This is a genomic window from Allobosea sp. P2_B12 (genome assembly GCF_056404835.1).
In genome coordinates this window covers 1-55,778 of record NZ_JBFUDG010000006.1, presented here as the reverse complement: position 1 = coordinate 55,778, position 55,778 = coordinate 1, and the positions used below count along the sequence as shown (strand labels likewise).

Annotated in this window: 54 protein-coding genes and 1 tRNA gene (1 of these 55 running past the window's edge); 34 read left to right on the top strand and 21 right to left on the bottom strand. The window is 65.9% G+C overall.

What is annotated here, in order from left to right; all coding sequences use genetic code 11:
* The 3 genes from AC1DYU_RS15740 to AC1DYU_RS15730 form a co-directional block, all read right to left on the bottom strand.
* Positions 1-98 carry the 5' portion of a CreA family protein gene (locus tag AC1DYU_RS15740; RefSeq protein WP_158483709.1) on the bottom strand. It extends 415 nt beyond the left edge of the window, so the window shows 98 of its 513 coding nt (coding positions 1-98); the start codon lies at positions 96-98; the stop codon falls past the left edge of the window.
* An 81-nt stretch (positions 99-179) separates the two neighbouring features.
* Positions 180-713, bottom strand: a complete 534-nt coding sequence (locus tag AC1DYU_RS15735) for a hypothetical protein (RefSeq protein WP_158483649.1) — start codon at positions 711-713, stop codon at positions 180-182.
* A 123-nt stretch (positions 714-836) separates the two neighbouring features.
* Positions 837-1,670, bottom strand: a complete 834-nt coding sequence (locus AC1DYU_RS15730; protein WP_476792453.1) for a fumarylacetoacetate hydrolase family protein — start codon at positions 1,668-1,670, stop codon at positions 837-839.
* A gap of 63 nt (positions 1,671-1,733) precedes the next feature.
* Between AC1DYU_RS15730 and AC1DYU_RS15725 the strand changes: the two genes are divergently transcribed.
* Positions 1,734-2,819, top strand: a complete 1,086-nt coding sequence (locus AC1DYU_RS15725) for a TRAP transporter substrate-binding protein (RefSeq protein WP_158483647.1) — start codon at positions 1,734-1,736, stop codon at positions 2,817-2,819.
* 34 nt (positions 2,820-2,853) lie between these two features.
* A complete protein-coding gene (locus tag AC1DYU_RS15720; RefSeq protein ID WP_158483646.1) occupies positions 2,854-3,348 on the top strand; it encodes a MarR family winged helix-turn-helix transcriptional regulator in 495 nt (164 codons plus the stop codon).
* Between the two features lie 12 nt (positions 3,349-3,360).
* On the opposite strand, the gene AC1DYU_RS15715 is transcribed toward AC1DYU_RS15720, so the two are convergent.
* Positions 3,361-4,311: a phosphoribosylaminoimidazolesuccinocarboxamide synthase gene (locus AC1DYU_RS15715; RefSeq protein WP_476792452.1), complete on the bottom strand. Its 951-nt coding sequence runs from the start codon at positions 4,309-4,311 to the stop codon at positions 3,361-3,363.
* A 328-nt stretch (positions 4,312-4,639) separates the two neighbouring features.
* Here AC1DYU_RS15715 and AC1DYU_RS15710 point away from each other — a divergent pair, with 328 nt between their 5' ends.
* Positions 4,640-5,821 (top strand): DUF2865 domain-containing protein, encoded by a 1,182-nt coding sequence (locus AC1DYU_RS15710; protein WP_476792451.1) that lies wholly within the window; start codon positions 4,640-4,642, stop codon positions 5,819-5,821.
* A 204-nt stretch (positions 5,822-6,025) separates the two neighbouring features.
* Complete coding sequence (locus AC1DYU_RS15705; protein ID WP_476792450.1) at positions 6,026-7,351, top strand: MFS transporter; 1,326 nt, start codon at positions 6,026-6,028, stop codon at positions 7,349-7,351.
* 152 nt (positions 7,352-7,503) lie between these two features.
* Here the strand turns inward: AC1DYU_RS15705 and gltX are convergent, their stop codons facing one another.
* Both gltX and AC1DYU_RS15695 read right to left on the bottom strand, forming a co-directional pair.
* The gene (gene gltX, locus AC1DYU_RS15700) at positions 7,504-8,847 is read right to left on the bottom strand and encodes a glutamate--tRNA ligase (protein WP_476792449.1); all 1,344 of its coding nucleotides are present in this window, start codon (positions 8,845-8,847) and stop codon (positions 7,504-7,506) included.
* 55 nt (positions 8,848-8,902) lie between these two features.
* Positions 8,903-10,636 (bottom strand): NAD+ synthase, encoded by a 1,734-nt coding sequence (locus AC1DYU_RS15695; RefSeq protein WP_476792448.1) that lies wholly within the window; start codon positions 10,634-10,636, stop codon positions 8,903-8,905.
* 160 nt (positions 10,637-10,796) lie between these two features.
* Here AC1DYU_RS15695 and AC1DYU_RS15690 point away from each other — a divergent pair, with 160 nt between their 5' ends.
* Positions 10,797-11,693 (top strand): outer membrane protein, encoded by an 897-nt coding sequence (locus AC1DYU_RS15690; protein ID WP_476792447.1) that lies wholly within the window; start codon positions 10,797-10,799, stop codon positions 11,691-11,693.
* Positions 11,694-11,772: 79 nt separating this feature from the next.
* On the opposite strand, the gene AC1DYU_RS15685 is transcribed toward AC1DYU_RS15690, so the two are convergent.
* The 4 genes from AC1DYU_RS15685 to gor form a co-directional block, all read right to left on the bottom strand.
* Positions 11,773-13,155 carry a class II 3-deoxy-7-phosphoheptulonate synthase gene (locus AC1DYU_RS15685; protein ID WP_476792446.1) on the bottom strand — a complete coding sequence of 461 codons (1,383 nt, stop codon included), beginning with the start codon at positions 13,153-13,155 and terminating at the stop codon, positions 11,773-11,775.
* Between the two features lie 280 nt (positions 13,156-13,435).
* Positions 13,436-13,849 (bottom strand): type II toxin-antitoxin system VapC family toxin, encoded by a 414-nt coding sequence (locus AC1DYU_RS15680; protein WP_476792445.1) that lies wholly within the window; start codon positions 13,847-13,849, stop codon positions 13,436-13,438.
* A complete protein-coding gene (locus tag AC1DYU_RS15675; RefSeq protein WP_158483636.1) occupies positions 13,846-14,094 on the bottom strand; it encodes a type II toxin-antitoxin system VapB family antitoxin in 249 nt (82 codons plus the stop codon). Before AC1DYU_RS15675 ends, AC1DYU_RS15680 begins: the two co-directional genes overlap by 4 nt.
* A gap of 77 nt (positions 14,095-14,171) precedes the next feature.
* Positions 14,172-15,539, bottom strand: coding sequence for a glutathione-disulfide reductase (gene gor, locus AC1DYU_RS15670; protein ID WP_476792444.1), 1,368 nt, complete (start codon positions 15,537-15,539; stop codon positions 14,172-14,174).
* A 237-nt stretch (positions 15,540-15,776) separates the two neighbouring features.
* On the opposite strand from gor, the gene AC1DYU_RS15665 reads away from it, so the two are divergent.
* The 3 genes from AC1DYU_RS15665 (at position 15,777) to AC1DYU_RS15655 (ending at position 18,836) form a co-directional block, all read left to right on the top strand.
* Entirely contained in the window at positions 15,777-16,739 is a 963-nt protein-coding gene (locus tag AC1DYU_RS15665) for a tripartite tricarboxylate transporter substrate binding protein (protein WP_158483634.1), read from the top strand.
* Between the two features lie 105 nt (positions 16,740-16,844).
* Positions 16,845-17,324 carry a tripartite tricarboxylate transporter TctB family protein gene (locus AC1DYU_RS15660; protein ID WP_158483633.1) on the top strand — a complete coding sequence of 160 codons (480 nt, stop codon included), beginning with the start codon at positions 16,845-16,847 and terminating at the stop codon, positions 17,322-17,324.
* A gap of 12 nt (positions 17,325-17,336) precedes the next feature.
* Complete coding sequence (locus AC1DYU_RS15655) at positions 17,337-18,836, top strand: tripartite tricarboxylate transporter permease (protein WP_476792443.1); 1,500 nt, start codon at positions 17,337-17,339, stop codon at positions 18,834-18,836.
* 7 nt (positions 18,837-18,843) lie between these two features.
* Here the strand turns inward: AC1DYU_RS15655 and AC1DYU_RS15650 are convergent, their stop codons facing one another.
* Positions 18,844-19,884: an SDR family oxidoreductase gene (locus AC1DYU_RS15650; protein WP_476792695.1), complete on the bottom strand. Its 1,041-nt coding sequence runs from the start codon at positions 19,882-19,884 to the stop codon at positions 18,844-18,846.
* A gap of 162 nt (positions 19,885-20,046) precedes the next feature.
* On the opposite strand from AC1DYU_RS15650, the gene AC1DYU_RS15645 reads away from it, so the two are divergent.
* A complete protein-coding gene (locus AC1DYU_RS15645; RefSeq protein ID WP_476792442.1) occupies positions 20,047-21,474 on the top strand; it encodes an APC family permease in 1,428 nt (475 codons plus the stop codon).
* A gap of 99 nt (positions 21,475-21,573) precedes the next feature.
* Here AC1DYU_RS15645 and AC1DYU_RS15640 read toward each other — a convergent pair whose 3' ends face one another.
* The 4 genes from AC1DYU_RS15640 to AC1DYU_RS15625 form a co-directional block, all read right to left on the bottom strand.
* Positions 21,574-22,110 carry a DUF2059 domain-containing protein gene (locus AC1DYU_RS15640; protein ID WP_476792441.1) on the bottom strand — a complete coding sequence of 179 codons (537 nt, stop codon included), beginning with the start codon at positions 22,108-22,110 and terminating at the stop codon, positions 21,574-21,576.
* 256 nt (positions 22,111-22,366) lie between these two features.
* Positions 22,367-23,068 carry a ribose-5-phosphate isomerase RpiA gene (gene rpiA / locus AC1DYU_RS15635; protein ID WP_476792440.1) on the bottom strand — a complete coding sequence of 234 codons (702 nt, stop codon included), beginning with the start codon at positions 23,066-23,068 and terminating at the stop codon, positions 22,367-22,369.
* On the bottom strand, positions 23,065-24,516 hold the full coding sequence (locus tag AC1DYU_RS15630) for an NAD-dependent succinate-semialdehyde dehydrogenase (RefSeq protein ID WP_476792439.1): 1,452 nt from the start codon (positions 24,514-24,516) through the stop codon (positions 23,065-23,067). The genes rpiA and AC1DYU_RS15630 overlap by 4 nt, the downstream gene beginning before the upstream one ends.
* Before the next feature lie 141 nt (positions 24,517-24,657).
* Positions 24,658-25,068, bottom strand: a complete 411-nt coding sequence (locus AC1DYU_RS15625) for a hypothetical protein (RefSeq protein WP_476792694.1) — start codon at positions 25,066-25,068, stop codon at positions 24,658-24,660.
* 96 nt (positions 25,069-25,164) lie between these two features.
* Between AC1DYU_RS15625 and gph the strand changes: the two genes are divergently transcribed.
* The 4 genes from gph to AC1DYU_RS15605 all read left to right on the top strand — a co-directional run bounded on the left by gph (position 25,165) and on the right by AC1DYU_RS15605 (position 27,696).
* Complete coding sequence (gene gph / locus AC1DYU_RS15620; RefSeq protein WP_476792438.1) at positions 25,165-25,893, top strand: phosphoglycolate phosphatase; 729 nt, start codon at positions 25,165-25,167, stop codon at positions 25,891-25,893.
* A gap of 37 nt (positions 25,894-25,930) precedes the next feature.
* Positions 25,931-26,005: transfer RNA gene (locus AC1DYU_RS15615), tRNA-Val, on the top strand.
* A gap of 243 nt (positions 26,006-26,248) precedes the next feature.
* A complete protein-coding gene (locus tag AC1DYU_RS15610; RefSeq protein WP_476792437.1) occupies positions 26,249-27,397 on the top strand; it encodes an MlaD family protein in 1,149 nt (382 codons plus the stop codon).
* 77 nt (positions 27,398-27,474) lie between these two features.
* A complete protein-coding gene (locus tag AC1DYU_RS15605; RefSeq protein ID WP_476792436.1) occupies positions 27,475-27,696 on the top strand; it encodes a hypothetical protein in 222 nt (73 codons plus the stop codon).
* A 77-nt stretch (positions 27,697-27,773) separates the two neighbouring features.
* Here the strand turns inward: AC1DYU_RS15605 and AC1DYU_RS15600 are convergent, their stop codons facing one another.
* Positions 27,774-29,030, bottom strand: a complete 1,257-nt coding sequence (locus tag AC1DYU_RS15600) for an MFS transporter (protein WP_476792693.1) — start codon at positions 29,028-29,030, stop codon at positions 27,774-27,776.
* 300 nt (positions 29,031-29,330) lie between these two features.
* On the opposite strand from AC1DYU_RS15600, the gene cyoA reads away from it, so the two are divergent.
* From cyoA to AC1DYU_RS15535, 13 genes are all read left to right on the top strand, one after another.
* Positions 29,331-30,509, top strand: coding sequence for a ubiquinol oxidase subunit II (gene cyoA, locus AC1DYU_RS15595; protein WP_476792435.1), 1,179 nt, complete (start codon positions 29,331-29,333; stop codon positions 30,507-30,509).
* A gap of 39 nt (positions 30,510-30,548) precedes the next feature.
* Complete coding sequence (gene cyoB / locus AC1DYU_RS15590; protein WP_476792692.1) at positions 30,549-32,528, top strand: cytochrome o ubiquinol oxidase subunit I; 1,980 nt, start codon at positions 30,549-30,551, stop codon at positions 32,526-32,528.
* Between the two features lie 5 nt (positions 32,529-32,533).
* Positions 32,534-33,166 (top strand): cytochrome o ubiquinol oxidase subunit III, encoded by a 633-nt coding sequence (gene cyoC / locus AC1DYU_RS15585; RefSeq protein ID WP_476792434.1) that lies wholly within the window; start codon positions 32,534-32,536, stop codon positions 33,164-33,166.
* Positions 33,163-33,549 carry a cytochrome o ubiquinol oxidase subunit IV gene (gene cyoD, locus AC1DYU_RS15580; protein WP_476792433.1) on the top strand — a complete coding sequence of 129 codons (387 nt, stop codon included), beginning with the start codon at positions 33,163-33,165 and terminating at the stop codon, positions 33,547-33,549. Before cyoC ends, cyoD begins: the two co-directional genes overlap by 4 nt.
* The gene (locus AC1DYU_RS15575; protein WP_476792432.1) at positions 33,546-34,304 is read left to right on the top strand and encodes an SURF1 family protein; all 759 of its coding nucleotides are present in this window, start codon (positions 33,546-33,548) and stop codon (positions 34,302-34,304) included. Before cyoD ends, AC1DYU_RS15575 begins: the two co-directional genes overlap by 4 nt.
* 73 nt (positions 34,305-34,377) lie before the next feature.
* Positions 34,378-35,598: an ATP-binding protein gene (locus AC1DYU_RS15570; RefSeq protein WP_476792431.1), complete on the top strand. Its 1,221-nt coding sequence runs from the start codon at positions 34,378-34,380 to the stop codon at positions 35,596-35,598.
* Entirely contained in the window at positions 35,588-36,121 is a 534-nt protein-coding gene (locus tag AC1DYU_RS15565) for a response regulator transcription factor (RefSeq protein ID WP_476792430.1), read from the top strand. Before AC1DYU_RS15570 ends, AC1DYU_RS15565 begins: the two co-directional genes overlap by 11 nt.
* 144 nt (positions 36,122-36,265) lie before the next feature.
* Positions 36,266-36,928: a DUF1684 domain-containing protein gene (locus AC1DYU_RS15560; RefSeq protein ID WP_476792429.1), complete on the top strand. Its 663-nt coding sequence runs from the start codon at positions 36,266-36,268 to the stop codon at positions 36,926-36,928.
* A gap of 130 nt (positions 36,929-37,058) precedes the next feature.
* Positions 37,059-37,943: a glycine betaine ABC transporter substrate-binding protein gene (locus AC1DYU_RS15555; RefSeq protein WP_476792428.1), complete on the top strand. Its 885-nt coding sequence runs from the start codon at positions 37,059-37,061 to the stop codon at positions 37,941-37,943.
* Entirely contained in the window at positions 37,940-39,508 is a 1,569-nt protein-coding gene (locus tag AC1DYU_RS15550; RefSeq protein WP_476792691.1) for an HAL/PAL/TAL family ammonia-lyase, read from the top strand. The genes AC1DYU_RS15555 and AC1DYU_RS15550 overlap by 4 nt, the downstream gene beginning before the upstream one ends.
* Positions 39,505-40,134, top strand: coding sequence for an ABC transporter permease (locus AC1DYU_RS15545; protein ID WP_476792427.1), 630 nt, complete (start codon positions 39,505-39,507; stop codon positions 40,132-40,134). Before AC1DYU_RS15550 ends, AC1DYU_RS15545 begins: the two co-directional genes overlap by 4 nt.
* A complete protein-coding gene (locus tag AC1DYU_RS15540) occupies positions 40,134-40,769 on the top strand; it encodes an ABC transporter permease (RefSeq protein WP_476792426.1) in 636 nt (211 codons plus the stop codon). Before AC1DYU_RS15545 ends, AC1DYU_RS15540 begins: the two co-directional genes overlap by 1 nt.
* Positions 40,766-41,719 (top strand): ABC transporter ATP-binding protein, encoded by a 954-nt coding sequence (locus tag AC1DYU_RS15535; protein WP_476792425.1) that lies wholly within the window; start codon positions 40,766-40,768, stop codon positions 41,717-41,719. The genes AC1DYU_RS15540 and AC1DYU_RS15535 overlap by 4 nt, the downstream gene beginning before the upstream one ends.
* A gap of 3 nt (positions 41,720-41,722) precedes the next feature.
* Here AC1DYU_RS15535 and AC1DYU_RS15530 read toward each other — a convergent pair whose 3' ends face one another.
* A complete protein-coding gene (locus AC1DYU_RS15530) occupies positions 41,723-42,526 on the bottom strand; it encodes a phosphate/phosphite/phosphonate ABC transporter substrate-binding protein (protein ID WP_476792424.1) in 804 nt (267 codons plus the stop codon).
* Positions 42,523-43,533, bottom strand: coding sequence for an ornithine cyclodeaminase family protein (locus tag AC1DYU_RS15525; RefSeq protein WP_476792423.1), 1,011 nt, complete (start codon positions 43,531-43,533; stop codon positions 42,523-42,525). The genes AC1DYU_RS15530 and AC1DYU_RS15525 overlap by 4 nt, the downstream gene beginning before the upstream one ends.
* A 179-nt stretch (positions 43,534-43,712) precedes the next feature.
* On the opposite strand from AC1DYU_RS15525, the gene AC1DYU_RS15520 reads away from it, so the two are divergent.
* The 3 genes from AC1DYU_RS15520 to AC1DYU_RS15510 all read left to right on the top strand — a co-directional run bounded on the left by AC1DYU_RS15520 (position 43,713) and on the right by AC1DYU_RS15510 (position 47,433).
* Complete coding sequence (locus AC1DYU_RS15520; protein ID WP_158483611.1) at positions 43,713-43,964, top strand: hypothetical protein; 252 nt, start codon at positions 43,713-43,715, stop codon at positions 43,962-43,964.
* Between the two features lie 401 nt (positions 43,965-44,365).
* Positions 44,366-46,111: a type I secretion system permease/ATPase gene (locus AC1DYU_RS15515; RefSeq protein ID WP_476792422.1), complete on the top strand. Its 1,746-nt coding sequence runs from the start codon at positions 44,366-44,368 to the stop codon at positions 46,109-46,111.
* Positions 46,108-47,433: an HlyD family type I secretion periplasmic adaptor subunit gene (locus AC1DYU_RS15510; protein WP_476792421.1), complete on the top strand. Its 1,326-nt coding sequence runs from the start codon at positions 46,108-46,110 to the stop codon at positions 47,431-47,433. The genes AC1DYU_RS15515 and AC1DYU_RS15510 overlap by 4 nt, the downstream gene beginning before the upstream one ends.
* A 43-nt stretch (positions 47,434-47,476) precedes the next feature.
* Here AC1DYU_RS15510 and AC1DYU_RS15505 read toward each other — a convergent pair whose 3' ends face one another.
* Positions 47,477-49,756, bottom strand: coding sequence for a M10 family metallopeptidase C-terminal domain-containing protein (locus AC1DYU_RS15505; RefSeq protein WP_476792420.1), 2,280 nt, complete (start codon positions 49,754-49,756; stop codon positions 47,477-47,479).
* Between the two features lie 426 nt (positions 49,757-50,182).
* On the opposite strand from AC1DYU_RS15505, the gene AC1DYU_RS15500 reads away from it, so the two are divergent.
* Both AC1DYU_RS15500 and AC1DYU_RS15495 read left to right on the top strand, forming a co-directional pair.
* The gene (locus tag AC1DYU_RS15500; RefSeq protein ID WP_158483610.1) at positions 50,183-50,761 is read left to right on the top strand and encodes a L,D-transpeptidase; all 579 of its coding nucleotides are present in this window, start codon (positions 50,183-50,185) and stop codon (positions 50,759-50,761) included.
* Positions 50,762-50,853: 92 nt separating this feature from the next.
* The gene (locus AC1DYU_RS15495; protein ID WP_476792419.1) at positions 50,854-51,345 is read left to right on the top strand and encodes a hypothetical protein; all 492 of its coding nucleotides are present in this window, start codon (positions 50,854-50,856) and stop codon (positions 51,343-51,345) included.
* A gap of 10 nt (positions 51,346-51,355) precedes the next feature.
* Here the strand turns inward: AC1DYU_RS15495 and AC1DYU_RS15490 are convergent, their stop codons facing one another.
* Positions 51,356-52,891 (bottom strand): lyase family protein, encoded by a 1,536-nt coding sequence (locus AC1DYU_RS15490; protein WP_476792418.1) that lies wholly within the window; start codon positions 52,889-52,891, stop codon positions 51,356-51,358.
* Positions 52,892-53,081: 190 nt separating this feature from the next.
* Between AC1DYU_RS15490 and AC1DYU_RS15485 the strand changes: the two genes are divergently transcribed.
* Together AC1DYU_RS15485 and hpxZ are read left to right on the top strand one after the other, a co-directional pair.
* Positions 53,082-54,254 carry an amidase gene (locus tag AC1DYU_RS15485; protein WP_476792417.1) on the top strand — a complete coding sequence of 391 codons (1,173 nt, stop codon included), beginning with the start codon at positions 53,082-53,084 and terminating at the stop codon, positions 54,252-54,254.
* A complete protein-coding gene (gene hpxZ, locus AC1DYU_RS15480) occupies positions 54,251-54,655 on the top strand; it encodes an oxalurate catabolism protein HpxZ (RefSeq protein WP_476792416.1) in 405 nt (134 codons plus the stop codon). The genes AC1DYU_RS15485 and hpxZ overlap by 4 nt, the downstream gene beginning before the upstream one ends.
* A gap of 25 nt (positions 54,656-54,680) precedes the next feature.
* On the opposite strand, the gene AC1DYU_RS15475 is transcribed toward hpxZ, so the two are convergent.
* Positions 54,681-55,049, bottom strand: coding sequence for a gamma-butyrobetaine hydroxylase family protein (locus AC1DYU_RS15475; protein WP_476792415.1), 369 nt, complete (start codon positions 55,047-55,049; stop codon positions 54,681-54,683).
* Positions 55,050-55,172: 123 nt separating this feature from the next.
* Here AC1DYU_RS15475 and AC1DYU_RS15470 point away from each other — a divergent pair.
* On the top strand, positions 55,173-55,778 hold a 606-nt coding region (locus AC1DYU_RS15470), incomplete at its 3' end, for a GTP 3',8-cyclase MoaA (RefSeq protein ID WP_476792414.1).

Here is a 55,778-nt window from a genome sequence, read left to right as displayed (position 1 = left end):
GATTTCTTGAAGATCAGGTCTTCCTGCGCAGCGACCGGTGCTGCCCAGGCCGCAAGGCCGAGCGCGCCGGCAATGACGGCGGAAGCGACGACACTCATGCGCATGAACAATCTCCTTGGGCGGCCTAGCGCCACCTGCCCGAATATGGTGGAGGGCTGCGGCACTCGCCAGAGCAGCGCTCAGGCCGCCAGCGGCTTGAAGGCGAGATACGCCGCGGCGATCGCACCGATCGTGCCGACAAGGAACAGCACGAGCTTGAATTGGGTGATCCGGCTGGCGAAGGCGACGTCGCCGGCCTCGACCTTGGGATATTTGTCGAGCAGCCGCGCGACCGCGAGGTTCTCGACGACATCGCAGAGGCCGCCCAGCAGCCAGCCACCGCCACAGAGCGCCGCCACCCACCAGGGCTGGCCGCGCATCGACAGGCCCGCGATCAGGATCGCGCCGACGATGGCATAGGTGAAGGCGCAGGCGACGTCGGCCGGCAGTACGCGGTTGCGATAGCGCGCCCGGTGCGTCTCGCCATACATAGCGAAGAGCTTCTCGACATCGGCCACGTTGAAGCCGTTCCAGTCGTTCTCCAGCATGCGCGGCACGCCCTGCCGGCTCGACCAGAAGCCGACAGCCCAGAACAGCACGACCACCAGAACCGGCCCCCAGACGAAGAAGGCGAGCGGAACGGCGGTGGGGTAGAAGGCGACGGGCTCGATCATGGGGTTTGGCTTTCGCGGCGGGCTTCGGCGATATCGGCGACAGGTTATCTGCCGCTCCGGCAGGCGCCAAGCTCTACGACGACGCGAAAGCCGCCTGCCGGTTCCGTTGTGGATGAAGCTGCTTCAGCCAGCGGGGAGGATCTCCTGCTCGATCGCGCCGAAGATCGAGTGGCTGGCCGCATCCTTCATCTCGATGCGGACCGTGTCGCCGAAGCGCAGCGGCTGGTCCTGCGCAATAGGTACGATCGTGGCCACGATCGTACCGGCGCCGAGCGCATGCCCCCACGCCGCTCTGGCGATCAGGCTCGCGGCATCGCCCGCCCCGCCCGTGTCTCCGCGCTGCGGGGATTGCTGGTTGATCTGCCTGAGCAGCGGCAGCTCAATGTGGCCGTTGCGCCAGGCCACGCCGATCTCGTCTGGCGTCACGACGACAGGCGAGAAGCTGTAGGCCTGCTCCAGCGCGAGATCGGCGACGCGACGGCCATCTCCCGCAGCCAGATTTTGCAGCTTCACACTGCAAGCCAGCATGACGAGGCGGATGTGAGCCGAAGCCTGCGTCTGGCCGACATCGGCGGGGACATCGCCTGTGACAACGGCGAAGCCGGCCTCGACGAGGAGGCCCGCGTTTTCGTCCCTGGCGCGGACCGGCTCGCGCGGACCGAGTGCAGCGTCGGAGCGCGCGGGCTTGGGCGCCTCGTCGGAGCCCGCTGCCACCAGCCGCCGATAAGCACGCGGCAAGGGCGCGGCACAATCATGCTCATGGAAGCGGAAGGACGGCACCGCGCCGTGCTCCAGGCTGACGGCAAGGTCCGCAAGGCGGGGTGCGTGCCGGTCCCAGTCATCGAGCGCCGCCTGCATCGTCGGCACGACCGGAAAGGCATCGGTCGCCCGCGTCAGATCCTGCGAGACCACGACCAGGCGGCCATCCCGGCCATGCATAAGCGAAGCGAGTTTCATGTCTTTTCATTCCTCGCATGACGCGCCAATAAGGGCTTAACAGGCCCAAGGGAGGGACACCTTATGAAACGTCGCGACTTTTTGAAAACAGGTGCGCTCGCAGCCGCCGCCACCCCCGTCGCGATGCCGGCCGTGGCGCAGTCGCAGCCCGAGGTGAAATGGCGGCTGACGTCGAGCTTTCCGAAGTCGCTCGACACGATCTTCGGGACCGCGCAGCAGTTCGCCAAGCTGGTCAGCGACGCCACCGACGGCAAGTTCCAGATCCAGGTGTTTGCGCCCGGCGAGATCGTGCCCGGCCTGCAGGCGCTCGACGCGGTCTCTTCCGGCACGGTCGAATGCGCGCATTCGCCGACCTATTTCTACATCGGCAAGGACCCGACGCTGGGTCTGGGCACCGGCATCCCCTTCGGCCTGAACGCCCGCCAGCAGCATAGCTGGTGGTATTTCGGCGGCGGCGAGCAGATCGTGAACGGCGTGCTCGACCGCTTCGGGGCCTATTCAATCCCCTGCGGCAATTCCGGCTGCCAGATGGGCGGCTTCTTCCGCAATGAGCTCAAGGGCGTCGACGACCTCAAGGGGCTGAAGTTCCGCATCGGCGGCATGGGGGGGGCGGTGCTGGCCAAGCTCGGCGTGGTGCCGACGCAGATCGCGCCCGGCGACGTCTATCCGGCGCTGGAGCGCGGCACGATCGATGCGGCCGAATTCGTCGGCCCCTATGACGACGAGAAGCTCGGCTTCATCCGCGTCGCGAAATACTACTACTATCCCGGCTGGTGGGAGGGCGGCGCCATGCTCCACCTGATCATCGGTAAGGAGGCCTGGGCCAAGCTGCCCAAGCATTACCAGGCCATCGTCCAGAACGCCTGCGAGGCGGCCAACAACTGGATGCTGGGCAAATACGACTTCGTGAATCCAGGCGGCCTGCGACGGCTCGTCGCGCAGGGCGCGCAGCTCAAGGCCTTCCCGCTGCCGGTGATGGAAGCCGCGCTCAAGGCAGCGGAAGAGTACTACGCCGAGACCTCGGCCAGGAGCGCCGACTTCAAGGCGGGGTATGATTCGATGGTCGCCTTCCGCGGCGAGAACCTGCTCTGGTGGCAGGTGGCCGAGCTGTCCTACGACTCGTTCATGAACCGGCTGAAGGCGCGCTGAGCGATCGGCGGCGAAGGAAGGCGGCAACCTGACCATGTCGACGAAACCGCCCTCCTCCCCGCCGGAGACGCCGCTGCGGCTGGAGCAGTACCTGCCCTATCGCCTCAACGTCGTCGCCTTCCATTCGGCGCGGGCCTTGGGGCGGATTTACGACGCCGAGTTCGGCATCGGCATACCCGAATGGCGGGTGGTGGCGCAGCTCGGCGAATTCGGCAAGCTGACCTCGCGCGACATCGGCGAACTCGCCCAGATGCACAAGACCAAGGTCTCGCGCGCCGTCTCCGAACTGGAAAAGCGCGGGCTGATCTCACGCTCGGAGAATCGGCAGGACCGGCGCGAATCCTTCGTCGCCCTGACGAGTGCGGGCGAGCGCATCTATGCGCAGATCGTGCCGCTGGCGCTGGCCTTCCAGGCGCGATGGACGGAAGGGATCGCGGCGGAGGAGCTCAAAGTGTTCGAGCGCGTGCTGTCCACCCTGACCGAGCGCAGCCGCCACCTCGCCGGCAGCTATCGCGACGACGAGGGCTGAGCGGGCGGCCGCTCAGAAGAACCGCGCGAGGTTGCGGCGGATGCGCTCCAGCGGCACCTCGCCGGCCGGGGGCGCGGCAAAAATCTGGCCGGTGATGGTCTCGAAGGCGCGCACATAGACATCCGTCGTCTGCGCGATCAGCTCGGACGGGATCGGCGGCAGCTCCTCCTTGTAAGGGTCGCAGCGAGCCACGACCCAGTTGCGGACGAAGTCCTTGTCGAAGGATTCCGGCTTGTCGCCGGCCTCGAAACGCTGGGGATAGCTGCCGGCCATCCAGTAGCGGCTGGAATCGGGGGTGTGGATCTCGTCGGCGAGCAGGATCGTGCCGTCGGCATCCGTGCCGAATTCGTATTTGGTGTCGGCCAGGATCAGGCCGCGCTCGGCGGCCATGGCCTGCCCGCGTGCGAACAGCGCCAGCGCATAGGCGCTGACCGTGTCCCACTGGGCTTGGGTCAGCAGGCCCTCGGCGACGATATGGGCGGCAGAGAGCGGCTCGTCATGGCCGCCATCGAAGGCCTTGCTGGTCGGGGTGATGATCGCCTCGGGCAGCTTCTCGTTGTCGCGCAGGCCATCGGGCAGGCGTACGCCATACATCTCGCGCAGGCCCTGCTTGTACATGGTCAGGATCGAGGTGCCTGTGGTGCCGGCGAGATAGCCGCGCACCACGATCTCGACGGGAAGGATGTCGAGCAGCCGGCCGATCACGACATTGGGATCGGGGTATTCAAGCACATGGTTGGGGCAGATATCGGCGGTGTGCTCGAACCAGTAGCGCGCCGTCTGCGTCAGCACCTGGCCCTTATAGGGGATCGCGGCAATGGCGCGGTCGAAGGCACTCAGCCGGTCGGTCGAGATCAGAATGCGGCGCCCGTTGGGCAGGTCGTAGTTCTCGCGGACCTTGCCGCGATAATAGCTCGGAAGCTCGGGGATGAAGGCGTCTTCAAGCGCCAGAGGTTCGGTCATGTCGGCATCGCCCGATCACAGCGCCGGCGCGACGTGCGCAAGCGGGGTTGGAGCGTTCTAGACAGTCGGCGCGCCCGCGCCAACCGCTGCGGTTGCATCGCTTTTCAGCAGGGCTGCGCCGATTGCCCGGCCGCGGCGAATATGGCATGCGGATCGCGCGCCGCGCTCGTCATTCCAAGGCTGCGCGGCGTCCTTCCATAGTTCCGTCGCGTTTGGCGGGTGTTGTTGCGCCCAAGGCGATCCGGCCCGGCTCGCACAAGGCCAGCCTTGGGCAAGGATCGTCAGGCTGAATCGAGACCGACAAGCAGGTGACGTGACCCGACCGGCGATGACATCGAGAGCTTTCTGGCTACGGCGCGCGATGCGCCTCGGCGCAGCGTTGCTGGCAGTGGCGACCATGGGCGGCGCGGCGCTGGCGCAGTCGCCGTCCTGCACCGCGTGGCGTTCGGAACTCGCCAGCCTGCAAGGGCAGCGCGGCAGCGGCGATCCGCGCGCGGCGCAGATGGCGCAGCGTGTCGGCGCTCAGCTCGCCCAGGCGACGAGCCAGTATCGCGGCATGGGCTGCGAGCGAGGCGGAATCTCCATCTTCGGCGGCGGACCGCCGCCGGAATGCGGCGGCCTGCGGGCCCAGATCGGCCAGTTGCAGGCGCAGTACGGCAATCTGCAGCAGCAGGCCCAGGGCGGTGCGCTCGAACAGCGCCGGGCGCAGCTCGCCGCCGCCATCAACACCAATTGCCGGGCGCAGCCGCGTGGATTCTTCGAGACGATCTTCGGGCTGGAGCCGCGTCGCGGCGAGATCGATTCGACGCTGCCCGAGCTTGATCCCGAGCAGCCGGTCGAGCCCGAGAAGCCGCGCATGGGCGGGCCACAGACCGTCTGCGTGCGCACCTGCGACGGCTTCTTCTTCCCGCTCGCCAACAATCCCGGCGGGCGCGACAGCTCCGACGAGATGTGCCAGGCCCTCTGCCCCGGCGTCGAGACGCTCGCCTATGGCATGAGCAATGGCGGCGACATCCAGAACTCCGTCGCACGCGCCACCGGCCAGCCCTACTCCTCGCTGCCGAACGCCGGCAAATACCAGCGCAGTTTTGACGCCGCCTGCACCTGCCGGGGCCAGGGCCAGAGCTGGGCGCAGGCGCTGAAGGAAGCCGAATACCTGCTCGACAAGCGCAAGGGCGACGTCATCGTCACCGAGCAGCGGGCCGCCGAACTCTCGCGGCCGAAAGAGGCCAAACCCGATCCGAAGCGGCGCGGCGCGGCGCCGGCCCCGGCGGTCCAGCCGACCGCGATCCCGGAGATTCCCGACGAGAAGCCGATGCCCTCGGAGAACTCGCCGACCGCCGGCACGGAATCGGCCGGCGTTGGCCCGAGCTCGGTGGGCGAGCGCGTTCTCGACAAGGGCGACGGACTGAAGCGCGAGACGCGCAGCGTCACCGGCGAACGGCGCACCGTGCGCATCGTCGCACCGAATCTGGCGCCCAATCTTGGACCAGCGACTGCAAGGCCCTGAACATTCCCGTTTAAGTTCCATGCACGAGCAACATAGCTGCCGCGCGAGACTGACCTGTCTCGCCGCTGGACGCATGGCATTTGCAGCGCAATAGAGGGGTGACCGTCCACCCCGTTCGCCTGGAAAGCCGCCAGACCGGGCCCTGTTCGTACCGCCGCCGCGGGTGCAGACGAGGTTCTGACGACGCCGGGCCCAGAGGCCGCCATGTCAGAGACCACAGCGACAGCCCATCCGCACCCGATCGAAATGGCCGATGCCAAGCGCCGCCTCAAGGCGATTTTCGTCGGCTCGGTTGGCAATCTCGTCGAATGGTATGATTTCTACGCCTACACTGCCTTTGCGCTCTACTTCGCGCCGCATTTCTTCCCGTCGAACGACCCGGTGGTGCAGCAGCTCAATGCGGCGACTTTGTTCGCCGCTGGCTTCATCGTGCGGCCCATCGGCGGCTGGCTCTTCGGCCATCTCGCCGACCGTTACGGCCGACGCCTGTCGTTGACCATCTCGGTGCTGATGATGTGCTTCGGCTCGCTGATCATCGCGCTGACGCCGACCTATGCCACGATCGGCTTCGCGGCCCCTGCCCTGCTGGCGCTAGCGCGCATCATCGAGGGCTTGAGCCTTGGCGGCGAATATGGGGCGAGCGCGACCTATCTCTCCGAGATCGCCGATCCCGAGCATCGCGGCTTCTATTCGAGCTTCCAATACGTGACGCTGATCGGCGGTCAGCTCACTGCGATCCTGGTGCTGCTGCTGCTCCAGAACGTCTTCCTGACGCATGAGCAGCTGGTCGCCTGGGGCTGGCGCATTCCCTTCGTCATCGGCGCGCTGCTGGCGATCACCGCCATGTTCATGCGCCGGCACATGCACGAAACCGAGTCGTTCGAGGCCGCCAAAAAGAGCGGCATCAAGCGCGAAAGCTCGCTGCGTGGCCTCCTGAAATATCCGCGCGAGGTCGCGATCGTGGTCGGCCTGACCGCCGGCGGCACCGCCGCCTTCTACACTTTCACCACCTATATGCAGACCTTCGTGCGTCAGACGGCCGGCTTCTCCGACATCACCACGACCTATGTCATCGCCGGCTCGCTGATCTTCGCGGCGATCCTGCAGCCGATCTATGGCGCGATTTCGGACCGGATCGGCCGCAAGCCGATGCTGATCTTCTTCGGCGTCGCCGGCACGCTTTTGACCGTGCCCCTGCTGACGACGCTCGCCGGCACCAAGTCACCCTGGGTCGCCTTCCTGCTGATCTCCGGCGCCTGGATCTTCGTCGCCGGCTACACCTCGATCAACGCGGTGGTGAAGGCCGAGCTGTTCCCGACATCGATCCGCGCGACAGGCGTCGCGGTGCCCTATGCGCTAACGGTCTCGATCTTCGGCGGCACCGCGCCAGCGATCGCGCTGTTCTTCAAGCAACAGGGCCATGAGCAGTATTTCTACTACTACCTTGCCGGCGTGATTTTCGTCTCGCTGCTGGTCTATTCGACGATGCGCGACACCAAGCATAGTTCGGCGATGCACCGGCACGATTGAGCCGTTGTTTCGCTCAGAAACACCGCGTCATCCCGGACGCAGCGAAGCGGAGCTCCGGGATCCATCGTAGAGCGCCGTCGAGCCCTATGATGGATCCCGGAGCGGCGCGGCTTTGCCGCTTGTCCAGGATGACGGCCCGGATGGAACGGAACTCAGGCGCTCTCGCCCGCCAGCCGCTTCAGCACCTTCTCACGGCCGATCAGCGGCAGAAGCGCCGCCAGTTCCGGGCCGTGGTCTTGCCCGGTCAGGGCCTGTCGGAGCGGCATAAAGAGGGCCTTGCCCTTGGCTCCCGTCGCCGCCGCCACCGCGCCGGTCCAGCTCTTCCATGTCGTCGCGTCGAAAGGCTCGGGCGGCAGCACGGACGCCGCCGTCGCTGCGAAGGCGGGATCGGCGATGACAGGCGAAAGCGGGCCATGCACGACCTCGTCCCAGATGCGGACCTCGTCGAATCTCGCGAGATTGCCGCGGATCGCGAGCCAGAAGGCCTCGCTGCCGTCCACGCCGATAGAAGACAGCCGCTCGGCCACCGGCTCATAGGGCAACTGGTGCAGCGTGCGGGCGCTGAGCGTCTCAAGATCGTGCTCGTCGAACTTCGCCGGCGCGCGCGAGACATGGCCGAGATCGACCAGCCCCGCCAGTTCGTCGAGGCTGGCGACGGGGCGCACAGCATCCGACGAGCCCGTCAGGATGGCGAGCGCCGCCACCGCCAGCGGCTCGATGCCGGCTTCGCGCAAGCCGCGCAGCGAGAGATGGCCGAGGCGCTTCGACAGCCCCTCGCCGCTCGCCGTGGTCAGCAGGTTGTGGTGGCCGAAGGCAGGCAGGCTTGCGCCCAGCGCCTCGAAGATCTGGATATGCACCGCCGTGTTGGTGACGTGGTCCTCGCCCCGGATGATGTGGGTGACGCCGGTTTCTGCGTCATCGACCACCGAAGGCAGATGATAGAGATAACTGCCATCCTCTCGGATCAGCACCTGGTCGGAAAGCGAGGCGCAATCGACATGGGCATCGCCGCGGATCAGGTCGTTCCAGGCGACGATGCGCGGCTCCAGCAGAAAGCGCCAATGCGGCTTGCGGCCCTCGGCTTCGAGCCTGGCCTTGTCCTCGTCCGTGAGCTTCAGCGCGGCGCGGTCGTAGATCGGCGGCAAGCCGCGCGCGAGCTGACGCTTGCGGCGACGGTCGAGCTCGTCGGCGGTCTCGTAGCAGGGGTAGAGCCGGCCCGAAGCGCGCAGGCGCTGCGCCGCCTCGTCGTAGAGTGGCAGCCGCTGCGACTGGCTGATCACCAGATCGGGCACGATGCCGAGCCAGGCCAGATCCTCGGCGATGGCATCCGCAAACTCGGGCTTCGAGCGCGCCAGATCGGTGTCGTCATAGCGCAACATGAAGCGGCCGCCATGGCGACGCGCATAGAGGCCGTTGAACAGCGCCGAGCGGGCGTTGCCGATATGCAGATAGCCCGTGGGCGACGGTGCGAAGCGCAGGAGAGGCGATGAGGTCATGGCGGCGCTTATGGCGCTTTTGGGCGGCAGCGACAATTGCCCCGGCGGACGCCCCTCAGAAATCGAAACTCTCGCCCCCTCCCCGACCGACGCCCCTGACCAGCGCCGGATCGGGCGCATGGGCGGCCCCGCCCGTGTCGGAGAACGCATTGACGATCGGATAGCGCCGGTCGCGGCCGAGGTTGCGGCTGGTGATCTTGACGCCCGGCGCGGCCTGGCGGCGCTTGTATTCGGCGCGGTGGAGCAGGCGCTCCACGGCGACGACGGTGTCGCGATCATGGCCGCTTGCGACGATGTCGGCGACGCGCTGCTCGCGCTCGATCAGGGCGATCAAGATGGCGTCGAGCACCTCATAGGGCGGCAGCGTGTCCTGGTCGGTCTGATCCTCGCGCAATTCGGCGCTGGGCGGTCGTGTCAGGATCGCCTCGGGGATGACGATGCCGTCTGGGCCCCGAGCGCTGTCCGGCTTCCAGCGGTTGCGCAGGGCGGCGAGGCGGAACACGTCGGTCTTGTAGAGGTCCTTGATCGGATTGAAGCCGCCATTCATGTCGCCATAGAGCGTGGCATAGCCGCAGGACATCTCCGACTTGTTGCCGGTCGTCACCAGCATCCAGCCGAACTTGTTGGACAGCGCCATCAGCAGCGTGCCGCGCGTGCGGCTCTGCAGGTTCTCCTCGGAGACGTCGGGCGAGCGGCCGGCGAAAAACCCGGCCAATGTGGACTCGAAGGCCTCGACCGTCCCGGTGATCGGCACCGTCTCGTAGCGAACGCCGAGCGCCTGCGCGCAAGCCTCCGCATCTGCGAGGCTTTGCGCGGCCGTGAAGCGCGAAGGCATCATCACGCAGGTGACACGCTCAGACCCCAGCGCATCGACGGCAATCGCGGCGCAGAGCGCGGAATCGATGCCGCCGGAAAGGCCGAGCACCACGCCGGGAAAACCTGTCTTGCCGACATAGTCGCGCAGGCCCAGCACGCAGGCGGCATAGTCGGCCTCGTCACCGATCTCGATTACGGCGATCTCGCTCGACTGGCAGCGCCAGCGTCCCGCCTCGCGCACCCAGTCGGTCATGACCAACGCCTCGCGGAAGGCTGGAAGCTGATGCGTCAGGTTGCGCCCGGCATCGAGCACGAAGGAGGCGCCGTCGAAGACGAGCTCGTCCTGGCCGCCGACCTGGTTGAGATAGACCAGCGGCAGGCCCGATTCGACGACGCGCGCGACCGCGACATTCATGCGCTCGTCGCCGACGCCACGGCGGAACGGCGAGCCGTTGGGCGAGAGCAGGATCTCGGCGCCGGTCTCGGCCAGGCACTCGACGACCTCCTCGCTCCAGATATCCTCGCAGATCGGCAAGCCGAGCCGGACGCTGTCGCGGAAGAGCACGGGACCGGGCAACGGGCCGGGCACGAAGATGCGGGCCTCGTCGAAAACGCCGTAATCGGGCAGATCGACCTTGAAGCGCACCGACTGGATCACGCCGGCGTCGAGCAGCGCATAGGCGTTATAGAGCTTGCCGCCTTCCGCCCAGGGCAGGCCGACCAGAACGGCGGGGCCGCCATCGGCGGTCTCGCGCGCCAGATCCTCGCAGGCCTTGCGGCAGGCGTCCTGGAAGGCCGGCTTCAGAACCAGATCCTCGGGCGGGTAGCCGCAGAGGAAGAGCTCCGGGAACATCACGAGATCGGCGCCCGCCTCCCCCGCGGCCTGCCGGATGGCCCGGATACGGGCCGCATTGCCGGCGACGTCGCCGACGGTCGGGTTCGATTGCGCAAGCGCGAGGCGGAACGAGGTCATGGCCGGGCTGTAGCGCGGCGAGGGATCGGCGGCAACGTCGCGGCAGCGACCACCCGTGCGGATGATCGCGCCGGCTTAACCCGACGTTAGGGTTAATCACGCATGAATCAGTCACGAGCCGTTCTTGCACGACTACCGGCCGCCGTTCGGAGAAGCGATCATGCGTACCCGCCAGATCACCGCGATGAGCCAAGGTTGCCTTGCCGCCTGCGCCCTCGTCGTCGGCGCCCTCTCATCCGCGTCATTGGCGACAGCCGCAGATTATCCCGTGCTGCGGGGATCGCAGATCGAGGATGCACCGCCGGCGCCGGAGTTCTTCGACGGCAAGACGAACTGGTCCGGCTTCTATGTCGGCGGCGGCGCCGGCGTTTCCGATACGAAGTTCGAGCCGGGCAACGGCCTGCAGAATCTGGCGAACTTTGCCTTCCGCAACACGACGCTCGGCAACGAGGTCAATATGGGGTCGCTGGTCAGCAACCTGCCGGCCAAGCGCGACAGCGGATCAACCTTCTTCGGCTTCACCGGCTACAATTTTGCGTTCGGCGACGCCATTTTCGGCCTTGAAGTCGACTACACGCGCGCCAATCACGAATATCTGGTCAGCGACTTTATCGGCCGGCGTTTCACGACCTCGGACGGCACCGTCAACGATTTCTCGTTGACGACCCGGCAGGGCGCGGAACTGCTGGATTACGGCACCGCACGCATCCGAATGGGGTGGGCCTATGGCCGGATCATGCCGTTCGCCACAGTTGGCGGGGCGGTCGGGCGTTTCAACACGGTCTCGACGATCGACGCGACCTGGCGCTTTTCCCGCATCAACCCCGTCACTGGAGCGGTCGAGAACAACGTCGTGGCAGCGGGCTATCCGCTACGGGTCGGCGAGACCAAACAGAACGTCTATGGCTTCGGCCTCTCGGCCGGCGCGGGCATCGACATGGCTCTGACCGACAACCTGTTCCTGCGCGCCGAATACCAGATCATCCGCTTCGCCGATGTCGAAGGCACCACGACGACGGTCAACACCGCGCGCGTCGCAGCCGGCCTGAAATTCTGACAGCCATCGGCTGAAACATGAAAAGCCGGGGCGATCGCCCCGGCTTTTTTGATTTGTCGCGATGCAAGCCGGCAGAGCACTACTCCGCCGCCTCGACCTCCGGGCGCTCCCGGCCCGAGCGCTCGCGCTTGACCAGTTCGGCGACGAGGAAGGCGAGTTCCAGCGCCTGCTCGGCATTGAGGCGCGGATCGCAGACCGTGTGGTAACGGTCGTTCAGATCCGCATCGGTCATGCCGCGCGCGCCGCCGGTGCATTCGGTGACGTTCTTGCCGGTCATCTCCAGATGCAGCCCGCCGGCATGGGTGCCCTCGGCCTGGTGGACGGCGAAGAAGTTCTTCACCTCGGTCATGATCAGGTCGAAGGGCCGGGTCTTGTAGTTGCCGGCCTTGACCGTGTTGCCGTGCATCGGGTCGCAGGACCAGACGACGTTGCGGCCTTCCCGCTTGGTGGCGCGCACCAGGGCGGGCAGGTTGTCGAAGACCTTGTCGGCGCCGAAGCGGGCGATCAGAGTCAGGCGGCCGGCCTGATTCTGCGGATCGAGCACCTCGATCAGCTTCATCAGACCGTCGACCGTCATCGACGGCCCGCATTTCAGGCCGATCGGATTGCGGATGCCGCGGAAGAATTCGACATGGGCATGGTCGAGCTGGCGCGTGCGGTCGCCGATCCAGACCATGTGGCCGGAGGTGTCGTACCAGTCGCCGGTGGTCGAATCCACGCGCGTCATCGCCTGCTCGTAGCCAAGCAGCAGCGCCTCGTGGCTGGTGTAGAAATCCGTCGTGCGCATCTCGGGATGCGTCTCGGGATCGATGCCGATGGCGCGCATGAAGTCGAGCGCCTCGGTGATGCGCTCGGCCACCTCGTTGTAGCGCGACGAGGCCGGCGCATCCTTGACGAAGCCGAGCATCCAGCGATGGGCGTTGTCGAGGTTCGCATAGCCGCCGGTGGCGAAGGCGCGGATCAGGTTCAGCGTCGCGGCAGACTGGCGATAGGCCTCGATCTGGCGGCGCGGATCGGGAATGCGCGCTTCCGGCGTGAAGGCGTTGTCGTTGACGATGTCGCCCTTGTAGCTCGGCAGCTCGACGCCGCCGATGGTCTCGGTCGGGGTCGAGCGCGGCTTGGCGAACTGCCCGGCGATGCGCCCGACCTTCACCACCGGCGAGCCGCCGGCAAAGGTCAGCACCACCGCCATCTGCAGGAAGAGTCGGAAGAAATCGCGAATATTATCGGCTGAGTGCTCGCCGAAGCTCTCGGCGCAGTCTCCACCCTGGAGCAGGAAGGCCTCGCCATTGGCGACTTTGGCGAGCGCCTTTTTCAGCTTGCGCGCCTCACCCGCAAAAACCAGCGGCGGAAAGCCGGCGAGCTGCTGCTCGACCGCCCTCAAGGCTGCCTGGTCCGGATAATCCGGAATCTGCTGGACGGGCTTTGCCCTCCAGCTCTCGGGCGTCCAGCGCTCCGACATGGGTCCTGCTCCTGACTTCTAAATCGCGCCGGTTAACCTCTTTGAAGCGCGAAGGCGGGCCTATACACCCAAGGCGACGCGAAGGCCACTCCCGCCGATCACGGGCTACGCGCGGATCGGAACCGCGTCATGGTTAGCGAAACCTGAATCGATTCAAGGTGATGAGGGCATCGGCTTACGGACTGATTCCGCTGGCTGAGAAAGAGATTCAATGACCTGAGGCGATGATTCAACGCGTTTCGATTTTGAATCACGCCAATCTGGCGGACATTGCCAAGGCTCAAGCCACTTCCATGTCGGTGCGGCTGAAGTCACCGCCCTTGAACAGCAGTGCAGCCTTGAAGTACCTGGCGGTCGCATAGGAGAAGCAATCGCCGAGGTTGAGGATGCCGGGCCGACCCGCCCCCATGCCATAGCGCTCTGACGCTTCGATCGCGAGTGCGGTGATGTCCATGTCGGGCGCGATCGGCGCGATCTCGGCGGCAGCCATAAACTCGCCGACCTCAGCAAAAGCCTCGCTGCGATCGATCTTCCAAATGCGCGCCAGCGCGCACGCCGCCTCCCACACCGTCACGGTCGAGGCGTATCGGCGGCCGGGTCCCAGTGGCAGCACTTGAAGCCGCGACGCCAACGCCTCGCTGTCGTCCTCTTCCGCCATGATGCCGATGATGGCTGACGCATCAACGACAATCACAGCCGCTCCGACTCGCCATTCAGCTCGTCGAAAAATGCCTTATCGGCTTGCAAGCCGGTCTTGCCGGCCTTGGCCAAGCGCTCGCGGATCGGCGCCAGCTTCTCCCACAGCGTCGGTTCGGCGGCCTCGCGTTCGGCCTTTTCGCGCAGGGCGTCGTGGACGATCTCGGTCAGGCCCTTGCCGTGCTTGCTGGCGAGCTTGCGGGCCAGCGCCTCGACCTCGTCGTTCTTGATGCTGATGCCCATCGAAGCACCTCATTCTAGAATGTCTCTCTCAGTATTCTAGAATACGCCCGGAGGCGCCTCGACGCAATCGTCCCGCCCTACCCCACCCGCGGCGTCCGCATCGTCACGAGCTCTTCCGCCGCGCTCGGGTGCAGCGCGATGGTGCGGTCGAAATCGGCCTTGGTCGCGCCCATGGTGACGGCGATGGCGACCGCCTGGATGATCTCGCCGGCATCATGGCCGAGGATGTGGACGCCAAGCACCTTGTCCGTCTTCGCATCGACGACGAGCTTCATGTAGATGCGCTCCGCCCGGCCCGAGATCGTCGCCTTCATCGGACGGAAGGCGGATTCGAAGATGCGCAGCTCATGGCCTGCCGCCGCGGCCTGGACCTCCGACAGCCCGACTGTCCCGATCTCGGGCGTGGTGAAGACGGCCGAGGCGACGGTCGCATGGTCCATCTGCCAGGGCTTGCCACCGAAGACCGTGTCGGCGAAGGCATGGCCCTCGCGGATTGCGACGGGGGTGAGGCTGATCCGGTTGGTGACATCGCCGACCGCATGGATCGAGGGCACGCTGCTGGCCGAGCCCGCATCGACGATGACCTCTCCCAGCGAACCGAGCTCGACACCAGCTTCCGCAAGGCCCAGGCCCGCAGTGTGGGGGCGCCGACCGGTCGCGACCAGCACGACATCGGCATCGATCGGTGCGCCCTTGGCGCAATGGGCCCGGCGCGAACCATCGGCGAGAGCCTCGATGCGCTCGACCGTGCAGCCGAGGCGGAAATGGATGCCGGCATGTTCGAGCGCGTCGCGCAGCCTTGTGCGGATGTCCTCGTCGAAGCCGCGCAGGATGTTGTCGCCACGATGCAGCACGGTGACCTCGACGCCCAGCCGCACGAACAGGCTGGCAAATTCCAGCGCGATATAGCCGCCTCCGACGACGAGCATGCGCTTCGGCAGGCTCGGAAGATGGAAGATCTCGTTCGAGGAGATGCCGAGATCGCCGCCCGGGATCGGCGGATCGAAGGCGGGCCAGCCGCCGGTCGCGACCAGAATATGCCGCGCGCGGATCGTCTCGCCGCTTTTGGCGAGGCGGACGGTGTGGGCATCGACCACGGTGGCGCGCTCCTCGCGGATCGTGACGCCGGCACCGTCCAGCCCCTTGCGATAAAGGCCCGACAGCCGCGTCACCTCATTGGCGACGGCATCGCGCAGGGTCGGCCAGTCGAAGCTCGGCTTCGAGACCGTCCAGCCGAAGCCGGCGGCGTCCTCGATATCCTCGGCGAAGCGGCTGGCATAGACGAAAAGCTTCTTGGGCACGCAGCCGCGGATCACGCAGGTGCCGCCGATGCGGTCTTCCTCCGCGATCATCACGCGCGCGCCGTGGCCGGACGCTATGCGCGCGGCGCGGGTTCCACCCGAGCCAGCCCCGATGACGAAGAGGTCGACGTCGAATTCAGCCATGGCATCCTCGAAAGCTTCGGGCGCGCTGGGCCGAAACGGCCCGTCCGCCGCGCAGGGATTAAGCCATGGCGGAAGGGACTGCCAGTGGGCTTCGGCGCACGGAACCGGTACCGCCTTGTGAAATCTCTTGACTCATGATTGTGCAATCAGGCGCAATTGACGGCGAAGCGCCGAGCCCGCAGTGGCAAGCTGGACGCCTTGAAGAATGCGCGGAGAAGCCGCGCCGGAGGAAATCGCATGCTTACATCCCTTCTGAAGCGCGGCGCCATCGTGGCGATCGCGGTCGCCGGCCTCTCGACCGCCGCCTTCGCTCAGCTCGAGCTCAAGATCATGGCACCCGCTTCGCCCGGCGGCGGCTGGGACGGCACGGCGCGCTCGATGCAGCAGGCGCTGATGGCCTCCGGCATCGCCAAGAGCGTGCAGGTCGCCAACGTGACCGGCGCGGGCGGCACGATCGGCCTCGCCCAATTGATCAACGCCAAGGGCGACGGCTCGCAGCTGATGGTCAACGGCTTCGTCATGGTGGGCGCGATCCTGCTCAACAAATCGCCGGTCAACCTGTCGCAGACGACGCCGATCGCACGCCTGACGGCCGAAGCGCTTGTCATCGTCGTGCCGACAGACTCGCCGATCAAGTCCGCCAAGGACCTCGCCGAGCGCGTCAAGGCCGACCCGGCCAAGGTGACCTGGGCCGGCGGCTCAGCCGGCGGCGCCGATCACATTCTCGCAGCGCTCTTCACGGAGGCCGCCGGTGGCGACGCCAAGAAGATCAACTACATCCCGTTCTCGGGCGGCGGCGAGGCGCTTGCGGCCATGCTCGGCGGACGGGTCACGGCCGGCATTTCCGGCTATGGCGAGTTCGAAGGCCAGATCAAGGCGGGCAAACTGCGCGTCGTCGGTGTGTCGTCCTCGGCGCGGCTGGCCAATGCGCCGGATGCCCCGACGCTCAAGGAGGGCGGCGTCAATCTCGAGCTGATGAACTGGCGCTCGGTCGTCGCTCCTCCCGGTCTCAGCGCAGAGCAGACCAAGACCCTGTCCGACGCCGTCGCCAAGCTGGTGAAGACGAAGGAATGGGCCGAGATCCTCAAGGCCCGAGGCTGGGACGACGCCTATCTCGGCGGTGCCGAATTCGCCGCCTTCATGACGGCCGAGCAGACTCGCGTCTCAAAGGTGATGACGGATGTCGGGTTGGTGAAGTAAGGCCAGCTGGACATCGCAGACGGGTCGAGGGGCCGAGAGATCGGCCCCTTCGCACCTCGGCAGCATTGCAGCCGCCGATACGCATCGCCAGACGACGGGAACGCCATGACAAACGAAAAACTGGCACGCGGAGCCGACAGGCCCGCCCTCATCGTCGGCGTTCTGCTGCTGGCGCTGGCTGGCATCGTCTATTACGACGCCTCGAAGCAAACGATCACCTCGAATTACGGCCTCGGGCCGACCGCGATGCCCTATGTCGCCTGCATCGGGCTCGTGCTGCTGGGCCTCGCCCATCTCTTCGTCGCCTTTCGCGACGGCCTGCCCAGACCAGAGGCCGCCGACAAGAGCGCGCTTCTCTGGATCATCGGCGGCTTGATCGGGCTGATCGCCTGCATCGCGGCCGGAGGCGGCTTTGTCGTCGCCATCACCATCCTCTTCGCCTGCACGGCTCGCGGCTTCGGGCGGCGAGCGCTGCTCGCCGACGTCGCGATCGGGTTCGTGCTCGGACTCGTGATCTTCCTCGTCTTCGCCAAGCTCCTGACCCTGCTGCTACCGGCCGGGCCTCTCGAACATCTGTTCATTTAGGGGCGCCCGGCCATGGAAACCACCGTCGCGCTCCTCAACGGCTTCAGCGTCGCGCTTGAGCCTTCCAAGCTGATGTTCTGCCTGATCGGCGTGTTCCTCGGCACGGCGGTGGGCGTGCTGCCCGGCATCGGCCCGGCGCTGACCGTCGCACTGCTCCTGCCGGTCACCTTCAAGCTCGATCCCGCCGGCTCTCTGATCATGTTTGCCGGCATCTATTATGGCGGCATGTATGGCGGCTCGACCACGGCGATCCTGCTGAATGCGCCAGGTGAAAGCGCCTCGCTCGCCACCGCGCTCGAAGGCTCCAAGATGGCCAAGGCCGGGCGCGGCGGCCCGGCGCTGGCAACCTCTGCGATCGGCTCCTTCGTCGCCGGGTTGATCGCCACCTTCGGGCTCGCCTTCCTGGCGCCCTGGCTGGTCGAGGTCGCGATCAAGTTCGGCCCCTGGGACTATTTCGCCCTGATGATCGTCGCCTTCGTCACGGTCTCCGCGACCTTCGGCGACTCGCCCTTGCGCGGCCTGACCAGCCTGTTCCTCGGCATCACGCTCGGCCTCGTCGGCATCGACAAGCTCACCGGTCAGGCACGGCTGACCTTCGGCGTGCCGGAATTGCTGAACGGCGTCGAGGTGACGACTCTGGCGGTGGGCCTTTTCGCTGTGGGCGAGGCGCTTTACGTCGCGTCCAAGCGCTTCCGCGATCCCGAGGAGATCATCCCGATCAAGGGCTCGCTGTGGATGAGCAAAGAGGACTGGAAGCGGTCCTGGGCGCCCTGGCTGCGCGGCACCGCCTTCGGCTTCCCGATCGGCGCGCTCCCTGCCGGCGGCGCGGAGGTGCCGACGTTCCTGAGCTATTCGACGGAGCGCAAGCTCTGCAAATATCCGGAAGAGTTCGGCAAGGGGGCGATCGAGGGTGTCGCGGGGCCGGAAGCCGCCAACAATGCCTCCGCCGCAGGCACGCTCGTGCCGCTCCTGACGCTCGGCCTGCCGACCTCGGCCACGGCCGCGATCATGCTGGCAGGCTTCCAGCAATACGGCCTCAACCCCGGCCCACTGCTCTTCGCCGAGAAGCCCGATCTGGTCTGGGGCCTGATCGCCTCGCTGTTCATCGCCAATGTCATGCTGGTGATCCTGAACCTGCCGCTGATCGGGCTGTGGGTGAAGCTGCTCGCCGTGCCGCAGCCCTGGCTCTATGCCGGCATCCTGGTCTTCGCGACGATGGGGACGCTCGCGGTCAACCCCTCGCCGGTCGAACTCGGGATGCTCTTCCTGTTCGGCTATCTCGGCTATCTGATGCGGCGATACGACTACCCGGTCGCGCCGATGGTGGTCGGGCTGATCCTCGGACCGATGGCCGAGGCGCAGCTACGCCGCGCGCTCCAGATCAGCCTCGGCGACCCGATGATCCTGCTGGAAAACCCGATCTCGGCGACGCTGCTCGGCCTCGCCTTCGTCGCGTTGGTCGCGCCTTTCGTGATGAAGGGACTGAACAGGTTCAAGGCGGCGGAGGACTGAGGCCGCCTCAGCGGCCTGCGCCCACGAGCCCGAACCGGATCAGGCTCTCGCCCGTCGCGGCCAGCGCCTCGGCGGCGGGGCGCGGTTCCCAACCCAGCATGGCGCGCGCCTTGGCGCTGGAGGCGTTCTTGGTGCGGCCGAGCTCCGGCGTCGCAGCCTGCCGCGCGGCGGCGCTGAAGCGGGCGGCGAGGCGCACCAGCCAGTCCGGCAGCACGCGCGTCGAGACCTTGTCGGCCGCCGGGCCGAGCCGATCCTTCAGTGCCTGGGCGATCTGCTGCATGGTCAGGAAGTCGCCGGCGGTGGCGATGAAGCGTTCGCCAGCGGCGGCCGGGTCCGTCATCGCCCGCAGATGCAGTTCGGCGACGTCGCGGACATCGACAACACCGAACATCAGGCGCGGCAGCGCCGGCAACTTGCCCTCCAACATGCTCCTGATCAGCAGGATCGAGGCCGACGGCTCGGGACCGAGCAGCGGGCCGAAGATGCCGACAGGATTGATCACGGCCAGTTCGAGCCCCCTGCCCTCGCCATCGACGAAGTCCCAGGCGGCACGCTCGGCCAGCGTCTTCGATTTCGGATAGGCGGCGAGATCCGGCGCCGAGGCATCCGTCCAGTCGGTCTCGGCATAGGGGCGGGTCAGGCGCTTGCCATAGCCGATCGCAGCAAAGGACGAGGTCAGCACGACGCGCTCGACACCGACCGCATGGGCCGCGCGCAGCACGCGCAAGGTCCCTTCCCTCGCAGGGCGGATCAGTTCATCTTCATGTCTTGGCGCAGCCGCCGACAAAGGCGAGGCGACATGAAGCACATGGCGACAGCCGGATACCGCTCGCGACCAGCCATCATCGGCCATGAGATCGGCTGCAACGATTTCGAGGCGACCATCAGGGTCGAAGCCGGCCGCTGCGAGCCCGGCGCGCAAGCCCGCCTCACGCTGCGGCGAACGCAGGGTGGCGCGAACCTGATGCCCTGCCGCCAGCAAGGCGAGGATGCAATGGCTGGCAAGGAAGCCGGAGCCGCCCGTGACAAGGATCGGGCCACCGTTCATGTCCGCCATTCCATTCACTCATCCTTTGGGAAGAAAGTCCCGGCCCTGCCGCTTTCGGCGTTGAAGCCGGCCCGCGAAGCGCTCCACCCGCCGTGAACAACCGCGGCGCAAATCTGTTCATACCATGCTGCCACCAGCCTGCCGCCGGAGCCAGGACAAGCCATGAGCGACATCGCCGTTTCAACTGCCCCCGCATCATCAACGACGCAAGCCGAACCCAGCCTCCACCGGGTCATGGGACCCTGGCTGCTGCTGCTCTTCATCGTCGGAGACATCCTCGGCACCGGCATCTATGCCCTGACCGGACAGGTCGCCAAGCAGGTCGGCGGCGTGGTCTGGCTGCCGTTTCTCGTGGCCTTCGTCGTCGCGATGGTGACCGCCTTCAGCTATCTCGAGCTGGTGACCAAATACCCGAAGGCGGCCGGCGCCGCGCTCTATACGCATAAGGCCTTCGGCATTCATTTCATCACATTCATCGTCGCCTTCGCGGTGATGTGCTCCGGCATCACCTCGGCCTCGACGGCGTCCCGGGCCTTCGCCGCGAACATGTCGAACGCGTTCAATCTCGGCCTGTCCGGCACCTTCGGCATCACCGCGATCGGGCTCGGCTTCATGGCTCTGGTCGCGGTGGTCAATCTGCGCGGCGTCGGCGAGAGCGTGAAGGCCAATGTCGTGCTGACCTGCGTGGAGCTCACCGGTTTGCTGATCATCATCGGCATCGGGCTGATGGCGATCATGGCCGGCCAGGGTGACGTCTCGCGGGTTCTGGAGTTCAAGACGACGGGCGACAGCGGCGCCCTCTGGCCGGTGATCGCGGCCACGACGCTTGCCTTCTTCGCGATGGTCGGCTTCGAGGACTCGGTCAACATGGCCGAGGAGTGCAAGGACCCGAGCCGCATCTTTCCCAAGGTGCTGCTGACCGGCCTCGTCATCACCGGCGTGATCTATGTGCTGGTCTCGATCTCGGCGATCACGCTGGTGCCGCCGGAGGCGCTCGGCGAGGGCGAAACGCCGCTGCTCAAGGTGGTGCAAGCCGGAGCACCGAACTTCCCGCTCTGGATCTTCGGCTTCATCACGATGTTCGCGGTCGCCAACAGCGCGCTGATCAACATGCTGATGGCGAGCCGGCTGGTCTATGGCATGAGCCGCGAGCATGTGCTGCCGCCGGTGCTTGGCAAGGTTCATGCGACACGACGCACGCCTTATATCGCGATCGGCTTCACCACCCTGCTCGCCTTCGCCCTGATCACCTTCGTGGGCGAAGTGCCGGCGCTGGGCGGCACGACGGCGCTGCTGCTGCTCTGCGTCTTCACCGTCGTCAACATCGCCGTGCTGGTGCTGCGCAAGGACACGGTCGAGCACGACCATTTCCGCACCCCCACCGCGCTGCCGGTGCTGGGCGCGCTGGCCTGCGCCTTCTTCGCCGGGCCGTGGACCGGACGGGACGTCGTCCAGTATCAGATCGCCGGCGTGCTGATCGGCATCGGCGTGCTGCTCTGGGTCGTGACGGTGATGGTCAACCGCGCCGCGGGCGTGCGTCCGACCGGGCCGCTTGAGGAGGGCGCCGTCCGGATGGCTCCGAAGAACTGACGGCCGTCAGCCTCCCCGACGACAAAAGCCGCCGGCACCAGGCCGGCGGCTTCATCGCATTCATCCTCGTGTGAGCCTGGCGACCCAGATCCTGGCCGCTCAAATCTGGTGGCCGCGCTTGCGCATTTCCTCGGTGAAGCGGTCGAACAGGAAGTTGCTGGTGTTGACGCTCCAGGCCTGCAGCAGGCCGAAAACCTCGTCGAGCGCCTTGGGGCGCGCGGCATTGTAACGTTGACCGACCGGCGACCTGAAAAAGGCCGCGACCTCCTTGAGATCCGCCTCGCTCATGTGCTTGGCGAACAGGAAAGCGGAGGAGGCGATGATTTCGTCGCGCTTCTTGTCGGATTCAGGCTTCAGGGCGCCGATCACCTCGTCGGTGTCCTTCCGCAGTTCGGGCCGCGTGGTCACAACCATCTCGCGGACGCGCACGCGGAATTCATTGTAGATCGACTCGAAGGAATCGGCGACGCCGGTCACAACAAGGACATCCCTCGCCGCGAGCAGATGGCTCTGCGGGATATCAGCCGGAGGAGCTGGGGTCGCGTTGGCTGGCGGCGCTGGCACCTGGCCCTGCACAGGCATCCCGACTACGAGCGCCAGACTGATAGCCGCGCCGGCGAGATGGTAACGGATCATGGCGTTGCCCCTTCATCATGCGCCGTTTCGCGCAATCATAGCTGTTTTCGGCCCGCGCCATTCCTGGCCCGTCGGACGCGTGGTCGTTTCGGTAGCGCCCGGCCGGATGCGACTCAAGGCAGCCCGATGCAGGATCGGGCGTCACGGGTCTCCATAGAGCATCAAACCGCAAAGTGGAAAGGTTTTAGGGCGGAGCGATGTCGCAGCGTGTGGGGTCGGATCGGTCCGCAAGAGCCAAATCCGGGCGAGAACTCTCTTATTCGAGCGTTCCCACAATGGTCAGACCAGTACCGCTTGCCAGGATCGCCGCCGTCGCCAGGCCCAGGAACAAGCCGTGCTCGACGACACCGGGAATCCGCGCGAGCGCCGCGGCCAACGCCTCCGGTTGCGCGATGGCGCCGAGATGGGCGTCGAAAATATAGTGGCCGCCATCGGTGTGGAGCACGCTGCCATCGGGCTTGCGGCGCAGGACGAGCTCGCCGGTGGCCCCCACGGAAGAGATCGCGGCGACGACGGCGCGACGGGTCACCTCCAGCCCGAACGGGACGACCTCGATCGGCAGCGGGAAGCGCCCGAGCTGCGTCACGAGCTTGCTGTCGTCGGCGATCACGATCATGCGCGCGGAGGCTGCCGCGACGATCTTCTCGCGCAGCAGCGCCGCCCCGCCACCCTTGATCAGGCGAAGCTCGCGATCGACCTCGTCGGCGCCGTCGATGGTGAGATCGAGTTCAGGCGTCTCGTCGAGGGTCGACATCGGGATGGCGAGCCCGCGGGCCTGTGCCTCCGTGACCTCCGAGGTCGCGACGCAGATGACGTCGAGACCGTCGGCCACGCGCTGCCCGAGCAGATCGACGAAATGCTTTGCCGTCGAGCCGGTGCCGAGGCCAAGCCGCATGCCGGGGCGGACGAGTTCGAGCGCCCGCGCCGCGGCGAGCTTCTTCAGATCGTCGGCTGTCACGCGCCAAGCCCGCCCATCAGCATGTATTTGATCTCGACGAACTCATCCATGCCGTGGAGCGAACCCTCGCGGCCCAAGCCCGATTCCTTGACGCCGCCGAAGGGCGCCACCTCGGTGCCGAGCATCGCCGAATTGATGCCGACCATGCCGTATTCGAGTTCCTCGGCGACGCGGAAGGCGCGGCCGAGATCCTTCGAGTAGAAATAAGCCGCGAGCCCGAAGGGCGTGTCGTTGGCCATGGCGACGACCTCGTCCTCGGTCTTGAAGCGGTAGACCGGCGCGACCGGACCGAAGGTCTCCTCGTTCGTCACCAGCATCCTGGTGGTCACGCCCGAGATCACGGTCGGCTCGTAAAAGGTGCGGCCGAGCGCATGGCGCTTGCCGCCGACCATCACCTTGGCGCCATTGGCGACCGCGTCGGCGACATGGCGCTCGACCTTTTCGACCGCCTTCTCGTTGATTAGCGGCCCCTGCACGACCCCGACCTCCGTGCCGTTGCCGACCTTCATCTTGGCGACCTCGCCGGCGAATTTCGCGACGAACTCGTCATGGATGCCGTCCTGCACGAAGAGGCGGTTGGTGCAGACGCAGGTCTGGCCCATGTTGCGGAACTTGGCCGCGATGGCGCCCTGGACGGCGGCATCGACATCGGCGTCGTCGAAGACGATGAAGGGGGCGTTGCCCCCGAGTTCGAGCCCAACCTTCTTCACGGTCGAGGCGGCCTGCTGCATCAGCAGCTTGCCGACCGGGGTCGAGCCGGTGAAGCCGATGAAGCGCACCGCCGGATGGCTGGTCATGACCTTGCCGATCGCGACAGCATCGCCGGTGACGATGTTCAGCACACCCTTCGGGAAGCCGGCGCGGATGGCGAGTTCGATCAGGGCAAGCGCCGTCAGCGGGGTGTCGGGCGCAGGCTTGACGACAAAGGTGCACCCGGCTGCCAGCCCCGGCGCGCATTTGCGCGTGATCATCGCAGCCGGGAAATTCCACGGCGTGATCGCGGCGCAGACGCCGACGGGCTGCTTCTGGATGATGATGCGCGAATTCGGAAAGGGTGAGGGAATCGTCTCGCCATAGATGCGCTTGGCTTCCTCGGCGTAGAACTCGACGAAGGAGGCGGCATAAGCGACTTCGCCGCGCGCCTCGGTGAGCGGCTTGCCCTGCTCGGCGGTCATGATCTGGGCGAGGCCCTCCTGGTTGGCCATGATCAGGTCGAACCATTTGCGCAGGATGACGGAACGCTCCTTGGCGGACTTCTTGGCCCAAGGCTTGAAGGCGCGCGAGGCGGCCTCGACAGCCGCTGTGGCCTCATCGGCGCCGAAGCGCGGCACCTTGGCCAACACCTCGCCGGTGGCGGGATTGTCGACCGCATCGACGCCCTCGCCGATCCAGGCGCCGTCGACATGGCACTGAGAACGAAGAAGGGACGGATCGTTGAGCTTGAGCATGGCGGGCCCCGGTAACGCGATAAGGATGAAGGCGTGCCTGCTCTAGCATGCCGGCGTCGCCACTGACGACCGGCCGGCGGCGCATAACAGCAATAGGTCCTGCGCTTTTGACCCGCCCCGGCGGCGGATTATTCCGGCGGGCTATTTTGCCTGGGTCGTGCACACCGTCTTGTCGTCGAAGACGTAGCAGATGCTCATCTCGCCGGTGCGGATATTGACCCGGAAGATGCCGCCCTCGCGCTCATGGCGGGAGGGCATCAGCGTGTAGTCGCTGGGCGCCTGCGGGCCGGCCCCCTCCCCCGGAGGGAAGCAGACGGTGACGCCAACGCCGCCCTCCTTGAGCTGGAATTGGCAAGCGGCGACCTCGCCCGTGGCCTTGTCGATGCGATAGACCCGGTTCAGGTCGGTCTGCGGCGCGGGCGCGAATTCGAAAGGCGCGGCCAGGGCAGCCCCACCCAGGGCCAGCCATCCGCCAGCAGCCAGGGCCAGCAATCGTCCAGGAGATGTCGACACCGCAATGGTCCTTTTCGCGAATCGGCGGAACGATAGCATCATTGCCGGAGCACAGGATGACGGCTTCACCGGGCTTGCCAAGCCGGGCGCCAGCGCCTTTAAGCACGCAGCCGCCGCGCCACGAAAGAGCCGCAGATGAGCCCGCCCCCCATCGTTGTCTTCGATCTCGACGGCACGCTCGCCGAGACGGCGCCCGACATCATGCGCACGCTGAACGTCATCCTGGAGCGCGAGGGCCTGCCGGCGCTGCCGCTGGAGCGCGCCCGCGAGCTGGTCGGAGCCGGCGCACGCGCCCTGATCGAGCGCGGCTTCCGCGTCTCGGGCAAGCCGCTCGACGAGGAGACGCTGGAGCGGCTGTTCGACGATTTCCTGCTGATCTATGCCGAGGATGTCGCCTCCCATAGCCATCTGTTCGACGGCGTTCTGGACGCGCTCGATGCGCTCGCGACCGAGGGCTATGCGCTCGCCGTCTGCACCAACAAGCCGATCCTGCACACAAGGCTGATCCTCGACCATTTCGGCATCTCGCAGCGCTTCGCGGCGGTGGCCGGGCGCGACAGCTTTCCCTTCCACAAGCCCGACCCTCGGCACCTGACCCTGACGATCGAGGCGGCCGGAGCCGATCCGGCGCGGGCCGTGATGATCGGCGATTCGCGCACCGACATCGCGACGGCGCGCGCCGCCGGCATCCCCACGATCTGCGTGCCCTTCGGCTATACCGACGTCGCCATCGAGACGTTGGAGCCGGACCTGATCATCCAGCATTTCGACGCCCTGCCCGAGGCCGTGCGCCAGATCCTGGGCGGCAAGATCGGCAGCGAGACCGCCAGCGAGATCGCGCGCAAGGTCGCGGCGCATTCTTGACGCCATGGCGCGCTGCGACTAGGAGAAGCGCCGGTGCGGGCGACTAGCTCAGCGGTAGAGCACTCCCTTCACACGGGAGTGGTCACAGGTTCGATCCCTGTGTCGCCCACCACCGCATCTCTTTCATGATGAAGCTGATTTTGCTGGTAGCGCCGAGCTTGCGGCCGCGGCCTATGGTCTTCCTGGCAACAACAGAACGCCATCGCGCCGGCCACTCCTGGCAGATGTCGTATCGAGAACACCGCAATTACTCCGCGTGCGCAATTCTTACCCTCACGGATCGGCGATGATCCGCGGCAGCGCTCTGTGATACCTATACCCGCGGCGGCGCGGCGCGCCGCCGGACAAGTGAGCCTTGGAGGCACTCCTGGCAATGGAATCGCGAGCGAGTCATGCGCTGGTCGGACTGTTCACGCTCGCAATTCTGGCTGCGCTCTTCGGCTTCGCTTACTGGTTCAGCAGCGGCGGCGGCGACAGAAAGGCGGATGTCCGACTCGTCTTCAACGACAAGGTGTCGGGCCTCGGGCGGGGCTCCAGCGTGCTTTTTAACGGCCTGCGCGTCGGCGAGGTGACGGAGATCAACCTGCAGCCTGATGATCCACGCCAGATCCATGCCGTGATGAGGGTCGACCGGACGACGCCGTTGCGCGTCGATACCCGCGCCCGCATCGAGGCGCAGGGCCTGGCGGGTGTCGTCGCCGTCCAGCTTCTCGGTGGTGACCCGGACTCTCCGGTCCTGACCGCGCTGCCGGGTCAATCGCTTCCAACCATCATCGCCGAACCCTCCGAAAGCATCCTAGAGACCGTGCGCACGGTCGCCAAACGCACCGACGAGGCGCTCGACGGCATCGAGGGCGCCATCAAGGCCAATGCCGGCGCAATCGGCGACACGATCAGGAAGGTGGAAACATTCTCGGCCGGGCTCAGCGACCGTTCAGGGGCTGTCGAACAGCTGATGCAGAGCATCGGTGCGGTCGCCGACTTCATCGCCCCCGTGACGGAGAAGCTGGGCGCGTTCAGTGAGCAGCTCACGCAGACCATCCGCTCGATCGATCAAAAGAACATCGTCTCGGTCATCGACGACGTCGAGCGGTTCACCGGGGTGCTCGGCGGTGGCGATGTCAGCAAAGCCGTGAAGGATGTCACCTCGAGCGCGGAAAAGCTCAACAGGGCGGCCGATCAGGTGGAAGGCGTGCTGATCGGTGCGCAAGCCTTCCTGAACAAGGCCGCCGGGCAGGACGGCCGCAGCGCCTTCGACGATGTCAGCGAGGTCGCGAAGTCGCTCCGCGTGCTGGCCGACACCCTCGACCGGCGCATGGCCGAGATTACCGCTGAGATCAGCCGCTTCACGAGCGTGGGGCTGCGTAGCATCGAAACCCTGACGACCACCGGCCGGCGCGCGCTCACGGGCGTGAGCCGCACCTTGCGCGATGTCGAACGGGACCCGCAGAGCTTGATCTTCGGCAGTAAACCGCAGCTGCCACCATACAGTGGATCGCGCTAAGTGCCGGGCGATGGCTGTCGGCATGGCTGGAGACGGACAGGCATGCTACCGCCGGTGGGCAGCGGAGCCGGACGTCCATGACTGAACTCAGAGCATTCCAGATCGAGGTAACGTCCCCATCCGACGGCTCTCATCGGATATTCCATGTTGCCGCCGAAACGGGCGAGGCGGCGATCGAGGCCTTGACCGGGCATCTTGGTCTTTTGCCGGAGCCAACCTTCAAGCTCCAGCGCCGGCTGAGCGATTCCGAGATCGATCTCTATCAGATCGGACCCGACACGATTTTCCAGTTTCTGTAGAGGCAGCGCCGCGAAGCTGCGCCTGCGCGCCGCGCGCGGGCTGATCGGCGTCACCGAGGCTCCTCCCGAGGGAGGCCTCAGCCGCGCAGCTCTTCCTCGACCTTGCGTATCTCCCATTGCCGGTTCAGCCGCAGCGCGAGCAGCGTGCAGACCGCGCCAGACAGCAGATAGGCGCCGGCCGAGATCAGGCCGAATTTTGACGACAGCACCAGCGCCGCCAGCGGCGCAAAGCCCGCGCCGAAGAGCCAGGCGAGATCGGAGGTTAGCGCCGAGCCGGTATAGCGATATGTCGGCGAAAAGGCCGAGGCGACCGAGCCCGAGGACTGCCCGAAGGACAGGCCGAGCAGGATGAAGCCGCCGATCATGAAGACCATCTCGCCGATGAAGCCGCCATCGAGGAGCTGCGGGGCGAAGCCGCTGAAGACGGCGATGGCGATGGCGCAGCCACCCAGCAGTGCGCGCCGGCCGATGCGGTCGGCGATCATGCCGGAGGCGACGATCGCGATCGCGCCGAAGACCGCGCCGACGACCTCGATGACGAGGAAGCGCGCCGGCCCTTCCTTCGTGAACAGATAGACCCAGGAGAGCGGAAACACCGTGACCATGTGGAACATGGCGAAGCTCGCCAGCGGCGCGAAGGCGCCGATCACGACATGCTGCCCCTCGGCACGCAACGTGTCGATGATCCTGGCTGGCTGCAGCTCGCGCGTCTCGAACAGCTTCTGGTAGTCCGGCGTCACCACCATGCGCAGCCGGGCAAACAGCGCCACGACGTTGATCGCGAAGGCGACGAAGAACGGGTAGCGCCAGCCCCAATCGAAGAAATCCTCGGCCGAGAGGTTTCCGACGAAGAAGGCGAAGAGCCCGCTGGCGACGATCAGGCCGAAGGGTGCGCCGAGCTGCGGGATCATCGCATACCAGCCGCGATGGCGCTGCGGCGCATTCATGGCGAGCAGCGAGGCCAGCCCGTCCCAGGTGCCGCCGAGCGCGATGCCCTGCCCGATGCGCGCCAGCGCCAGGAGCCAGATCGAGGCCGCGCCGATGCGCTCATAGCCCGGCAGGAAGCCGATCGAGCAGGTCGAGATGCCCAGCAGGAACAGCGCCAGCGTGAGCTTGGCGCTCTTGCCGGTGCGACGGTCGATCGCGGTGAAGATCGCGGTTCCGAAGGGCCGGGCGATGAAAGCGAGCGCAAAGATGGCGAAGGAGTAGAGCGTGCCGGTCAGCGGATCGGTGAAGGAGAAGACCAGCTTCGGGAAAACGATGACCGAGGCGATGGCGTAGACGAAGAAGTCGAAGAACTCCGAGGTGCGGCCGATGATGACGCCGATCGCCATCTCGCCGGGATTCACCGCGCCCTGGCTCTCGCTGAGATGGCTTGAATCGCGTTCCGCCGTCTTGGGCCTCTGCGATTTCGGCATCTGCGTCTCGGGCATCTGCGTCGTGGGCATGTGGGCCATTGAGCTGCACCCCTCGCGCGTGGTTTGTCAGGCAGGCGGCACCATAGCGTTTTGCCGCGAAGGCCCTGCTAGTGCATTATCGAACGGAAGGGCGGCATTGGGCAAATTGTCCAATGTCACCTTCGCTGCAGTGCAGCTAGCGGTCTTGCCTTCATTGCCTTGCGAAAGGTCGATGCTTTGAACCGTCTGCGACTCGCCGCCCTGATCCCGATGCTCGCCCTGCTGGGCGGCTGCAACCTCGTCGTGATGTCGCCGGCCGGCGACGTCGCGGCTCAGCAGCGCGACCTCGTCGTGATCTCGACCGTGCTGATGCTGATCATCATCGTGCCGGTGATGGCGCTGACCGTGTTCTTCGCCTGGCGCTACCGCGCCTCCAACAAGCAGGCGACCTACGAGCCGGACTGGGACCACTCGACCGGGCTCGAACTCATCATCTGGGCCGCGCCGCTGCTGATCATCATCTGCCTGGGCGCCCTGACCTGGATGGGCACGCATCTGCTCGACCCCTATCGCAAGCTCGACCGGATCGCGGCGGGCAAGCCGGTTCCGGCCGCGGCCAAGCCGCTCGAGGTCGAGGTCGTCGCGCTCGACTGGAAATGGCTGTTCATCTACCCGGAACAGGGCATCGCCACCGTCAACGAGCTGGCAGCGCCGGTCGACCGGCCGATCCATTTCCGCATCACCGCGTCCTCGGTGATGAACTCCTTCTACATCCCGGCGCTGGCCGGCCAGATCTATGCGATGCCGGCGATGCAGACGCGGCTGCATGCCGTGATCAACAAGGCGGGCCGCTATCAGGGCTTCTCGGCGAATTACAGCGGCGCCGGGTTCTCCGGCATGCGCTTCGGGTTCTTCGGTCTTTCCGACGGCGATTTCGAAGGTTGGGTCGCCAAGGCGAAGGAAGCCGGCGGCACGCTCGACCGCGCAGCCTATCTCGAACTCGAACGCCCGAGCGAGAATGTCCCGGTCAAGCGCTTCGCAGCGACCGAGCCGAAGCTGTTCGACGCGATCCGCAATCTTTGCGTCCAGCCCGGCAAGATGTGCATGAGCGAGATGATGGCGCTCGACGCCAAGGGCGGCCTCGGGCTGGCCGGCATTCACACCACGCTGCCGCTCGCCTACGACAAATACACCCGGCGCGGCGGCGAGGCCGCCTTCGGCGCGCAGCCGAGCTACATCGCCTCGATCTGCTCGATCGAGGAAGCCAGGGCGATGATGGCGCTGGTGCCGGCCGATACGACACCGCGCGACCTCTCGCCGATGCGCGGCCTCGGCCTGCCGCTTCCCGCCCTTACGCCGCGCCGGCCGCAGAGCTTCTCCGAGCTGCTGAGCCACGTCCGGCCGTCCAATTCCTGAAGCGAGTTTCCCGTGACCAACGCTTCCGTCCCCCATTCCATGCTCTTCGGCCGGCTGACGCTGGAATCGTTCCCGATTCACGAGCCGATCCTGATCGTGACCTTCGCCGCCGTCGCGCTCGGCGGCCTCGCCGTCGTCGGCGCCCTCACCTACTTCAGGCTGTGGGGCTATCTCTGGCGCGAGTGGTTCACCTCGGTCGACCACAAGAAGATCGGCATCATGTACATGGTGCTGGGCCTGATCATGCTGCTGCGCGGCTTTGCCGACGCGATCATGATGCGGATCCAGCAGGCGATGGCCTTCAACGGCTCCGAGGGCTACCTCACCGCCCATCACTACGACCAGATCTTCACGGCGCACGGCGTGATCATGATCTTCTTCGTCGCCATGCCGCTGGTGACGGGGCTGATGAACTATGTCGTGCCGCTGCAGATCGGCGCGCGCGACGTCTCCTTCCCCTTCCTCAACAATTTCTCGTTCTGGATGACGACGGCCGGCGCCGTTCTGGTGATGATGTCGCTGTTCATCGGCGAGTTCGCGCGCACCGGCTGGCTCGCCTATCCGCCGCTATCGGGCATCGCCTACAGCCCCGACCCGGGCGTCGATTACTATATCTGGGCGCTGCAGGTGGCGGGCGTCGGCACGACGTTGTCCGGCATCAATCTGGTCTGCACCATCATCAAGATGCGCTGCCCCGGCATGACGCTGATGAAGATGCCGGTCTTCACCTGGACCTCGCTGTGCACCAACATCCTGATCGTCGCGACCTTCCCGGTGCTGACGGCGGTGCTCGCGCTGCTGACGCTCGACCGCTATGTCGGGACCAACTTCTTCACGAACGACTTCGGCGGCAACCCGATGATGTACGTGAACCTGATCTGGATCTGGGGTCATCCGGAGGTCTACATCCTGATCCTGCCGGCCTTCGGCATCTTCTCGGAGGTGACCTCGACCTTCTCGGGCAAGCGGCTCTTCGGCTACACCTCGATGGTTTATGCCACGGTCGTCATCACGATCCTGTCCTACCTGGTCTGGCTGCACCACTTCTTCACGATGGGCTCGGGCGCGAGCGTGAACTCGTTCTTCGGGATCACGACGATGATCATCTCGATCCCGACGGGCGCGAAGATCTTCAACTGGCTGTTCACGATGTACCGCGGCCGCATCCGCTTCGAAGCGCCGATGATGTGGACCGTCGCCTTCATGCTGACCTTCGTCATCGGCGGCATGACCGGCGTGCTGCTCGCCGTGCCCCCGGCCGATTTCGTGCTGCACAACAGCCTGTTCCTGATCGCGCATTTCCACAACGTCATCATCGGCGGCGTGCTCTACGGGCTGTTCGCCGGGATGATCTACTGGTTCCCGAAGGCCTTCGGCTTCCGACTGCATCCGCTGCTCGGCAAGTTCTCGTTCTGGTTCTGGGTGGTCGGCTTCTGGTTCGCCTTCATGCCGCTCTACATCCTCGGCCTGATGGGCGTGACGCGGCGCATGCGCGTCTTCGACGATCCGTCCCTGCAGATCTGGTTCGTCATAGCGGGCCTGGGCGCCTTCCTGATCCTGCTCGGCATCGTCTGCTTCCTGCTGCAGATCGCCTACAGCATCTGGAAGCGCGACGAATTGCGCGACGTCACCGGCGATCCCTGGAATGGGCGCACGCTGGAATGGGCGACCTCCTCGCCGCCGCCGGACTACAATTTCGCCTTCACCCCGGTGGTGCATGACAACGACGCCTGGACCGACATGAAGAAGCGCGGCTATGTCCGCCCGCTCGACGGTTTCAAGCCGATCCATATGCCCAGGAACACCGCGACCGGCATCGTGCTGGCCGGCCTCTCGATGGCGATGGGCTTCGCCTTGATCTGGCACATCTGGTGGCTGGCGGCGGTCTCCTTCGCGGCGGTCCTCGTCACCGCGATCACCCATACCTTCAACTACCACCGCGACTTCCATATCCCGGCCGAGGAGGTCGTCCGCGCCGAGGACGAACGCACCCGCCTGCTCGCCGGATCGAGGGCCTGACGACCATGGCGAGTTCGTTTCCTGCCACCGAGAACGGCGAGGCGCCCGTCTTCTATCTGAGGGACGAGCATCCGCATCCGGAAGGCCACAGCACGCCGCTGGGCTTCTGGATCTATCTGATGAGCGATTGCCTCATCTTCGCGATCCTGTTTGCCATCTATGGCGTCGTCGGCGGGAACTATGCCGCCGGCCCCGGCCCGAAGGACCTGTTCGACCTGCCGCTCGTCGCGCTCAACACCGCGATGCTGCTGTTCTCCTCGATCACCTATGGCTTCGCGATGCTGACGATGGCGCGCGGCCGGGTCGCGGCGACGCAAGGCTGGCTCGCGGTCACGGCGCTGTTCGGGCTCGCCTTCCTCAGCATCGAACTCTACGAGTTCCGCCACCTGATCCATGAAGGCGCGACGCCCCAGCGCAGCGCCTTCCTCTCGGCCTTCTTCACGCTGGTCGGGACACATGGGCTGCACGTCACCTTCGGTACGATCTGGCTGTTCACGCTGATGGCGCAGGTGGCGAAACACGGGCTGATCGAGGCCAATCGCCGCCGACTGATGTGCCTTTCGATGTTCTGGCACTTCCTCGACGTCATCTGGATCGGCGTCTTCACCTTCGTCTATCTGATGGGGATGCTGCGATGAGCTCGGAGACCAACGCCCAGCATCAGCCCGGCCATGACGACCATGCCGGCGACGAGCATGCCCATGGCTCCTTTGGCGGCTACATGATCGGATTCGGGCTCTCCGTGGTCCTGACCGCAATCCCCTTCTGGCTGGTGATGTCGGGCGCGCTTGGCAGCAACCAGTTGACGGCCTTTGCGATCATGGCCTTCGCGGTCGTCCAGATCGTCGTTCACATGGTCTTCTTCCTGCACATGAACGGGAAATCCGAAGGCGGCTGGACGCTGCTGGCGCTGGTCTTCACCCTGATCATCGTGGTGATCGTGCTCGCCGGCTCGCTGTGGGTCATGTACCACCTCAACACCAACATGATGCCGCCCCACGACATGCGGCAGGTGCCGTGAACGAGCCTGCCGCGGCGCGTGCGCCGCGGCCTCTCTGGGTTCTGTCGATTGCCGGCATGGTCGCGCTGGCCTGCATCGCGGGGCTGACCAGCCTCGGCATCTGGCAGGTGCAGCGCCTCGGCTGGAAACGCGCGCTGATCGAGCGGGTTGAAACCCGTACGCGGGCAGACCCCGTCCCTGCCCCCGGCCGGGCGAATTGGGCGAATGTCGTCCGAGATGAGTATAGTCGCGTCAGGCTCACCGGCAGCTTCCTGCATGATCGTGAGACGCTCGTTCAGGCCGTAACCGAACGCGGCAGCGGCTTCTGGGTGATGACGCCGCTGGCAACCGATGCCGGCTTCACCGTCCTGGTCAATCGCGGCTTCGTGCCGCCGGAGCGGCGCGATCCCGGGAGCCGGGCTGAGGCGCTGCCGGCCGGCGCGGTTTCGGTCACCGGCCTGCTGCGCCTGAGCGAACCGGGCGGCGGCTTCCTGCGCGACAACGCCCCGGCCGCGGGCCGCTGGTATTCGCGCGATGTCGCGGCCATCGCGCAAGCGCGCGGACTGGAGCGGGCCGCGCCCTATTTCGTCGATGCCGACGCCACGCCCAACCCCGGCGGTTTTCCGGTCGGCGGGCTGACGGTGCTGCGCTTCCCGAATAACCACCTCGTCTATGCGCTGACATGGTTTGCGCTGGCGCTGATGCTCGCAGGCGCCATGATCTTCGTGTTACGCCGCGAATACAGGCTGCGGCACGGCATGGAGCACGAGCATTAGCGTCCACGACACCACGAACCGGCAGAACCTGCTGCTGCTGGTCCAGCTCCGCTGGCTCGCTGTCGGCGGACAGGTGCTGACCATCCTGCTGGTGCAGTGGGGGCTCGGCATTGCCCTGCCGCTCACCGAGATGGCGATGGTGATCGCGCTCCTGGTGCTGCTGAACCTTGCAAGCCTGCTGCGCCATCATCGCCGGGGGGCGGAGGTCAGCAATGCCGAACTGTTCATCGCGCTGCTCTTCGATGTCGGGGCGCTGACCACGCAGCTTTATCTCAGCGGCGGCGCGACGAACCCGTTCATCTCGCTTTATCTGCTGCAGATCGGGCTGGCGGCCGTGCTGCTCGAACGCTGGTCGACCTGGGTTCTGGTCGCGCTCGCCAGCCTGTGTTTCGTCGGGCTGATCGGCGTCCACCGCCCGCTCGCCTTGCCCGTCCAGCTCGATGACGGCGTGCCGAGGCTTTATATCCAGGGCGTTTTCATCTGCTTCCTGATCGCGGCCGGGTTGCTTGTGCTGTTCATCCAGCGGATCAGCCGCAATCTGAGGGTCCGCGACGAGCATCTTGCCGATCTGCGTCAGCGGGCGGTCGAGGAGGACCATATCGTGCGGATGGGGCTGCTCGCCTCGGGCGCAGCCCATGAGCTGGGCACGCCGCTCTCGACGCTTTCCGTCATCCTCAACGACTGGCGGCGGATGCCGGTGTTCAAGGCGCAGCCCGACCTGATCCAGGAGATCGGCGAGATGCAGGGCCAGCTCGATCGCTGCAAGACGATCGTCTCGGGCATCCTGATGTCGTCGGGCGAGACGCGCGGGGAAAACCCAAGGCGGACGACCGTGCGCCGCTTCGTCGATGAACTCGTCGCGCAATGGCAGTCGCATCAGGCGCCGACGCGGCTCGACTACGTCAACGACTTCGCTCCCGATGCCGTCATCGTCTCCGATCCAGCGCTGAAGCAGGTGATCTGCAACATCTTCGACAATGCGCTCGAGGCCTCGCCGGCTAGCGTCGGCGTGCGGATCGAGCGGCGCGACGACGCGCTGGCGATCATGGTCGAGGATGAGGGACCGGGCTTCTCGCCGGAGATTCTCGCCACGCTCGGCAAGCCCTACCGCTCGACCAAGGGGCGGCCCGGCGGCGGGCTCGGGCTCTTCCTCGTCAGCAATGTCGTGCGCAAGCTCGGCGGCACGCTTTCGGCCCGCAATCGCGAGGGCCGCGGCGCCCGCGTGACCGTGACCCTGCCGCTGGCCGCGCTCACGCCGGATGGCGTAGCGATGGAGCACAGCCATGCCCGATGACCGGACGCTGCTGATCGTCGAGGACGATCCCGCCTTCGCGCCGGTGCTGCGCCGCTCCTTCGAACGGCGCGGCTACACTGTGCAGTCCTGCGACGGGATCGACGGCCTGCGGACCCTGCTCGACACTGCCAGGCCGCGCTATGCCGTGGTCGATCTCAAGGTCGTCGGCGGCTCCGGCCTCGAATGCGTCAGGCTGCTGCATGCCCATGATCCGCAGATGAAGATCGTGGTGCTGACCGGTTTCGCCAGCATCGCGACGGCGGTGGAGGCAATCAAGCTCGGCGCCTGCCACTACCTCGCCAAGCCCTCCAACACGGACGATATCGAGGCCGCCTTCGGCAAGATCGAGGGCGACGCCGAGGTGCCGCTGACGCAGCGCCAGACCTCGCTGAAGAACCTCGAATGGGAGCGCATCCACGAAACGCTCGTCGAGAGCGATTTCAACATCTCCGAAACCGCCCGCCGGCTCGGCATGCACCGGCGGACGCTGGCGCGGAAGCTGGAGAAGCGGCGGCTGACGTAGACCCGCACGGGCGCCGACCCCTGACAGAAGCTGACGATGCGCCGGCACAGTCTGGGCGCCATGAAACCCGATCGGCTCCCGTGCGTTTGATGCGCGGCTGCCGTGTCGGGGGCGTGTGTGACAGTGGTCTGCGAGGCGAGCATCATGGCTGGGATCATCGACGTTGCCGAGCCCATCGCGGCCGCCGGCAGGCTGGAACGCTTTTCGACGCTGCATGACTGGCGCCGGCAGGTTGCCGATCTCTACGCCGCCGTGCGGGCGATGCCCGAGCGCGAGGGCTGGGCGCATTGGCGCAGCGTCCGCGACCGGCTGTTCCGCCAGCATCCGCAATCGCCGCTGGCAGCGTCACGCCGGGCGCAGTTTCGCGGCATCGACTGCTTTGCCTATGATCCGGCGCTACGCTTCACGGTCGGGCTGGGCTCGGCCATCGACCGCGAGACGATCGCACTCGAAGCCGGCAAGGACGGCACGGTGACGCTCATCCCCTTCGCCATGACGATCGGGCTTGAGCCCGCGCTCGGCAAGGAGCTGACCCTGTACTGGATCGAGGGCTATGGCGGCGGCGTGTTCCTGCCCTTCGGCGATGCCACCAATGGCCGCGAGAGCTTCGCCGGCGGGCGCTATCTGCTCGACACGGTCAAGAGCGCCGATCTCGGCAACAGTGCGGACGGCCAGATGATCCTCGATTTCAACTTCGCCTATTATCCGTCCTGCGCCTATTCGGAAGCCTGGGTCTGCCCGCTTTCGCCGATCGAGAACCGCCTGCCGGTGGCGATCCGGGGCGGCGAACGCAACGCCCTGCCCTGAGCCTCGCCAAGCGTACGTTCTTCCGGCGAGCGGGGCGATGACGACATCACCGTTCTTTGTCTTGCCCGCTCCTTGCATCGGCCGCCCCGCTTGCTAGCCTGCCCTCCTCAGACGCCAAGGAACCCACGCCATGCGCCTTCTCCAAACCGTCTTTGCGGCTGCCGCGATGCTGGCGACCGGTCTCTCCGCCGCTTCCGCCCAGACCATCAAGATCGGCTCGAAGAACTTCACCGAGCAGTTCGTCGTCGCGGAACTCTATGGCGCGGCGCTGGAAGCCGCCGGCTTCAAGGTCGAGCGCAAGATCAATCTCGGCGGCACGCTGGTCGCCCATGAGGCGCTGAAGAGCGGCGCGATCGACCTCTATCCGGAATACACCGGCACTGGCCTCAACGCCGTGATGAAGGCGCAAGGCGTGACCGAGACCGACCCCGAGAAGGTGCGCGGCATGGTCAAGGCCTTCTACGAGAAGGAATTCAACCTGACCTGGCTGAAGCCGTCGGGCATCAACAACGGTTATGCGATCGTGGTGCGGCCCGAGACGGCCAAGGAATTCAACCTCAAGACCCTGAGCGATCTCGGCAAGGCCTCGTCCAAGCTGCGGCTCGGCGCCGGCACCGAATTCGTCGATCGCCGCGACGGCATCGCCGGGCTCAAGGAGGTCTATGGCGCGCAGTTCGCCGAGTTCAAGCAGTTCGCGGCGCTGCGGCTGCGCTATGAGGCGCTGAACCAGAAGCAGATCGAAGTCGCCAACGGCTTCTCGACCGACTGGCAGATCGCCGCCGAGAAGTTCGTCGCGCTCGACGACGACAAGGCGCTATTCCCTCCCTATTTCCTGGCGCCGGTGGTGCGCCCCGAGATCGCCGCCAACGCGAAGATCGTCGCCGTGCTGGAGAAGGTCGGCGCCGCGCTCGACAACCCGACGATGCAGGAGCTCAACCGGCAGGTCGAGGTCGACAAGAAGGAGCCGCGCACCGTGGCTGCCACCTTCCTGAAGGCCAAGGGGCTGGTGAACTGAGCGCGCAAGCAGCGCCTGCGTCCGACGCTGCGAGACCTGCGGTCGCGATCGTTGTCGGCGGCGAGCCTGTCGGCATCGAGGCGGTCGTCGCGGTCGCGCGCGATTTCGCGCCCGTCGTCCTGCACGAGTCGGTCGATGAGCGCCTGCGGGCGGCGCGTGATGTCGTCCTGCGAGCACTCGAACGTGGCGACAGCGTCTATGGCCTGACGACAGGCTTGGGCGCTGCCGTCGACACGCGGCTGTCGAGCGAGGTAATCCCGGCCTTTCAGGCCCGTGCCATACGCGCACGCGCCGTCGGTGTCGGTGAAGCGCTGACAACGGAGCAGGTTCGGGCGCTGCTGTTCGCGCGGCTCGTTAGTATCTGCCACGGCGCCTCGGGGCTCTCGCCCGCGCTGGCGCAGACCATCGCCGCGATGCTCAATGCCGGCGTGCACCCGGTCATCCGGCGGATCGGCTCGCTTGGTGAGGCCGATCTCAGCCCGCTGGCGCAGGCCTTCCTGCCGCTGATCGGCGCAGGCGAGGCCGAGTTCGGCGGCCGGATTCTGCCCGGCGGCGAGGCCATAGCCGCAGGGGGCATCGCGTTGCCGGAGCTTGGCCCCAAGGACGGTCTGGCGCTGCTCAATGCCAACTCGCAGGGCGTCGGGCTGGCGGCGCTGGCGGCGGACGCATTGAGCAAGGCGTTGCAGGCCAGCGTCGTCGCAGGGGCGCTCGCGCTGGAAGCATTTCGCGCCAACCTCTCGCCGCTGGACCGCGATCTCGCCACGATGCGGGGTATGCCGGCTCATGGCACGGGCGTCGACTGGCTGCGCCGGCTTCTCGCCGGCAGCGACCTGTTCGAGACGGGCACGGCGCGCAGGGTTCAGGACCCCCTGTCCTTTCGCTGTCTCGCTCCGGTCGCCGGCCATGCCTCGCGGGCCGTCGCAGCCGCGCGGGCTGCCGTGGAGGCAGAGCTTGCCAGCATCTGCGACAGCCCGGCCGTGCTGGTCGAGCGCGACGCCATGCTCTCCAGCGTGAATTTCGACACGACCGAACTGGCCTTGGCATTTGAGGCGGCCGGACTTGCGTTGTCGCACATGGCTGCGATTTCGGCGGCGCGCATCGTCAAGCTGATGTCGCCCGCGATGAGCGATCTGCCGCGTTTCCTGACCCGCCATGGCGGCTCGCATTCGGGCTTCGCGACCTCGCAGAAGACGGTGGCCGCGCTCGAGGCCGAGATCCGCCATCTCGCTTTGCCGCTGGGCGCCATGACGCTGCCGGTCGCAGACGGTGTCGAGGATTATGCGCCGATGACGCCGGCGGTTATCGAGAAGACCCATGCCATCGCGAGGCGCCTGACGCGGCTGGCCGCGATCGAACTGGTGCTGGCGGCCGAAGCCGTCGATCTGCGCGGCGCGATCAGGTTGGGACGCGGAACGGCCGCCGCCCATGCCCTCGTGCGCAGCCATGTCGCCCGCCTCGACGACGATAGGCCGATGGGGCGCGAATACGAGGCGTTGGCGCTGGCGCTCGAGGCCGGCGAACTGATCCTGGCCGAGATGGCGCCCGGCGAAGGCTCGGCGCCATGAGCTGGACGATCGAGAATTACGACCGTCTGCTGATCGCGCTCTGGGAGCATATCCAGCTCGTCGGCGTCGGCCTGGCCATCGCGCTCGCGATCGGTCTGCCGCTCGGTGTGCTCTCGGCGCGGCGGCCGGGTTTCGCGCTTATCGTGCTGCTGGTTTCCGGAGCGCTCTATACCGTGCCGGCGCTGGCGATCTTCGCGCTGCTGATCCCCTATCTCGGCCTCGGCTTCTGGCCGGCGATCGTCGCGCTCGTCGCCTATGCGCTGCTGATCATCATCCGCAATGTCGCGACGGGCCTGCAGGAGATTTCGCCCGATATCCTCGATGCGGCCGACGGCATGGGCTATGGCCGCTGGCGCCGGCTCTTCGCCATCGAGCTGCCATTGGCGCTCCCCGTCATCATCGCCGGCATCCGCATCACGGTGGTCACGCAGGTGTCGGTCGCCACCGTCGCCGCCTTCATCAATGCCGGCGGGCTCGGCGACATCATCTTCCAGGGCATCACCCAGGATTTCGGCGAGAAGGTCGTCGCCGGCGCGGTCGTCACCTCGGCGCTGGCGATCCTGTGTGACGAGAGCCTGCGCCGGGTCGAAATCCGCCTGCGCGCCAACCAGGCGGAGACCGCCTGATGGCCGCCTGGATCTCCGCCAACCCCTCCATCTTCATCGTCGCCCTGCAAAACCATCTCTGGCTGACGGGAGTCGCGCTCGCCGCCGTGTTGCTGATCGCCCTGCCGCTCGGCCTCCTGCTGACCCGCCATCGCGGTTTCGCCAATGCGGCCATCGCGATCGTCAACATCCTGCGCACCGTGCCGTCGCTGGCGCTGCTGGTGATCATGCTGCCGCTGCTCGGCACAGGCTTCCTGCCTTCGGTCGTGGCGCTGACGCTCTACGGCCTGCCGGCTTTGCTCCTGAACACCTATACGGGCCTGACCGAGGTCGATGCCGACATCGTCGAGGCGGCGCGCGGACAGGGCTTTTCCGACGCGCAGGTGATGACGCGCATCGAGATCCCTCTGGCGCTGCCAGTGATCTTCGCCGGCATCCGCACGGCCGCCGTGCAGATCGTCTCGGCGGCGACGCTCGCCGCCTTCATCGGCGGCGGGGGCTTGGGCGAACTGATCACGGCCGGCATGGCGAATTTCAACTTCCCGCAGCTGATCGCGGGCGCCGTCGCGGTCGCGTTGCTCGCGCTCGCGGTTGAGATCGTCTTTGCGGGGATCGAACGATTGATGACACGCCAGCTGCGGATGGGAGCCTCATGACGATCCGGCTGGAGAAGGTCACCAAGCTGTTCCCGGGCGTTGCCAAGCCCGCCGTGGATGCGCTCGACCTGACGATCGAGAAGGGCCAGGTCTGCGTACTGATCGGCCCGTCCGGCTGCGGCAAGACCACGACGATGCGGATGGTCAACCGGCTGATCGAGCCGACATCGGGGGCCATCTATGTCGGCGACCGCGATGTGACCAAGGCCGATCCGGTCGAGCTCAGGCGCCATATCGGCTACGTCATCCAGCAGATCGGCCTGTTCCCGCATATGACGATCGCGCAAAACGTCGCGACCGTGCCGAAGCTGCTCGGCTGGGAGCCGCAGAAGATCAAAGCGCGCAGCGAAGAGATGCTCGACCTCGTCGGCCTCGATCCCAAGCTCTACCTCTCGCGCTATCCGCGCCACCTCTCGGGCGGCCAGCGCCAGCGCGTCGGGGTGGCCCGCGCGCTCGCCGCCGATCCGCCGGTGATGCTGATGGACGAGCCCTTCGGGGCGGTCGATCCGATCGTGCGCGGGCGGCTGCAGGAGGAGTTCCTGGCGATCCTGAAGCGGCTGAAGAAGACGGTGATCCTGGTGACGCATGATATCGACGAGGCCATCCGCATGGGCGACGTTGTCGCGATCATGAAGGATGGGACGCTCGTACAGTACGACACGCCCGACCGGCTCCTGGCTTCGCCTGCCAACGAGTTCGTGGCGGATTTCGTCGGCGCGGACCGAGCGCTACGGAGGCTTTCGCTGGTACAGGCGACTGATGCGGTCGAACCGGGCGAAGCCAGCGACGGCTTCACGCTTTCGGGCTCGCTTTCGGTGCGGGGGATATTGTCGGCGTTGCTCGCCGAAGGGCGCGACGCCGCGACGATCGTGGCTGAGGACGGGAGTGCGCTCGGCCAGATCACGCTGGCGGCGATCCGGGCTCGGAGCGCTGGGACGTCGCTGTCCTGACGATCAGCCGGGCTGCGCATAGCCCTCGGCGTCGGCAGCTTCGGCCTCTCGGATCAGGACCTGATAGCTGTCTGGTGTGACCGCCTGAAAGCCGGCAAGTCTCAAGCGCTCCATCACCCCGCGCGCCTCAGGATCGCTGGCTGCTGCCAGCAGGGCCTGCTTCAGGGCCTGTACCGCTCCGTCATCGACACCCTGCGACGCCACCAGCAGCGGCATCGGGCGGGGCACGGTCGTCTCGACGATGCGCAGCCGCGCGGCTGTATGGGGCTCGGCCGCCTGAAGCAGATCGTAAAAGTAAGAATCGAGCGGCCCGATATCGATCTCGTCGGCCAGCAGCGCCTCGATGATGCGGCGCGGCGTCAGCAGGGGCCCGAGGCTCTTCGCGTAGAGCGGCCCCCTCGCCTGCCAGTGCGACAGCAGATGCGTGCGTAGCGCGTTGAAGCCCGATTGCGAATGCGCGACCGTCCAGCCGAGCCGCTTGCCGAAGCTCGCCTCCAGTGTGGCGATGTCGCCGTCGGCTCGCATGACGAGATGGCTCGCATAGACCGGCCGGCCATCGCCCGAGGCCGGCACCGGTGCGGCGACGGGCTGCACGGGGAAGCCGCCGCGGGCGAAGGGGTAGCCGCAGATGAAGGCGAGCCCGAGATCGTCGCGGCGCCAGAGGTCTTCCAGCGGCGCCGGGGCCGCGTGGGGGATGACATCGAGCCGACCGCCGGCCATCTCCGCGATCCGGCCGAAGAGCGCCGTCCAGTTCGCCGCCGTTGCGGCATCGACGGCATACATCCGCGCATTGGCGATCAGGCTCACGCGTAGCGCAGCCGCTGGCCGAGGCCCATGGTCTTGGCCTTCTCCAGCATGAAATGCCCGAGCGCGATGTCCGAGAGCGAGAGGCCGCGATGCCAAAACAGGATGGTCTCGTTCTCGTTTTCGCGGCCGGGTTTCAGCCCCGCGACGATCTCGCCCATCTCGGCGTGCAGCGTCTCTTCGGAGAGCTTGCCGACCTCGACATGCGCCCGCAGCGAGCCGAAGGGACCACCCTTGCACTGGCCCCAATCGTCGACAACGAGCTTGCTCATGATGTCGGTCAGCGACAACTCGACCGCGCTCATCGTGCCATAGGGTACGACGAAGGCACCCGGCTTGATCCATTCCGTCCTGAGCATCGGCTCGGGCGCGTTCAGCCGCGAGGCCTCGACAACGATGTCAGCGCCTTCCACGCAGGAGCGCCAGTCATCGGTCACAACCACGCGCTTGCCGAGATCGGCGGAGAGCCTCGCGCCGAAGGCGTCGCGGCTTTCCGGCCGGCGCGAATGGACCCGGATCTCGTCGAAATCGAACAGGGAATCGAGCAGGCGGACATTCCAGTAGGCAGTGCCGCGCGCGCCGATATGACCAAGCACCTTCGAGCGCTTGCGGGCGAGGTATTTGGCGCCGATCGCGGTGATCGCGCCGGTGCGCATGTCGGTGAGATGGCTGCCATCGACGATCGCGGTGGGAACGCCGGTCAGCGGGTCCATCAGCAGGAGCAGGCCCATCTCGGAGGGCAGGCCGAGCTTGTAGTTGTCGACGAAGTCGCCGATCACCTTGACGCCGGCCCGGTTGATCGGAGCGCGGAAGGCGCCGCGCAGCACGTTGAAATGACCGTTCGCGCCCGCCTTCGGCATCAGGTGGACGCGCGGCTCGATCTCGGTCGCCTTTTGCCCCTGGGCGGCAAGTCCTGCCTCGACAGCGGCAATGATTTCCGCATCGGTGAGTTTCAGCGCCTCGACATCGAGCGCGTTCAGGAAGTCGATATGCAGGGGAGGATGCGGCACGCCTATGGACCTCGCGGGAGCATTTGGAGTCGATCGAGCCCGACAATACACGCCTGCGCGCCGGCGCCATCCCCTTTCCCCGCCACAGCGGCAATGCCGCAACACACCCGACATCGGGCTGGCGCGGAACTTGCTGTGCTTAGCTGGCTGGGGACATCGACATCCGAAAAGGACGGGTGATGGACGCATTCACGATGATTATTCTGGCCTGCGTGTCGGGCGAAGCCAAATGCACTTCTGCACGCGTGGCGGACGTGCATTTCACCACCGTCGAGGCCTGCGAGGCGCGTATCGACTCCATCACCGACAACATGACGGCGGAGTTCGGCAAGAAGCCCGAGTTCAAGGGCCGGTCCGTCACCTTCGACGTCAGTTGCATGAGCCGGAAGGAACTGCTCCAGACCTTCGGCATCGCCGATCTGGACGCCTGAGGTTCATTCGCCGGTTAAGAGGTTTGCCCCGATCGCGGGGGTTGCAGCGGTCACAGACAGCTAGGCTTTGCGATCCCGGTCGCGCGCCATTCCGCATGCCGGTCTGAGCGATCCACGGCCATCGCTGTCCCGGCCCTGCAAGGCCTCGCGCCTTGCAGGGATAGCGGCGCCGTGCCCAGCCCGCCATCATCGAGGCAACACGCATCCTTCAAAGGAATGACGACGTCCTCCGCTACATTAAGGACCTTGGGAGCTCAGGCATAGCGAAACTGACCGAAACACTTGCCGTAACTGTGTTTTTCACGATACTGACAATGTTCATAAAACATGATCGGCTTTCAGTTGAGTGACAGCGCGACAAGGTTTTCGGCCGTCAGGCAGTCCCTCTGGGAGGCTTCGCCTTGACACGCAACGCCCCCGCCGCGCCGGGTCGCGCCAGCGCGATCGTCACCTCGGCGCTGGCATCGTGCCGCGGCGCCTTCACGGTGGTCGCCCTGTTCTCCGGCATCATCAACCTGCTGATGCTGTCGGCCTCGTTCTACATGCTGCAGGTTTATGACCGCGTACTGAGTTCGCACAGCGTGCCGACGCTGGTCGGCATCTCGCTACTGCTGCTGGCGGCCTATTGCCTGCAGGGTTTCCTCGACGCGATCAGAGTGCGGATGCTGGCGCGGATCGGAGCGCGTTTCGACGAGCAGGTTTCGCCGGCCGCCTTTGCTGCCACGCAAAAGCTGCCGCTGCTCGGCTTCGGCGCGGACAAGGCGTTGCAGCCGATCCGCGATCTCGACCAGATTCGCGGTTATCTGTCCTCCCTCGGCCCGACGGCGCTGTTCGACATGCCGTGGATGCCGCTTTTCTTCGCCGGCTGCTTCCTGCTGCATGTCTGGCTCGGCTGGCTGACGGTCGCAGGCGGTGTCGTGATCGTGGCCCTGACCTATCTGACCGAGACTGGCAGCCGCGAGGCAACCAGGGCTATGATGGCGAGCGGGCTGGCGCGCCAGTCCGTCGCGGAGGCCAGCCGGCGCAATGCCGAGGCCATGACCGCGATGGGCATGGGGCCTGCCTTCCAGACGAAATGGCGCGCGGCCAACCTGCGCCATGTGCAGGACTGGCTCTCCGGCTCGGACGCCACGAGCGGCCTTGGGTCCTTTGCCAAGGTCTTCCGCCTGATGCTGCAATCGGCGGTGCTGGGGCTCGGCGCCTATCTCGTCATCATCGGCGAACTCACCGGCGGCGCGATGATCGCAGCCTCGATCATGACCTCGCGCGCGCTCGCGCCGATCGAGATCGCGGTCGCGCACTGGAAAGGTTTCGTCTCGGCGAGGCAGGGCCTGACCCGGCTGAAGCAGGTCCTCGGCGCACCCCAGTTCGAGCAGCGCGAGCGCACCGCCCTGCCCGCGCCGAGGCGCGATCTCACGGCAGAGAACCTGATCGTCGCGGCTCCCGGCCTTCAGACGCCGATCCTGAGCGGCGTTTCGCTGCGGCTCGAGGCCGGCCAGGGGCTTGGCGTCGTCGGCCCGAGCGCGTCCGGCAAATCGACACTGGTGCGGGCGCTTGTCGGCGCCTGGCGGCCGCTGAAAGGCGAGATACGCCTCGATGGCGCGGCCATCGAGCAATGGCCGCCCGACGAGATCGGCCGGCATATCGGCTATCTGCCGCAGGATATCGAACTGTTCGAAGGCACCGTCGCCGAAAACATCGCTCGCTTCGATCCACAGGCGAGCGGGGCGGCGATCGTCTCCGCAGCCCAGGCGGCCGGCGCGCATGATCTCATCGTCCAGCTGGCCTTGGGCTACGACACCCGCATCGGCGAAGGCGGCGCCTCGCTGTCGGGCGGTCAGCGCCAGCGCGTTGGGCTGGCGCGGGCGCTCTATAGCGACCCGTTTCTCGTGGTGCTCGACGAGCCAAACTCAAATCTCGACCATGCCGGCGACGAGGCGCTGACCGCAGCCGTCCGCAGCGTGCGTGCCCGCGGTGGGATCGTCGTCGTCGTGACCCATCGCCAGACCGCCATTGCAGGCGTAGACCATATCGCGATGATGCAGGACGGGCGGATCAAGGCCTTCGGCCCGAAGGAAGAGATCTTGCAGAAGATCATGAAACAGGGCGGCCTGCCGGGCGTGCAGCGCCAGACGGTGGCCTCATGAGCGGCCAGACGCAGCGCGACGACGCCCCGCCGGAGTTTCGGCGCTCGCTGCGCGGTCTTGCCGTGCTGGGTTGCGCCGGCGTCCTTCTGTTCGCGGGCACGCTCGGCGTCTGGGCAATCGCGACGACGCTGTCGGGCGCCGTCATCGCGACCGGACAGTTCGTGGTCGATGGCAACATCAAGAAGGTCCAGCACGGCACCGGCGGCATCGTCGGTGAGCTGAAAGTCCGTGAAGGCGATCGCGTCGAGCAGAACCAGTTGCTGATCCGGCTCGACGATACGATCGCCCGCGCCAATCTCCAGATCGTGGTCAAGCAACTCAGTGAGTTCGCGGCGCGGCGCGGGCGCATCGAAGCCGAGCGCGACGGACGCGACCGTATCAATGTCCTCCCCGAACTGACCGAACGGCTCGGCGAACCGGACATCGCCGATCTTGTCGCCTCAGAGCAGGCGCTGTTCGTTGCGCGGCGGGCGGCGCGCGACGGGCAGAAAGCGCAGCTCGCCAAGCGCATGACCCAGTTGCAGGACGAGATCACCGGCGCGCGGGCCCAGCAGCGCGCGCGCGATCGGCAATCCGAGTTGATCGAGCTCGAACTCGTCGCGGTGTCTCAGCTCTTTGCGAAGAACCTCGTCACGCTGACCCGCAAGACGGCGCTGGAACGGGAGGCAGCAAGCCTTGACGGCCAGAAGGGCCAGCTCATCGCGGCCGTGGCGCAAAGCGAGGGCAAGATCGCCGAGACGCAGCTCCAGATGATCCAGATCGACGACGCGCTGCGCGAAGAGGTGATGAAGGAGCTGCGCGACATCCAGGGCAAGAGCGCCGAACTGGTCGAGCGACGTGTCGCTGCCGAAGATCAGCTCAAGCGCATCGATATCCGCGCGCCCAATGCCGGCTTCGTCCATCAGCTCGCCGTCCACACGGTCGGCGGCGTGATCAGCGCGGCCGAACCCGCGATGCTGATCGTACCCGTCGAGGACCAGCTTCAGGTCGAGGCCCGCGTCAACCCGCCCGATATCGACCAGCTCCTGCTCGGCCAGCCAGCCCGCATCAAGATCCGCGCCTTCAACCAGCGCACAACGCCCGAACTATCGGGAGCGATCAGCCGCATCTCGCCGGACGCCGTTCGCGACCAGCAGACCGGGGCTGTCTACTACACGATCCGCGTCTCGATTCCGGCGACCGAACTCGCCCGCCTCGCCCCGCAGCAGATCACGCCAGGCATGCAGGCGGATATCTTCGCCAGGACCGAGGATCGGACGCCGCTGCAATTCATCGTCAAGCCTTTGATGGACCAGATAGGCAAGGCGTTCCGCGAGCGCTGAGAGGCGCTGAAGACGACAGCCGCCAACTTCGCTGGCGCCGCCCTCAGCTGAAGACCCAGTCCGTCACGTGGATCGCCGCACCGTTGGCGATCGTGATGATTTCGGAGGTCAGTCCGTCGCCGGAGATGACGATCCAGTGGGTCGCATCGAGCTGCCCGAAAGCGGCGCCGGGACCGTAGCCGATGAACTGGATCACGTCGCCGGCGCCGGCTCCATTGCCGGTGAAATCAAGGATCGTATCGCCGTTTGCCTGTCCGCGGTTGAACTGGAAGACGTCGTTGCCGCCCCCGCCAATCAGGGCATCGACGCCGCCGCCACCGTTGAGGATGTTGGTCGCGCTGTTGCCGACGATGCCGTTCGCCTGGGCATTGCCGATCGCGTTGAGCGCGACGTTGCCCTGCAGGATCAGGTTCTCGACATTGTCCAAGAGAATGTAATGGGCCGTCGAATACACGGTATCGATCGTCCCCTGGCCGATATACTCGATCACAATATCCTGCGAATTGTCGACGAAGCAGAAATCGTTTCCGTCACCGCCATACATCGCATCGACGCCAAGGCCGCCGATCAGCGAGTCGTCGCCGCTGTTGCCGACGAGGACATCGCCCCCGTCGCCACCATTCAGCACGTTCGCGTAGTTGTTGCCCGAGATCGCGTTGTTGTCGGCGTTGCCGGTGCCGTTGATGGCCCCCCCGCCCTCCTGCAGCACCAACCATTCGACATTGGCGCCGAGCGTGAAGCTCGCCGAGGACACCACGATATCGAGCCCCTCATTGGCGGACTCGATCACTTGGTCGGCGGTCGAGTCCGCATAGAAGGTATCGTTGCCGGTGCCGCCCGCCATGACGTCGTTGCCGCCGCCACCAAAAATCTGGTCATCGCCGCCACCACCGGAGATGTTGTCGTTGCCGAGGCCGCCATCCAGCGCATTCGCATAGGAATTGCCGAGGATGGCGTTGTTCAGCCCGTTGCCGACGCCGTTGGCGATGAAGCCGTCCATCACGATCAACCATTCGACATTGGCCGAAAGAGTGTAGGAGGTCGAGGTGAAGATCTGGTCAAGCCCTTCGTTAAGCTGCTCCTGTACGACATCGCCGGCATTGTCGACGAGATAAACGTCGTTGCCAGCATTGCCAGCCATCAGGTCGGCGCCGGAGCCGCCGTTGAGCGTATCGTTGCCGTTGCCGCCGGCAATCGCGTCATTGCCTGCGCCGCCGGCAAGCGCATCGTCGCCGTCTCGACCATCGAGTGCGTCGTTGCCGTCATTGCCAGCCAAGGTATTTGCCACCTGATTGCCGATGAGGGAGTCGGCACCGGCTCCGCCGACCGCGTTCTCGATGAGCGAGCGGGTATCATTGTTGAACAGCAGCGCGTTGGCGACACTACCACGGGCGATGCGGCCGTCGCCCAGATTGGCCAACTGCCCCGGCGCAAGTGTCGACCAACTGCCTGGGTTCAGGTCGAGGATGAGGTTGGTGAAATAGTTCGACAGATCATAAGTGTCGTTGCCGCCGCCATCCCAGACCGTGCGGAAGATGTAGTTCTGGTTCGGCGCGCCCTGAGCGGCGCCGTTAATTGACATTTCGCCATTAAAAGGATTGAAAGTATAAATCGAATTGCCAGAATTTGACGTATAATCAGCACCATATAGGTATTGAAGAGCAGCAATATCAGCCATCATGAACGTCTGTGGATACATATTTGTAAAACCCTGAGTGTCGATATTTGCACCAGGGTATGTTCTGTAAGTCATAACAGAAAATTCTTGGGAATCCATGTCAGCTTGGAGGGCAGGATACTGTACGTTATTTGTTGTCTGCGCGCTCATGCCGTGTTTAAGGCCGAGCGCGTGGCCGAATTCATGCGCAATGCCGGCAGCAAAGGCAAAGGTGCCGAGCAGCGGCGTATTGTAAGTCGTGTGGTTGAACCACATGTCGCCTTGAGCGAAGGCCGGACTCTGTGCCGGGTCCGGGGGATTACCTTCGGCGGAGGAGCGCGGGGCCCCGGGCGCGGTGAAACCAGGCTGATGCAGGTTGTCGCCGTTACCGTACTGGAGCGTCGTCGCTTCGGCGAAACGGAAATTTGCCACTCCACCAGTCGACGGCGTGATATTCAGCCCGCAATAGCTGTTGACCAGGTTGATGCAGTAGATAGCCGAGTTGGCCTGCCCGATCGTGAAGGGCTCGTAACCGTTGATAGCGGCATATCCACCGTACTCTGCGACGGTCGTCGGGAAATTATAGGTGAGATTAAGACTGTCCCACTTAACGCCCCAAAGCACCCCGTCAATAAGCGCATTATTGCTTCTTGGTACGTATGACATGCGGCCACCTTCCCAATCGACCCTGCGTCAAGGGTCGATCCAGCGCTCAAAAGCCAAGCTTCCACACAGCGGGCTGGAGACTATGATTGAAATTCCATTAAGGCAACCCGAACAATGATGTTTTAGATGCAAGCATCGAGATACCGTTATCTGCGTTTTGGCACCATTGAAGGATCTCGTTTCCGCAAGGTAATCATGGCCGGCAGCAGGACCACCGAACTCCCTCAGCTTGGCGGCACGACCGCTCCGGGGACTGGCCATGTTGCAGGCGCGCAACGGGCGGCGTCAAAGCCTGCGACCTCGCACCGATGTGATGAGCGGCCAATTGCACCGGTGGCCGGACTCTGACAGAAAATTGAGGAGATGTTGACTTTTTGGGGTCAACTTCATGTCCCACGCTCCTTCAGCCGCCCGCCCGAGGTCCCAATGAACCGCTTTTTCCGCATGGCCACGTTCACTGGTCTTGCCATGCTCGCTATGGCCTCGTCGGCGCGTGCCGAGATCGATCCGCTGACGCGTCAGCCGCTGTTCACCTATGAGGATCCGGCCAAGGCACAGGCGACGGCGATCCCACGCGAGGTCGTTTCCTTCAGCGGCAAGTACAATCCCGGCACGATCGTGATCAACACGAGCGAGCGCCGTCTGTATCTCGTCATGCCCGACGGCAAGGCGATGCGCTACGGCGTCGGCGTCGGCCGCCCCGGCTTCGACTGGGCCGGCTCGCAGACGATCACCCGCAAGCAGGAATGGCCGACCTGGACGCCGCCGTCCCAGATGCTGAAGCGCCGGCCCGACCTGCCGCGCTTCATGCCCGGCGGCCCGGAGAACCCGATGGGCGCCCGCGCCATGTATCTCGGCTCGACCCTCTACCGCATCCACGGCTCGAACGAGCCGGAGACAATCGGACAGGCGGTCTCCTCGGGCTGCATCCGCATGCTCAACGAGGACGTGATGGACCTCTATGAGCGCGTGAAGGTCGGCACCCGCGTTGTCGTCGCCCGCTGAACGACCATAGCTGAAGCTTTCGAGCAAGGCCGGCCGAGAGGCCGGCCTTTCTTATGGAAGGCACCCACCGAAAGCATACCCAACTGGAGCAGATGGCAGAAACACTGATCGACATCACGCCGCCCAAGCTTTGCGGCAAGTTACCGATTTCCGATTTCCGTATCCTTTACTCTGGGGCGATCACTTTGACGTTCTCAGAGGATGGCCGGTCCGACATCATCCTGCATGGCTGGTTCTGCGACTGGCTCGTCTACGATGGCTCCGAGCTGCTCGCCTCCGCGAACAAGATCTTTTTACACGCCGAAGAACTGGGTCCGCCGGAATCATCTGGCTTCAGGGCGCATATGTCGCGCTACGAGCGATATCTGGGGCAGGTTCTGCTCGGAGAACGGCTGGAGAGCATCGAGCTGGAGCTAGCCAGCAACACGCTCACCCTATCCATGGTCGGCGACCTCTTCATCCTGCTCGTTCCAAACATGGATTTTCCGGGCAACGAGATGCTGTCGATCCTCGCATCCAAGCGAACAGTCATGGACGTGCTTATCGCCGTGCCGCTAATGGTCCGCCCGTCTCGGGACACCTAACCGAGATACTTCAATTCGCCTTGGCCAGAACCTTCGCGAAATCGCGATCGAGCCCGGCCAGCGCGCCGTCGATGCGCTCACGGCGCTGCTTGATCCACTCCTCCTGACGCGCCAGCGTCTGCTTCGCGGCGGCGAGCATCCGCGTCATTTCGGCCGGCTGGGGGCCGCCGACGGTGGCGCGGTTGCGGATGATCGCGACCGGATCGAGCGTGGCGCGGAACTCGGCCTCGCTGACCGGGAGCTCACCGCCACTGACCTTCATCTCGCTGAGCGTCCGGCGATAGATGCGCTGCGCCTCCGCATAGGGAAAATCGGTCGGCCGGATATCGTTCGTCTTGGCATGGTCGACGATCTCGGAGGCAAAATGGTGCCCGACGCGGAAGGGCAGCTTGTATTTCGCCATCAGCACGTCGGCGAGTTCCTGCGAGGCGGTCCAGTCGTTGTTGAGCTCTTCCAGCGCCCGCTTGGGGTCGATCACCAGCGCGGAGAGGATCTTGTTCCAGCTCTCCAGCATTGCGCCGGTCTCGGCGATGACGGCTGCATTGTCGCGGACGGACTTGGCGTCGCTCATGCCGGGCGGAATGTTGTGCGCCTGCAGGATGCGGCCCATGCCGAGCCCGATCACGGATGAGGCCTGGCTGCGCGTGGAATTGAGCAGGCCGGGATTGCGTTTCTGCGGCATGGCGCTCGAGACATAGGTGTTGCCGTCGCCCTCTGTCAGCAGGATCCAGGGGCGCGGTTGCGCATACTGGGTCATGACGTCCTCGACGAAGGCGCCGGCATGCAGGGCGATGCTGGTGGTCAGCGCGCCGATCTCGACCGGCATCTCGGTGGCCGTGATCTGCGCTGCGTCATAGGCGTTGTCGATCTTCTCGGCGAAGCCGAGATAGCCGGCCATGCGGTCGCGGTTCAAAGGCCAGCTCGAGCCGTTCAAAACCGTCGTGCCCATCGGCGAACGGTCGAGCCGCGCATAGGCTTCCTGCAGGCGCTGGGCGTCGCGCTCCAGCCCGGCGACATGGCCGAGCAGGTAATGGCCATAGCTGTTGGGCTGGGCGGCGACGCCGTTGGTGTAGTTCGGCACGATGGTGCCGACATGCTTCTCGGCGAGCGCGACCATCGTCGCGTTCAGCCGGCGCAGTTGCCCGGCGAGCCGTAGCAAACCGTCGCGCATGATCGCGGCACGCACCGTCGCCAGCATGTCCTGGCTGGAGCGCCCGGCATGGAGCAGCGTCGCCTCGACGCCGGCCGCCTCGATCAGCAGCGGCTCGAAGGTGATGACCAGCGTCGGCCGCTTCGCACCGGGCTTTTCGGCTGCCTTGAGCATGGTGTCGAGCCCGGCCGCGATCCGTGGCGCCAGCGCGGGGTCGAGCAGGCCTTCCTCGCTGTTGATGACGGTGCTGGCCTTGTTGATCTGACCGATCCAGTAGAATTCGTCGTGGCGCGGCGGCGTCTGTGCGCTAGCAGGAGCCGCCACGGCCCATGAGATGAGGGCGGCCGCGATTGCGGTTCCGGCTTTCGCGGTTGTTGCGGGCGTCGTTGCGACCATCGTTTCCTCCTTTGCCGAGCCTGTCAGTAGTGCACCGGCCTCCATCGTCGGCAACCCGCCAGCCCCAGCGTTGTTGTTCGTCGGGCCAAGCGGCGACGCGCATTATCATCCACATGGCGGCGACATATGGTCGGTGCGCTGACATCCTGCGCGGCAGCGGAGTCGCACGAACGAATGATCGAGAGTGACCATGGATGATGTCGTCAATGCCTTCGTGCCCGGACCCCGAGTGCGGATTCCGGGTCGCGCCGGCGGGCCGTTGTCGGGGCTGAGCTTCGCGGCCAAGGATCTGTTCGACGTCGCGGGCGTGCCCACCGGCGGCGGCAACCATGACTGGGCCAAGTTCAATCCCGTGCCGGACCGCCACGCTTTCGCGGTCCAGACCCTGCTCGATGCGGGGGCCGAGCTGATCGGCAAGACCATCACCGACGAGGTCTCGCTCGGCATCCTCGGCGAGAACGCGTTCGACGGCACCCCGACCAACACGGCCGCGCCCGGCCGCGTGCCGGGCGGCTCGTCTTCGGGGTCGGCGGCGGCGGTGGCGGCCGGGCTCTGCGATACCGCGCTCGGCACCGACACCGGCGGCTCGGTGCGCGTGCCGGCGAGCTTCTGCGGGCTCTACGGCATCCGCCCGACCCATGGCCGGATCGACGTGACCGGGATGCTGCCGCAGGCGCCGAGTTCCGACACCACGGGCTGGTTCGCGCGCGACGCGCAGACCTTCGCAAAGGTCTCGACGGTGATGCTTGGCGAGGCGCCCGGCCCGCTGCCGACGACGCTTCTCGTCGCCGTCGATGCCTTCGGCTTCGCCGATCCGGAGGTTGCCGAGGCTTTGAAGCCCATGGTCGAACGCCTCGGGCGGATCGTCGGCGATGTCCGCGAGGAGATCATGGCACCGCAGGGCCTTTCCGTCTGGGCGAGAGCCCAGCGCACGCTGCAGCCGGTCGAAGCCTGGCAGACCTTCCAGCCCTGGGTCGAGAGCGCCAATCCGCGCATGGCGTTCAGTGTCGTCGCCGCGCTGCTTGTCGGGGCACAGATGCCGGTGGCGGAGCGCAACTGGGCTGCGCTGATGCGGCAGGAGGCGCGTGCGAGGCTACGTCTCCTGCTGCCGCCGGGCACGATCCTGTGCCTGCCGACCACCCCCTTCCCTGCCCCGAAACGCGGCCTGAGCTTGCCCGTGCTGCAGCCGTTGCGCGACCAGATCAGCTGCCTGTGCGCGCAGGGCGGCCTCACCGGCTCGCCGCAGGTGAGCATCCCCGGAGCCATGGTGGATGGAGCGCCGGTCGGGCTTTCCATCATCGGCGGGCGCGGCACGGATGCTGCGCTCATTGCCGTCGCTCAAGCCATGGAGGCCGCCGCGTGACCGATCTGACACCCAACCTCCCCGAGGTCGTCGCTGAGGTCGCGGCGCTGTTCGAGCGCTATGAGCAGGCCCTGATCGACAAGAATGTCGACGTGCTCGACGCGACCTTCTGGAACAGCCCGCATACGATCCGCTATGCGCTGCACGAGAACGGCTACGGTTTCGCCGAGATCCACGGCCACCGCGTCGCCCGCCCGCCGGGACCCGGCATCAAGGAAAAGCGGATCAGGCTCGAGATCCTGACGCTGGGGCGCGACATCGCCACGGTCAATCTCGAGTTCAAGGTTCGCGGGCGCGACCTGATCGGCCGGCAGAGCCAGAGCTGGGTCCGCTTCCCCGATCTCGGCTGGAAGGTGATCTCCGCGCATGTCTCGACGATGGATGGCGTGCGGCTCTATTGAAAGCCGTCGGGGACGGCGACGCCCCTCACCGCCTGCGCGCCGACTCCCGCGACAGGCCCTGCGCCGTCAGCGCGTCGAGATAAGCCTGCAGCTTGACCTCGCCGGTCTCGCCCAGTTCGCGCAGATAGTCCCAGGGGAAGATGCCGGTGTCGTGCATGTCGTCGAAGGTGAGCTTCACGGCATAGTGACCCACCGGCTCGACCTTGAGAATCTCGACCTGCGCTTTGCCGGGGATGGTCTTCTTCTGCGTCGGGCCATGGCCCTGCACCTCGGCCGAGGGGCTCTCGACCCGCAGCAACTCGGCCGAAAGCGCATAGGCAGCGCCATCGTCGAAGATGACGTGGAGTGTCCGGCGGTCTTTCGAGAGGCGGATTTCGGTCGGCCAGGATGACATGCTGCACTCACTCACATGACGGCCGCGACAAAGGCTGCGCTTGACCTTGGCCGCAGCAATGCCAATGTCTTGGCCTCATAGCAATGCCGCCCTCCCGCGCCCGGATGCGCAGGGGTGGCGACAATGACCAGGGCAGACCCGGCCGTGCTTCTCGACACCACCAAGCCAGATGTCATCAAGGCGGACGCGATCGCGCCGTTCGCGCGCGTGCCGCTGACCGATCCGTTTGGCCGCGATATCTCCTATCTGCGCATCTCGGTGACGGATCGCTGCGATTTTCGCTGCGTCTACTGCATGTCCGAGGACATGACCTTCCTGCCCAAGCGCGACCTGCTGACGCTGGAGGAGATCGACCGCGTCGCCTCGGCCTTCGTGATGCGTGGCACCCGCAAGCTGCGCCTCACCGGCGGCGAGCCGCTGGTGCGCCGCGATGTAATGAACCTGTTCCGCTCGCTCTCGCGCCATCTCGCCTCGGGCGCGCTCGAGGAACTGACGCTGACGACGAATGGCTCGCTGCTCGACCGCTATGCGCAGGAGTTGGCCGATTACGGCGTGCGCCGGATCAACGTGTCGCTCGACACGCTCGACCCCGACAAGTTCCGCAAGATCACGCGCTGGGGCGATCTCGGCAAGGTGCTCGGTGGCATCGAGGCGGCACGCAAGGCAGGCCTGCGGGTCAAGATCAACGCGGTTGCGCTCAAGGGCGTCAACGAGGACGAGATCGAGAGC

What these genes read in the sequence shown, in the direction of transcription:
- AC1DYU_RS15735 (WP_158483649.1), bottom strand. Translation starts at nt 713, where the DNA reads ATGATCGAGCCCGTCGCCTTCTACCCCACCGCCGTTCCGCTCGCCTTC.
- AC1DYU_RS15730 (WP_476792453.1), bottom strand. Translation starts at nt 1,670, where the DNA reads ATGAAACTCGCTTCGCTTATGCATGGCCGGGATGGCCGCCTGGTCGTG.
- AC1DYU_RS15725 (WP_158483647.1), top strand. Translation starts at nt 1,734, where the DNA reads ATGAAACGTCGCGACTTTTTGAAAACAGGTGCGCTCGCAGCCGCCGCC.
- AC1DYU_RS15720 (WP_158483646.1), top strand. Translation starts at nt 2,854, where the DNA reads ATGTCGACGAAACCGCCCTCCTCCCCGCCGGAGACGCCGCTGCGGCTG.
- AC1DYU_RS15715 (WP_476792452.1), bottom strand. Translation starts at nt 4,311, where the DNA reads ATGACCGAACCTCTGGCGCTTGAAGACGCCTTCATCCCCGAGCTTCCG.
- AC1DYU_RS15710 (WP_476792451.1), top strand. Translation starts at nt 4,640, where the DNA reads ATGACATCGAGAGCTTTCTGGCTACGGCGCGCGATGCGCCTCGGCGCA.
- AC1DYU_RS15705 (WP_476792450.1), top strand. Translation starts at nt 6,026, where the DNA reads ATGTCAGAGACCACAGCGACAGCCCATCCGCACCCGATCGAAATGGCC.
- gltX (WP_476792449.1), bottom strand. Translation starts at nt 8,847, where the DNA reads ATGACCTCATCGCCTCTCCTGCGCTTCGCACCGTCGCCCACGGGCTAT.
- AC1DYU_RS15695 (WP_476792448.1), bottom strand. Translation starts at nt 10,636, where the DNA reads ATGACCTCGTTCCGCCTCGCGCTTGCGCAATCGAACCCGACCGTCGGC.
- AC1DYU_RS15690 (WP_476792447.1), top strand. Translation starts at nt 10,797, where the DNA reads ATGCGTACCCGCCAGATCACCGCGATGAGCCAAGGTTGCCTTGCCGCC.
- AC1DYU_RS15685 (WP_476792446.1), bottom strand. Translation starts at nt 13,155, where the DNA reads ATGTCGGAGCGCTGGACGCCCGAGAGCTGGAGGGCAAAGCCCGTCCAG.
- AC1DYU_RS15675 (WP_158483636.1), bottom strand. Translation starts at nt 14,094, where the DNA reads ATGGGCATCAGCATCAAGAACGACGAGGTCGAGGCGCTGGCCCGCAAG.
- gor (WP_476792444.1), bottom strand. Translation starts at nt 15,539, where the DNA reads ATGGCTGAATTCGACGTCGACCTCTTCGTCATCGGGGCTGGCTCGGGT.
- AC1DYU_RS15665 (WP_158483634.1), top strand. Translation starts at nt 15,777, where the DNA reads ATGCTTACATCCCTTCTGAAGCGCGGCGCCATCGTGGCGATCGCGGTC.
- AC1DYU_RS15660 (WP_158483633.1), top strand. Translation starts at nt 16,845, where the DNA reads ATGACAAACGAAAAACTGGCACGCGGAGCCGACAGGCCCGCCCTCATC.
- AC1DYU_RS15655 (WP_476792443.1), top strand. Translation starts at nt 17,337, where the DNA reads ATGGAAACCACCGTCGCGCTCCTCAACGGCTTCAGCGTCGCGCTTGAG.
- AC1DYU_RS15650 (WP_476792695.1), bottom strand. Translation starts at nt 19,884, where the DNA reads ATGAACGGTGGCCCGATCCTTGTCACGGGCGGCTCCGGCTTCCTTGCC.
- AC1DYU_RS15645 (WP_476792442.1), top strand. Translation starts at nt 20,047, where the DNA reads ATGAGCGACATCGCCGTTTCAACTGCCCCCGCATCATCAACGACGCAA.
- AC1DYU_RS15640 (WP_476792441.1), bottom strand. Translation starts at nt 22,110, where the DNA reads ATGATCCGTTACCATCTCGCCGGCGCGGCTATCAGTCTGGCGCTCGTA.
- AC1DYU_RS15630 (WP_476792439.1), bottom strand. Translation starts at nt 24,516, where the DNA reads ATGCTCAAGCTCAACGATCCGTCCCTTCTTCGTTCTCAGTGCCATGTC.
- AC1DYU_RS15625 (WP_476792694.1), bottom strand. Translation starts at nt 25,068, where the DNA reads ATGCTATCGTTCCGCCGATTCGCGAAAAGGACCATTGCGGTGTCGACA.
- gph (WP_476792438.1), top strand. Translation starts at nt 25,165, where the DNA reads ATGAGCCCGCCCCCCATCGTTGTCTTCGATCTCGACGGCACGCTCGCC.
- AC1DYU_RS15605 (WP_476792436.1), top strand. Translation starts at nt 27,475, where the DNA reads ATGACTGAACTCAGAGCATTCCAGATCGAGGTAACGTCCCCATCCGAC.
- AC1DYU_RS15600 (WP_476792693.1), bottom strand. Translation starts at nt 29,030, where the DNA reads ATGGCGATCGGCGTCATCATCGGCCGCACCTCGGAGTTCTTCGACTTC.
- cyoB (WP_476792692.1), top strand. Translation starts at nt 30,549, where the DNA reads ATGCTCTTCGGCCGGCTGACGCTGGAATCGTTCCCGATTCACGAGCCG.
- cyoC (WP_476792434.1), top strand. Translation starts at nt 32,534, where the DNA reads ATGGCGAGTTCGTTTCCTGCCACCGAGAACGGCGAGGCGCCCGTCTTC.
- cyoD (WP_476792433.1), top strand. Translation starts at nt 33,163, where the DNA reads ATGAGCTCGGAGACCAACGCCCAGCATCAGCCCGGCCATGACGACCAT.
- AC1DYU_RS15565 (WP_476792430.1), top strand. Translation starts at nt 35,588, where the DNA reads ATGCCCGATGACCGGACGCTGCTGATCGTCGAGGACGATCCCGCCTTC.
- AC1DYU_RS15560 (WP_476792429.1), top strand. Translation starts at nt 36,266, where the DNA reads ATGGCTGGGATCATCGACGTTGCCGAGCCCATCGCGGCCGCCGGCAGG.
- AC1DYU_RS15555 (WP_476792428.1), top strand. Translation starts at nt 37,059, where the DNA reads ATGCGCCTTCTCCAAACCGTCTTTGCGGCTGCCGCGATGCTGGCGACC.
- AC1DYU_RS15545 (WP_476792427.1), top strand. Translation starts at nt 39,505, where the DNA reads ATGAGCTGGACGATCGAGAATTACGACCGTCTGCTGATCGCGCTCTGG.
- AC1DYU_RS15540 (WP_476792426.1), top strand. Translation starts at nt 40,134, where the DNA reads ATGGCCGCCTGGATCTCCGCCAACCCCTCCATCTTCATCGTCGCCCTG.
- AC1DYU_RS15535 (WP_476792425.1), top strand. Translation starts at nt 40,766, where the DNA reads ATGACGATCCGGCTGGAGAAGGTCACCAAGCTGTTCCCGGGCGTTGCC.
- AC1DYU_RS15520 (WP_158483611.1), top strand. Translation starts at nt 43,713, where the DNA reads ATGGACGCATTCACGATGATTATTCTGGCCTGCGTGTCGGGCGAAGCC.
- AC1DYU_RS15510 (WP_476792421.1), top strand. Translation starts at nt 46,108, where the DNA reads ATGAGCGGCCAGACGCAGCGCGACGACGCCCCGCCGGAGTTTCGGCGC.
- AC1DYU_RS15505 (WP_476792420.1), bottom strand. Translation starts at nt 49,756, where the DNA reads ATGTCATACGTACCAAGAAGCAATAATGCGCTTATTGACGGGGTGCTT.
- AC1DYU_RS15500 (WP_158483610.1), top strand. Translation starts at nt 50,183, where the DNA reads ATGAACCGCTTTTTCCGCATGGCCACGTTCACTGGTCTTGCCATGCTC.
- AC1DYU_RS15495 (WP_476792419.1), top strand. Translation starts at nt 50,854, where the DNA reads ATGGCAGAAACACTGATCGACATCACGCCGCCCAAGCTTTGCGGCAAG.
- AC1DYU_RS15490 (WP_476792418.1), bottom strand. Translation starts at nt 52,891, where the DNA reads ATGGTCGCAACGACGCCCGCAACAACCGCGAAAGCCGGAACCGCAATC.
- AC1DYU_RS15485 (WP_476792417.1), top strand. Translation starts at nt 53,082, where the DNA reads ATGGATGATGTCGTCAATGCCTTCGTGCCCGGACCCCGAGTGCGGATT.
- AC1DYU_RS15475 (WP_476792415.1), bottom strand. Translation starts at nt 55,049, where the DNA reads ATGTCATCCTGGCCGACCGAAATCCGCCTCTCGAAAGACCGCCGGACA.